Raw genomic sequence first — 57,671 nt, forward strand, 5'->3', positions numbered from 1 at the left:
TTAAGCCACATTGTAGCGGCTTGCTGCAGGCTTAATACTCCATTAAGCCATATTGTAGCCGCTACAGGCTGACCTCTAGTGCCATTCTGCAGCTTTTTTACGAGTCGCTGCCTGCTTACAGGAGTGGCAAAGGTAGGGTGGAATACTGTAGGCCGCTCTGCTAGGTGGCGAGGCTAGCCGCAGGGTGTGTCCCTCCTTTTTTGAGCATCGCTACGGTGGTATGCGCATCTTTTAATTCTGAAATTTATTTTATAAATTTGAGATGTAGGCTATTAGCAGCCGCCTCTTTTTGTGGAAATGCTGCTGTAGGCTTTGCTGGTATATACTCTAAACTTATTCGAATATGCCATCACCACCCAGAATCCCTCGGCTATTTGCCGATTTTCGCGGATACATCAATCTAACGGCTAGCTATCTTTTCGAGGATACGCCCGAGCCGAACTACCTGAGGTTAAATATTTCGGAGGAGGAGGCTACCACCTGGCGCCAATTTGCCGAGCAGTGGAATCCGCTTTACTCGTTGTACATCGATAAGCATCGCAGCCGTACTGCCAACGTCAGAGCCGAGCTGCTGAGTATTATGAATAGCGCTATTAGCTTTGATAGGAGCTGCCACTTTCTCGATCGGATTGGCAGCTCACCCAACACCACCATCCGCGATGTGGAGATATTCAACATTCGTAAGGGGCTGCTACAGAAAAGGGTGTACACCAAACCGACCTCTGCCATAAGCGAGCTGGTTATGGTGGTGATGCAGCCCATTGGCGGTGGCACAATGAGGGTTCGATGCTTTGGTGGTTCCGCACGACGGGCAGCCATACTAAAGCCAGCCAGCTGTGTTCAGTATTGCTACAAGGTAGGTGATACGCCTCCCGAGGAGCCTCTTGAAGAGTGGAATTCAACCGCGTTCTCCACCAAGGCGTCGTTTACACTCCATCTAGGTGCGCAGCACTTTGGGAAGATGCTGTACATCCATCTGCGCTGGTATAGCACCCGGCATCCCCATCTTTCAGGTCCGTGGAGCAGCCAGTATATGACGGTTATCCTATAGGCGGTGTTGCCTTTTATTATCGGAATGCCTGCGGAAGACAAATAGCCTGGTTGGCATGGGGAGATTTCTGTTTTGGTAATTCTTAACATTCGGAATTGTTCCAGAATGCTAGCTTTGCAGGCTACTGATGGGATACCTTAGGAGACATATTATTTTACGATTTACGGCATTGCTGCTAGCGATGCACGTACTTAACTTTAGTGTGGACTCTCCCGATCTTTATCCCGACTGCTTTGCCGAAGATCTTTCGCTAAACGACATGGAAAGTATTGTCGAAATAGTGATGGAAAAGGTGCTTCATATCGACAATGCCATTCCGGAGCACGACGAGCCAGATGATAATGGCTCTATTAGTGTAGATCTCCAATACTACGTGCTCGAAGCGCCTGTTACTGTTGCTTTAGTTTCGTCGTATACCGAGTATGTCTACCCTATTAGCTGGTCGGAGTCGTGCAAGAGCCAGTATAGCCATAATATAATTCCCCCTCCTCCCAAAGCATAGCGCTCTCTTAGCAGGTGCCTTAACCTGTCGGTATATATCGGCATGGTAGGGTACTCTATTGTCCAAACTTTCAGTACAACATCTAAGAAATTTATTGTAACAATGAAGTGCTATGCATTGCTATTGAGCTGCTGTGCCTTTACATTTCTGGCATCTTGCTCGTCAAAGACGTCGGTAAAGAGCGATAGCAGGTTTAAGGTGGTAACCCCTTCGGTTATCGATACGGTTTATGAGAAAGAGTATGTTGCCCAGGTAAGCGCGCTGGCTAATGTGGAGGTTCGTGCGCGCATTAAGGGTATTATTGAGCGGGTTTATGTAGACGAGGGGCAGCATGTGGCCAAGGGGGCGCTGTTGTTTACCATCAGCAGCAGCCAGTATCGGCAGGAGCTGCTAAAGGCAAAAGCGGTGCTGAAGAGCGCGCAGGCCGATCTTCGAGCTGTAGAGATAGAGCTGGATGGTACCCGTAAGCTGGTAGACCGGAAGGTGGTGTCTGACGCAGAAATGGAGATGGCCAAGGCAAGGTGCGAGGCGGCCAAAGCTAAGGTTTCCGAGGCACAGGCCGATTGGGAGCAAGCCGCTCTGAACCTATCCTATACTCAGGTTAGAGCTCCTTTTGATGGAGCCATCAATCGGATACCAAACAAACTAGGAAGCTTGGTAGAGGAGGGGGCTATGTTAACCACCATCTCCAACAGCAGCGCTATGCTGGTGTACTTTAACCTGTCGGAAAAGGAGTATCTGGAGTATGCTGCCGCAAAGGATAGGGGGCAGAACAAGGTGGTTACGCTTATGCTGGCTAACAACACTCTTTATGGGCATAAGGGCGTGGTGGAAACCACCGAAAGCGAGTTTGATAGAGGAACGGGGAATATTGCTTTCCGTGCCCGCTTTCCCAATCCCGAGCACATCTTGAAGCACGGAAGCAGCGGAAAGGTAGTGGTGAAAAATGAGCTTAAGCATGCGCTGGTAGTTCCCAAGAAGTCTACCTTCGAAATACAAGGGAATACCTACGTCTATTTGGTAGATGCAGATAGTAGGGTAAGGCTGCAAAAGATAACGCCGATGGTTAGCCTAGCCCACCTATATGTCATTCGTGATGGGGTTTCGCTTCGTGATCGGTTTATCTACGAAGGTATTCAGCAGGTGAAGGAGGGGGATAGAATAAATCCCGAGGTGGTAACCTTGGCCCATGCCTTATAAAGTAGGAGGAGTGTATGGTAGCAAAATTTATACGCCGTCCGGTGCTTTCGATGGTTATAGCCATCGTTATCATGCTTCTTGGCCTGCTGGCGATATCCCAATCGTCGGTAGAGCAGTTTCCTGAAATTGCACCTCCCGAAGTTAACGTCACGGCTCAATACCCTGGAGCCAATGCCGAAGTGCTAACCAAAACTGTTGTAAGGCCGTTGGAGCGCGCCATCAATGGGGTGGCAGGGCTGAAGTACATGATCTCTACAGCGGGTAACGACGGGACGGCAATCTTACAGATGCGATTTCAGACGGGTACCGATCCCGAGATGGCCGCCGTTAACGTGCAGAACCGGGTGTCTACAGTTGTGGGAGAGCTGCCTGCCGAGGTACGGCAGAACGGATTGGAGGTAAAGAAGGAGGTGAACAGCATGCTGATGTACCTTAACATCAGTAGCAACGATCCTTCGCTCGACGAGAAGTTTCTCTACAACTTTGCCCAGATAAATATCTACGACGAGCTTAAGCGCATCGATGGTGTGGGCTTCATTGACGTGATGGGGCAGCGCGAGTATGCCATAAGGGTATGGCTTAAGCCCGATAGGCTGACGGCCTACAACCTATCGGCCAATGAGGTGCTGGAGGCGCTGCAGGCGCAGAACGTGGAGGCTGCTCCTGGTCAGCTAGGAGAGAGCTCCGACAAGCATCCGCAGGCAATGCAGTTTGCGCTGCGCTATACGGGTAAGTTTACCGACGAGAAGCAGTATGGCAATATCGTCGTAAAGTCTGATTCCGATGGGCGCATTGTGAGGCTAAAGGATATTGCCGATGTGGAACTCAGTACGGCTTTTTTTGACGTGAAGGCCAAGAAGGATGGTCGCCCTGCGGCATCGATACTGCTTAAGCAGCTTCCTGGCTCTAACGCCTCCGACGTGATAAAGAAGGTGAAGGCTCGCATGTCGGTGCTGAAGAAGGATACGTTCCTTCCGGGAATGGATTACAGCATCGGCTACGACGTGTCGCAGTTTTTGGAGGCATCCATACACGAGGTGATTAAGACGCTGGCTATTGCCTTTGTGCTGGTCTCGTTGGTGGTATTCCTCTTTCTGCAGAATTTTCGATCGACCCTGATTCCTACCCTAGCCATACCGGTATCGCTGGTTGGCACCTTCTTCTTTATGCCCTACTTTGGGCTATCCATTAATATGATTACGCTTTTTGCGCTGGTGCTGGCTATCGGAGTGGTGGTTGATGATGCCATCGTGGTGGTCGAGGCTGTTCATACTAAAATGGAGCGGTTGGGTGTTGGTCCTTTGGAGGCAACAACAGCTGCCATGCGCGAAATAACGGGCGCGATTGTCTCCATGACGCTGGTTATGGTGGCGTTTTTTATCCCGGTGTCCTTTATGGGAGGGCCTGTAGGGATGTTTTACCGCCAGTTTGCCATCACTATGGGCATCTCGGTGATTATATCATGTATTACCGCGTTAACCCTTTCGCCTGCGCTTTGTGCCCTTATCCTAAGGCCTGTGAGAAAAGCTAGCCGTACGCCAAAAGGATTTGTTGGTCGCCTGCTCGCGGGTTTCGAGCGCTGGTACCAGCAGATCGAGCTAAGGTATCGTAGGATTGTGGAGCTAATTGTTAACCGTAGGATGGTAACCTTTGGGGTGCTCATCGCTTTCGCATTGGGCACTTGGGGGCTTTCGGCCATCACTCCAACGGGATTTATACCGGGTGAGGATCAGGGAACAATCTACTGCTCCATAACGCTGCCCCGTGCAGCCACCATCGAGCGTACAGAGAAGGTGGTTGATCAGGTGCAGCAGATTGCCAACGGGATAGATGGCGTAGAATCGGTTTCGTCGCTGGCTGGGCAGAATATCATGGTGGATGGTACTGGTCCTATATATGGAACTCTAATTATCAACCTCGATAGCTGGAGCAGGCGTAAGCATTCGGCTGACGATATTATTGCAGAGCTCTACGCGAAAACGCGCCACATTAAGTCGGGCGAAGTAGAGTTCTTTGCACCACCGCCAGTATCGGGCTACACTAGTGCAGGAGGCTTTGAATTTTACTTGCAGGATAAGTCGGGGAAGGACGATCAGAACGAAATGCAGCGCGTTACCGATCATTTCATCGAAATGCTAAGGCAGCGACCCGAGATACAGTCGGCCGTAACCATCTTCGACGCCAACTTTCCGCAATATCTGATAAACGTAGACTACGAGAAGGCCGCGCAGAAGGGGGTAACCGTGGAGGCTGCCATGGGAAATCTGCAAACCCTTATTGGGGGGGAGTACGCATCCAACTTTGTGCGCTTTGGCAAGATGTTTAAGGTTATGGTGCAGGCCGATCAGCTGTATCGTGTTACTCCCGAGGATGTGCTTAAGCTTAACGTCAAAAACGATGCGGGATTAATGGTACCCTACTCGTCGTTTGTTACGCTCGGGCGAACTTATGGACCCGAAAAGATAATGCGCTACAACATGTACACCGCAGCCCAAATTACGGGCGATGCCGCACCGGGTTATAGTACGGGCGATGTTATAAAGGCAATTCAGGAGGTTGCCCAAGCATCGTTACCCAAGGGCTATGGCTTCGAATGGTCGGGTATAACGCTCGATGAGGTAACCTCGGGTGGTAAAGGTATGCTCATATTTCTAGTGTCGATACTGTTCATCTACTTGGTGCTGGCAGCACAGTACGAGAGTTTCCTACTTCCGTTTCCTGTGCTGCTGTTCTTGCCGCTTGGGATGTTTGGCTCGTTTGCCTTTCTGGTTCTTCTAGGGCTAGAGAACAATATTTACGCGCAGATTGCCCTTCTGATGCTTATCGGGATTCTCGGTAAAAATGCAATTTTAATAGTGGAGTATGCCGTGCAACGCCGTTGTGTAGGCCGTACAATCGTTCAGTCTGCCGTCGAGGCGGTGTCTGTCCGCTTACGGCCTATTCTTATGACCTCTTTTTCCTTCGTTGCGGGGTTAGTCCCGCTTATTTTTGCAGCAGGCGTGGGCGCAAATGGTAATAGGACAATTGGTTCTGCAGCTGCAGGGGGGATGATTTTTGGAACTGTATTGGGGGTTCTGCTCATCCCTGGTTTGTACGTTGTCTTTGCCGTATTCTCCGAAAAGATTAGTAAAAAAAAGGCGAGAACGAGCTCGCAGCTTACCGAAAAACAAGAAGAATATGAAGAGGTTTTTTAGACGATTAGGGGTGCTAGCGGCTCTACTAGCGGTTTTGGGTGGCTGCAAGACGTTAAGCACCAACCTGAGCATTCCCCAGCAGCGCATCCCCTTATCTTACCAGCAGGAACACGCAGATAGCGCTAACATTGCGCGCATTGAGTGGCGGCAGTACTTTTCCGATTCGATGCTGCTGCAGCTTATCGATACTGCGCTTGCCAATAGCATGGATCTACAGGTGGCATTTCAGCGCGTTGAGGCTTCACGTTGGCTCGTTAAGGGAGCATCGGGAGCAATGTTGCCCCAGGTGTCGGCTGATATATCAGGTGGTGTTAGCCGATTTGGACTTTATACAAGTGATGGAGCGGGTAATGCAAATTCTGAAATTGCTCCCGGGAAGCAGACCCCAAAGCATCTTCCCGATTACCGTATAGGGCTGACATCGACATGGGAGGTGGCTGCATGGGGAAAGTTGCGCAACCAGCGGAAGGCGGCAGTTGCTAGGTATCTATCTACTGCCGAGGGGGTAAACTTGGTTATTACCTCGCTTATTGCCGATGTGGCCGAAGCCTACTACGAGCTGCTTGCGCTAGATAATGAGCTCGATATTATACGGCAGGCTGCCGCAAAAAATGAGGAGGCTCTCGAAATTGCGGTAATCCAAAAGCAGGTAGGGCGTGCTAACGAGCTGGCCGTACAGCAGCTAAAGGTGCAGCAGATTGGATCTCAGGTGATGGAAAAGGAGAAGCAGCAACAGCGCGTGGAGACAGAGAACCGACTTAATTTTTTACTAGGACGGTTTCCTAAGCCCATAGCGTGCTGTAAGGAGATGCTTTTCAGCGAACTTCCGCACCAAATTGCGGTAGGCTTGCCCATGCAGCTCCTTCTTAACCGACCAGATATTCGTGAGGCGGAGCTCCAAGTAAAAGCTGCGCAGTTTGATTTAAAGGCGGCTCGGGCTGCATTCTTCCCCTCATTGAATATCTCGGCAAGTTACGGGCTTAATGCATACAGCATGGGCTATCTGTTTAAGTCGCCAGCATCACTTGCGTACTCTATTCTTGGTGGACTATCCCTCCCGCTGATGAACAGGAGCGCACTTAAGGCTGAGTTTGGCATAGCAAAGTCAAATCAGCTAGAGGCAATGTACGTCTACCAAAAGACAATCCTTAATGGGTATATCGAGGTAGTTAATCAGCTCTCTAATATTGATATGTTGAGGCAAGTAGGCTCTCTCAAAAAACAGGAGTGCATGGCTATAAATCAGTCAATAGAAACCTCAATCGACCTATTTAAAACCGCTAAAGCTAGCTATTTGGATGTGCTGATGGCGCAACAAAATGCGCTGAATGCAAATCTCGAAATGATCTCGACCTACAAGCAGCAGAGGATTGCCGCTGTTGGCATGTATAAGGCGTTAGGAGGAGGGTGGAAGTAGAGGAGAATTAATTGGATGGTAAATGCTGGAGGTTGCCCGTTATTGGGCAACCTCCTTTTTTTAGAAATACGCAGGCATGCGCGTAAGAGCATCTGTTTTATTACCCTAACCATGCAGATAGCATAGAAAGAGGCGAGTCGGTTACGGTTCGCCTCTCCACTTTTCCGAACATTTTAATACCTTAAGGCCGGCTTACGTAGGCTTTGCTATAGATTGAAGATTTAACTATTCGTTACTGCTATGAAAAGAAAAGTTGTAAAGACGCTATTGTGGCTCTCGTTAGGGGTGCTATGGGTGGTGTTTGTTAGGATAGGGGATAGGAATGGCATAAAAATCGCCGATTTTATTCCGCTGGCAGGGATTGCTGCTGCTTTGATTTTTGATAGCGTTAGGGATATCCAAAAGCGGCGGATGGATATTCGAAAACGGGTTTTGGCGATAAACGACGGTAGAACGTTTGCCTACGACAATATCCTTATTTCAAAGAGCGAGGATAACGACCGTGCGATTAAGGTTAGAAACGATTTATTTTGGATTGACCTAAAGGACGGTAGTGCTATCGACGAGCGTAAGCTGCTAGATTCGCTAGTTGCAGACTTTAGGAGGCTATCGCGCGAGAATTCATCCTTCCGAAAGGTAATGGCAGATCGGCTTATTGAGTTTTCGCTGGTGGATAATGTCAGCTTAGAGGGAAAGATATTAGCACAAAAAAGTATGGCTTTTAGCGATATTTGTCGGTAGGCCGCTGTTGCTACAGCTGCCCTTGTCAGCTGCCGATAAATGGTGTAGCATCTGGCCGTATGGCGCATTGTCCTGCAGCATCTGCCGTAACCTGCTAGTCGCTTAGGGAGATGGGTGCGCCGCAGAATTAACGACAACAACTACTAAAAAATGGATAGAACTATTAGGCTACTTTCATTCGTTCTTTTACTGCTGATGCTCGCACCGCAGATGGGGCATGCGCAGGAGCAAAGGCCAGCCGCGTTGGCGGCGGGTAGGGCGGATGTGCTAACGGGGTTTAACCAAAATTTTTCGATGATGCCCTACCTGAGCCCGACCATGTGCGATAACATTCGGCAGCTTCGGCCTAGGCTGCTGCGCTATCCGGGTGGTACCGTTACCCATAGCTGGGATTGGAGGAGGGGCGTCATAACATCCCGAAAGAGTAGGGTGTCTCACCCAATTGGTGAGGTGAAAAAGCTGGCGGACTATACGGGGGCAAAGTTTGTATTTGTGCTCGATGTTTTAAATAAATCGGTAGAGGATCAGATCCAGATGCTGGCTTCGATAGAGCAGCTAGGTGTAGAAATTGCCTTTATAGAGATGGGGAACGAGCTCTACGCCCAAAACGAGGAGTACGTAGCAGCCTTCCCTAGCGGTAAGGATTACGCCTTACGGGTTAATAGCTGGATTCCAGAGCTGCGAAAGAGATTCCCAAAGGCAAAGATTGCCGCTCTGCTGCTAGGCCGAAAGGTAAGGAAGGGGAACGAAAGAATGTATAGCTGGAATAGGCAGGTGGTGGATGCTACTTTTAAAGGCGTAGATGCCTATACCTACCATATTTACATAAACCCCAATAGTACCTTCGAGCAGGAGAAGTCGGAGTTTGTGGAGGTTACTCAGAATGCTAAAACAGGAAGTAAGGAGCTGTGGATAACCGAGTATGGGAGTAATCAGGATAGGGCTAATCCGACCTACTACGTGGAGCTGGAGGCGCTATCCAACTTTATAGAATCATTTCCCAATGTTACCATTGCCCTAAACCATCAGCTTGTAGGAGGTACAAAAAACAAGCTGACGGAGGATGGTAGTCGGCTAGTAGAGGAGGGGCAGCTCTTTTTGCGACGGGCGCAAAGGTAAGCTTGTAGTAGGTAGTGGTTAGCCCGTTGGCGAGTTAACGCCTGCGCGCCTTTCTGTGGAGCTTACGACTAACCAAAAATAGGAAACCTACGGCAGTAAAGGGTAGGCATACTATTAGCACCGTCAGAAGCGACTGTCCAACCGAAAAATGGTTGGCCGTGTAGTTGTGCAGGTAGATGGGGATGGCAAATATTAGCCCAACAAGAATGAATATCACCCCGCCAAGCAGCTCCTTTTTCCAGGCCAATAGGAGAATGAGCAGCAGCACAATCGACGGGATAAGGTGTAGAAAGAAGTTGCCTAGCTGCTGTATCACGGAGTAGCGAGGATCGAAAGCGTCGAAAGCAAAGATGCTAATAAACAGGATGGATGCGATGGCAAGTAGGCGGGGTGCCCAGTAAGCAATTTTTAGTGATGCCTTCATGTTTGCTTCTATTTTATATTCTTTACCTATCTGCTTTTAACGGATAGCCTTTTAACGGATAGCCGCTTTTTATGCTAGCTGGTCTGCTGATGCCTTCTTTTATCCACTTGATGGGCCGCTAAGAAGAGCACCCCTACAAGGGTAAACGGCATGGAGGCGAGTAGGGTAATGCCAATACTTTGCAGGTAGGTATAGGTGCTAGCGTCCCAAAGCTGCATAAGTAGTATTATGCTAAAGGTGATACCTAAAAGCGTGTACACCACTCCTCCCGCGTAGCTCCATCTGCAGGCAAAAAGAAGTAGGGCTAGCAGCATAAGGCTGGGTATAAGCTCGAATACAAAGGTTCCCAGCTGCTGGCCTGTGGTTAGGGTGGGGGATGTTGGGCTGATGGTGATGGCTCCAGTAAGCAGCATGAGCGCCGCTGCTGCAGCTCGTGGTATCCAATATATAACCTTGTAGTTTCTCATGGTTAGATGGTTTAGATTCCTACTCGTATGGCTTTTCGGTTCTGCCCGTTTTTGCAATGAATTTCGATCCCATGTAATTCATATAACATTCGAGGAGCGATTTTGATTCATCGGAGGCAATGAATTTGGCTCTTTTTTTAGGGAGAACGCTGCGCCTGTTTTGGGGGAAGTGGTAAAAAAAATAGCCTTGAGCGAACTCAAGGCTAAACTATTTAATCAATCAAGCTTACCATAGTAAGGAGGTACTCCAACCAGCATAGTGTAAGGAGCTATACCGTTTGGGAATACCTACGGCTTACTAAGTCTTTTCACATAGTCGAATACATTAAGAAATGCCTTGGTAGGCTCGCGGTCTGGCTCTGCCGACTTATCGAAGTTGTCTACCATACTTTCTGCGCTACCCCAGAAGGTTACCACTATCCCTTTAAAACGCTCCTGCATGGCAGGCGATGACTCCTTTCTAAACTTTATAATATCTTGGGTTTGCAGCATCGAAACCTCGTGCTTATTCCACACGCAGGTAGCCACATTAAACCCTTTCATGGCAAAGTATATGGCCGTTTTATCGGGACGCTCGTAGTGCCAGTCGCAGATAAAAATATCTTTGGCAATAAGGTCTATGGCGCGGTGGGTGCAATTCATGCTGGCCTCCCACATGCCCATTCCTGTTTGCTGTCCATCTATTAGCCGATCTCCCCACATCCAAAGCTTTCTGTTTTTCTGGGCCAGATGGTTTCTAATAAGGTTCACCTCGCCCGCAAAAAGCTCGGCTTTATCTCTACCCGCACAGCGTGGGCACTTCTCCTCCCCCAGGTAGAAAACCTCGTCAAGTCCTGCATGAAAATCGTTTGCCTCGAATACCTCCGTCAGCTCGTCGATAAGCTCAAATACTATTTTGTGTACATCGGGATGTAGGGGGCAGTAACTTTTACAGTACAGCCCATCGCTATTGGGCCAGTCGTACTTTTCGGGCATTTTAACCCAAGGCGTTTCGTCAAACTGTGGGTAAACCTTAAGGAGCCTTTCCTCCTTCGATGCCCACGATTGGTGTCCAAGCAGGTTTATTTGCGGAACAATTTTAATTCCGTTCTTTTTACATACGCCTACGATTTTCTTAACATCCTTTTCTGTGAGGGTAGTGTCGTTTCTTAGCTCGGGATGCGTTTTGTAGGCATAGTTGTAGTCTACCCGAAGTATAAGGGTATTTACGCCTCTAGGGGCTAGCTCCTTTTCGATAAATGCTACAAATCTGTCACAGCTTTTTGCCTGTGGGGCAGCAATGCTAAGGCCTCGAATGGGCATTATGCTGTCTGTTACGCACTGAGCCTTTGCTAAAAATGGCATGGCTAGGATGGCTACGAGAGCGATAATTCTCATGGTTAAAATTAGCGGTTAGTGGAACGTTTTGAGGTATTTTTATTGGTAGTAAAGCAACCCTTTTTTGGGAGTTGTGCCTTTTATTTATACTGCCACTAAGCTAATAAGTATATAAATAACATACCAGTAGGCAAGTTCTTGTACAGGTTGGGAGGAGTGCTTGTGGTAGCTGTCATTTTGTAGCCGCTATCCTTTTATGACAAACATAGCAGGGGGGAGGATAAAGAAAAGGCCCCTAAAACTAGGAGCCTTTGTTGCTATTGTTGGTAGTTCATCTCTACTTGTTGGCCGATTTGTAGGCAAGGTTGCAAAGCTTATAAAGCAGGCGGGCACCTACGTTGGCATCCCACTCGCCCTCTTCGGCAGGAGCAACCTCTACTAGGTCGAATCCTACAATCTTACGTCCGCTTTCGGCTACCAGCTTAAGAAGGTAGATGGCCTCTTGGTACGATAGTCCGCCAGGAACAGGAGTACCTGTTGTTGGGCAGTTATCGGGAGTTAGTCCATCGATATCGAAGCTTATGTAAACGTTGCTTGGTAGCTGCTCTATTATCTGCTCGCACTGCTCATGCCAGGTCATGCCCTGAAATTTCTCCTCAGCGATTTCAAAATCGGTGAAGGGAACAACCTTAGGGTGGTTCATGGCGAAGTCGATCTCCTCTTCGCTAAAATCGCGAACGGCAACCTGTACCAGTCTATCAACCTTTGGTAGCTTGTCTAGCACGTTGTACATTATGGAAGCATGCGAGTAAGTAAACCCTTCGTAGGCAACACGTAAATCGCAGTGCGCGTCAATATGCAGAATACCTAGCCCTTCGTGCTTTTCGGATAGCGCTTTGATTAGACCGAATGGTACGCTGTGCTCTCCGCCAACAACCCCAACTATTTTTCCTTTTTCAATCCACTCCTTAGCTTCCTCGTAAACGTACTCGTTTAGTGCCTCAGAAGCGGTGTTGATTGTTTTTAGATGCTTTACAATTGCTGAAGACGTTTCCTGCTCTCCGTTTTCAAGGCGCTCGATAACATCCTCTGCCAGCTCGCGAAGCTCTGCCGATTTGGCTCGCCAGTCTTCATCTGTCGGAAGGGTTCCAATGCCAACCTTCCAGGCATCCTTTACAAAAGGATCGTACAGGTCTAGCTGAGGAGAGGCGTCTAGTATTGCCTGTGGTCCATCTGCTGTTCCGGGTGCGTACGATGTGGTCACATCCCAAGGTACTGATAGAAGAACTACGTTCGATTCTTCGGGGGTGTAGGGAAGTGCGAAATAGTTGCCGTTGGGCATTCCAACGCCGTTGGGGTTAAACTCCATAATTAAAGTTCGTTTAGCATTCGTTTTACATAGTTAGGTAGTGCGAATGCTGCACGGTGTACCGCTGCGTTGTAGTAGTTTAGCAGGTGGTTCGTACCGAAGCGTTCAGCACATTCATCTTCAACTTTGGTTACGTCAACCTCGCCCTTGGTTGCGAGCTGAAAGCTCCAAGTTCCCGATGGGTAGGTTGGTATGTGAAATAGAAGAGTCTTCACGGTTTCCTTGCTGAATACCTCCTTTAGGCAGACGTTCAGCTCGGCAAAGGCGTGGCTGTTGAATAGCGGAGACTCGGCCTGCGTTACCAGAATTCCGGTAGGGGTAAGCGCGCGGCGGCAGTTTTCGTAGAATCCTTTCGAGAAGAGTCCTTCTGCAGGGCCTACTGGGTCTGATCCGTCTACAATTATAAGGTCGTAGCTCTCTGGCTTAGCCTCGGCCAAATACTTAATGCCATCGCCAATTATAAGGGTCAGCTTGGGGTGGTTGAAGCTGCGCGAAATGGAAGGAAGGAATTGCTTCGATGCTTCGATTACGTTTTCGTCAATTTCTACCATGGTTACCTTGTCGATAGAGGAGTGGCGTAGCACCTCTCTGATGGTACCTCCATCGCCTCCGCCAATAACTAGCACGTTTTTGATTGCACCATGCGATAGTATTGCTGGGTGGCTAATCATTTCGTGGTAGTGGGTCTCGTCCTTTTCGGTACACATTACCATGTTGTCGATGGTAAGCGCTGTTCCGTAGGCGTAGGTATCAATAATACGGGTACGCTGGAAAGGAGATGTCTTATCGTAAAGCACCTCGCCGGTGTAGCGGAGCGATAGCGCTTGGTTGTCGTCCTTATCGGTAAACCACACGTTCCGGTTGAAGGTCTCTGGGTTGACGTGCTTCTTAGCCTCCTCCCGAATGTTGTTCATGTCGAAGTCAACTCGGCTTAGAAGGTTTAACGAGCCTCTTTTCATCTCTAGGGCAGAGTAGTTGCTCGATTCGAATACCTTTTTTAGGTAGTCGAAAGAGATCCATGGGTCTACAGAATCGCCGCATGTAAATAAATCTACAGCTGCGTAGCCATATTCGGGCCAAGTATGAATGGCCAAATGGCTTTCTTGTATTACCACAACACCAGATACTCCGTAAGGAGAAAAGTGGTGAAAGGTTGAGTTGATAACGGTTGCGCCAGCTTTAGATGCTGCTTTTACCATTCCTTGCTCAATTACAAACACGTCGTTGAGGATTTCGGGATTACAGCCCATGAACTCAACTAAGATGTGCCTTCCTAATGCAGACATTACGTGGGTTTAATTAATATAACAATCGATAATTGAGCAAAGATAGCCGATTTAGCTTTTAATTCCAACCCTGTGTAGGCGCATCGTGCTATTTACAAGTTAAATGTGGTTATGTATGCTTCAGAATGGATGGGGTGGGGTGCCGGGGGATTTCTATAAAAAGAAACCGAGAGCGGTTGAGGGCTCTCGGTTATGCTACCTATTTTTTGTATATCCCGTTTTCGTTGCGGTATTGTGAGTTCGAGTACCAATCGGGGTAAAGCGTACCTCCCGACTCGGCCCAACTTTGAAACTTTAGATAGGCATCTAGGATGCTTGTCTTTTCGGTTGGATAGTCAAACTGGCTGGGGAGGTAAAGAGCCCAAGGTAGGTTGCCTGCCGTTACGTAGTATCTTCCCTGATCGGGCTTAGAGGCATCGTTAGCGGTACCAAATAGGCTGGTGTTTGCTAGCGATGTTGGCTTGGCGTTGGGCAGGTGTATCTCCACCTTTCGCTCCATGTTCTTAATTAGGAAATGGTTTAATGGCATGGAGCCAACCTCCTCGACTGCCTTTGGTGCGGCCAAGGTTATTTTGATGTTGAGGGTATCCGATTTTCCTACAGGGTTTCCTGTTATGGCGTTAAAGGTAGAACCTCCTGCTCGGTGAATCATATTTTCGGTATTGTCCCAAAGTATAACCACGGCTTTGTCCGGACCGTTTTCTGTTCCGTTGCTGTTTTCGGTAATGTAGCCTTGGCTGTTGCTATTCGATCGGGTTACCGACTTAATGTCTCCAGGTAGCAGCTTATCCAGTTGTAGGCCGAATCCGCTTTTGTACGATCCGCCTACTGCGGCAACGTAGTATTTACCAACAATATCAACAACTAGGTTACGCGCGTTGGTTACATATTTCACCTGAGCGTTTACCACTAGGTCGTTAAAGTCGTAGTCGCCAGTAGAGGGCCACAAGTCTTCGAAGGCAAAGGTGGCAAAGCCGCTCTTTGATGGGTAGTAGCTATCAAAGGCCCTATCTGGATCGCTGGGGTAGTCGTCTAGGATATCTGCCACTCCGTCGCCATCCTTGTCTATATCTTTAGGTTTTCCTATTCCTATAGGATTGCACTCCGAAATGGGAATTACGTTTGTTGCATTTTCGAGTTTAACGAATGTAGCTCCGTTGGTAAAGTTGGCCAACGATCCATTTTTTAGGGTTTCGTTTGCATCAGCCCATTCTATTGCTCCGCTAATTTTTGAGTTGCCATTAATGGTTGCGCTGCCTGTCGAAATTATGGAGTTCTGGCTGCCGCTACCTGTTATGCCAACATTGAATGTGATATCGTTTGCCTTTATCATCGACTGGTTTTGTAGGGTTAGTATGCAGGAACCATTAACCGCTATAGAGCTAGCGGCTTGCACGTAACCACTATTACAGGTGAAAGTCCCATTGTTGAAGTTTATGTTGTTATGGGATATGATTTTACATTCGTTTTTGTAAATTCTAGCAACATTAATGTTGATATTTCCATCCGCCTCTACGGTTCCGCTATTAAGAAGACCTTGGTTGAAATCTATGGTGCCCAATACGCGAATAATGCCTGTGTTGTTTACGGAGCCGTCGTTGTTGCCTGTTGTCAAGTTCTGGCCTATTGATATTTTCCCATAGTTGGTGATATTTCCATTAGGGGCAAATCCGCCGCTAAAAGACATGTTGCTGGAGTAGTTGGTTATGCTCGAACTTGACGAGTTCATGTTGAGCGACTCGAACTTGACGGTTGTATTAGGCCAAGCAACTATTTGCGAGTTGGCGTCCATACTTAAGTTTTGAACGTTTAGCGTTCCTCCCTCAGCAACCACAATGTTACAATTTGAACCTAGGGTTGCCGAAGTGATGGTAGCATTCCCACATATCCGAAGCGTTCCTCCGCCGCTCCAAAACTCAAAGTTAAGCGCTCCGTTAAAAGTCCCTGTTATGCAGTAGGTTTTCCCTCCAGTAATGGTTGCAGTTGCGCTTCCGCTTATGGAACTTTCGCAACCTGTGTTACAGTCGGGCCCCGAAATAACCACCGTTTTTTGTGATTTGGCTTTTACGGTTGATGGAATTGTGTAGCTTAAGGTATTACCGCTGATATCTTGGCTAACCGTTGTTTCTCCTCCTGTTGGGTAGGATATTTTGAGGTAAAGAGTCTTGGTTGTTACAGGAAGATTTTGTGTCAATTTGTACGGATATCCGTAGCCAACAGCTCCGCTATTTATTGGGGTTGAGCCGCTGGTTGGGTTGCTCGTATAAATACTTACCTTATAAAGTAGCCCATTGGCATTGGCATCACCCGACTGAATGTTGATGCTGACTGCACGTGTTGTTTCCCATGTAAAGGAGGAGGGGATGGTTAGCGTTTCTTCGGGATTGCTGTTTTCTTCGAAGCTGCTTTTCTTACACGATGCTGCTATTAGGGCAATGCTAAACGCGTAAATAAGAATTCTACTCCAGTAATGTCTCATTATCTCGTTATTTAATGTTGGTAATAGATCTAATGCGATGAATTTTAAACGCTAAGATTCCTTTTGAGTTCATTAATATGGGTATTGTATTACTTTTTGGGAGTAGAATTAGATATGCTAACAGATATTTCGAATGGGGAACTCTATCTTATGCGAAATCTCTGTATTTCAAATTTAACAACTCGTTAACCAGCTCTAACAAAGTCTTAACCCATCCGGGCAATAATCTGTTGTATTTTTGTAGTGTAGAAAAAGAGATTAAAGATTGAGTGGTGTTGAAAGGAACTCTTTTTCTACAAAATGAAAGTTGGCACAATTCTTGGTTTATGATTAGTAAACTTCATAATTCCAAATGAGTTCAAGCTGACAATTACTGGTTGATGCAAAGCATAAGCAGTAGCAGAATAAACGGTTTTTTCATAGATTTAGAAATGGTTAGACAAAATAAATCCCGATGTGATATCGGGATTTATTTGTTATAGGGCTTACCCTATTTGTGCGATGGTTTAAATTTGTTTGCCAGCTGCATAAGTAGGTTTGGGGCGTTTTCTTTTGCTGTTGGAATATTATCCCAAGGTATTATCGGTTGGGTTGATTCCTCTTTTTCTGTAGCTTGGCTAGTATATACGGTAAAGCTGTTGGGTAAGCTATCCTTAAAGAATACCTTCCAGTTCGAACTGTTTGTTTTACATTGGGCTATGCATAGCTCGGTATTTTGGAGCAGCGAGCAAAGCATGTCGCTAAACCGAGGAAATCCTAGCTGCTTATAGCTGAATCCTATGATAACCTCCTTTATGGCACAATCTACCGTTGATGGATTCACACCTTCAACAAAGCTATGCTTAAATTCTATATCGGCACTCATCCAGCCGATAATCTCTTTTAACTTTTCGGTGATTTCTGTAGTAGATCCGTTTGCATTAATATGCTTAACATCTCTTACTAGCCTCTTTATTCGCTCATCTTTTAGTACAAAATCGGAGACCTTATTTTTGTCGTCGTTCTTATTTTGCATGGCTACGGAGCCAGTTGGTTTAAACCCTTTGAAGCCAACTTTAAAGTTAGAAGGAGGCGTAAAGTAGACGGACAGGTCTGTTTTTTTTGTTGCATGTACCAAAAAGTCGATGAATCGGTCGTATCCTAGTGCCGATGGATCGAAGTTGGGGATGGTAGCATCAAGCAGCTCCCGAATTACCGATGGGTTTATGCCTTGCTCTAGCGATTTCTTGTACTCCTTCGAGCGGGAAATTTGCTGTATTAGATCGTTGATTTTTATCCAGATTAGATTGTTGTTGTCCGGTTCACCATTATCTTTCATCTTATCTATAAGGTGCATGTTTCTGGTGTCGGCAACGCGGATGTTTATGCGCTCGTTTTCTAGCTCAGGATCTTCTATCCAAATAAAATGATCGCAAACAGCCGAGAACATTTTGTTTGTTGCATTTTTATAGGCGCACCCAATAACCGTTTTTCCGTATTGATGTAGCTGATGAACCAGGTTGGCGTAGGCTCCATCTCCTGAAATTATTACGTAGCAGGTAATTTCGGGGTGGGTGTGGAGCACCTCCATCACATCAATGCACAGCCTTATGTCGGAAACATTTCGGAGATTCCCGCCATGCGTGCCAAAGACGGTTATTGGCTCGATATCTAAGTCTACAAGATCGTTTAATAGGAAGGAGAGTTTTGGGTTAAACCAGTTAGCGTAAGCTTTGTGCACGGCTATTCGTCCTGTCTTCTCCGTATCTAGTATTAGCCGTATGATCTCTTTAATGGAAAGTCCTTTCACGACTTTGGGGCTTATACCGTATCCTTTTGTGAGATTTTCAATGTCAATGAAAATTCCAGTGTTGTAGGGAGCGTTGGAGTTCATTGCTGGTTAAGATTTAGGTTGTTGTAAAAATGGATGATTAAATTTATGTAAAAAACATTAATTTGTCAATATTTTGTAAGAAAAAAAGGCCGCGGGCACCACCCCACGGCCAACACCTAAATCACAACCTAAGATGTGCCTCTCAGGCACAGCTTATATCTTTATCAATTACTTGATTTTACTTCTTTTCATGAGCTCGTCTATTTGACGAAGCGCTATTTTGGGATTGGCTATTACGTTGCAACCAGCCACGCAGCCTCCTTCACAGCTCATCACCTCGACAAAATTGCCGCTGCACGATTGTGGGAATGTCTTTAGCATCTTAATTTGTGCTTTATCTATTCCGTTTATGATAACTGGCTCGACCTGTGCATGAGGTGCGTATGCCTTAACGGCGTTGGTAACACCACCAGAGTAGCCAAATCCACGTGCTACGTTGGTAATATCGTTGCTTATTACCTCTTCGGTAGCATTGGCTATTTCGACACCATGAGCAACCATCATTGCCCCAAACTCTTCGAAGCTAACTACCAAATCAACGTTGGGGTCACTGTAGGCTTCGTGACGTTTTCCAGTACAGGGAGCAATCATAACAAGAACTCCATCTGGATACTTTTGGCGGGCTATTTCAGCCGTGTAGTACATTGGCGTTTTGGTATGCGATACGAATGGTTTTAGCTCCGGAATGTGCTTTTCTACCAAATTTACGTATGATGGACAGCAGGAGGTTGTCATAAATGGTGCGCCTTCTTCCAGTCGCTCAACAAGTTCTGCCGCTTCGTTTTCGGTGGTAACATCGGCTCCAAGAGCAACTTCAACCACGTCGTCAAATCCAAGCTCCTTTAATGCGCCAACAATTTTCTCCATTGGAACCTTAAACTGTCCTGCAATAGCTGGTGCTGCTAAGGCTACCACCTTTTTTTCTGACTTAAAGGCCTTGTAGATCTCCACAAAGTGGGTTTTCTCCATTATGGCCCCAAAAGGACATGCCCCAATACATTTGCCGCAGTTGATACATTTGGCTTTGTTGATATGCTCTATTCCGTGCTCATCTTTGCTAATTGCGCCTACGGGACAAGATTCCTCGCAAGGTACTGGCTGGTAGATGATGGCGTGAAATGGGCAAACTCGTTGGCAGATACCACAGTTCACGCACTTATGCGGCTCTATTGACGCCTGTCCGTTGTGGAAGTCTATTGCCTTTTTATTACAATTCATCACGCACGGACGCGCAACGCAGCCGCGGCACATGTTGGTCACTACATAGTTTGCTTTTACGCACGAGCTACAAGCTTCATCCACCACCGTTAGCATGGTGTCCGTAACCTTTTCCCTATCGAATGCTTTTCTGGCATATTCTGATAGCGAGGTAAGCTCGTCTTCTTCGTCTTCTACATTATAGCCAAGTAGCGCCATGATGCGATACTTGATTACAGCTCTATCTTTGTGGATACAGCAGCGCGATGTTTCGCTGTAGCGAGGGCGCATTTCAATCGGAATTCTATCTATTTCTTTTTCGATTGTTCCCTCGTTAAGCTGCTTCGATATTCTGGTTAGCAGCTCACGGCGAATGAGCATTGCGTTGTTGGTAACAGCCATTATTCTCCTCCTAACTCTTCCTTAATTACTTCTATAATACTAGATACCGATGCTTCTCGGATAACCTTTCCATTTACTTCTGCGTATGGCGCCTTTACGGGCTGCTCGTTGGTGCAGTACCCCAAGCAGGGAGAGCCTTTTATAAAAACTCTATCCTTTAGATTCTCGGGCAGGATATCCTGCAGTGTCCAAAGGTCTGAGCCTCCCATTACATAGCACAGCGTTCCTGTGCAAATTTTTACTGTTATCATAGCCTTAGTTGCTGTTAGTTTTGGGTTTTACTTTATATAAACTGCAGCTTTACTTCTTTCAAAAATTTTTCTTCAAGTAGCTTTACAATTCGCTTTACCACGTTTCGACGAATTTCGAGCTCTACGGGTAGATTGGGGTCTTGGTGCGCTATGTTTATTTTCGTCCCTACCACAAAATCGATAATGTCATTTTGTAGGATAAGGTTGACAATTTCCGCAGCAGGTCCCTCTCCAACTGCGTCGCCAGGGACGTAGTTTTCTAAAATCTCGGCAACCTTTCCAATTGTTAAGATCCCTTCTGTTATCAGGTCTACGCTAGGCATGCTCGATGATGGCGGTAGCCCCGATTTTCCAATATTGATATTAACCTCTATCTCCTCTCCAAATTCGCGGGCAAGTATTTGAGCGGTAGTGCCTCCACAAATTACCTTTTTGCCATTGTGCGACTTAACTATCGATGCCAAAAACCTATCTTTTTGCTCGTGAAATGGCGGTCCCGTACAAATCAACAAATGCCTAGGTTCCCTGAAGTAGACAACCGCACACGTGGTGTCATCCTTGGGAATGTAGATGTCGTTTATTTCGGCTTGACGCACAATCTTTCGGGATAATGCGGTGGCAGAACGGTTGGGCTTCCCTTTTAGCTCTTTAAGTATAAACTTTTGAACCTCTTCGTCTCCCCAGCCAAAAGGCATTTGCATGGTTCCCATTCCCGATTGGGTTACGCCATCGGAGTAAAGCACCATCCGATCTTCCTTTTTGGCATGGAAGTGGGAGCGGTACATCACCTTTTTTCTTCCGCTTTCCTCCCCAAGAACGATCGCATCCTTTTCGGGAGTGATGATTTTACCTCTTCTGATTAGCGCGTAAGATGGATTGTCATATTCAACCACATGCGTTTCTCCATCCGATTCGATATCGACGATGGTAAATGTTGCATAGCTAATCTTACGCTCGCTATCTACAGGTAGCGTTTTCATTATGGTCTGAGCAATCCTATCTATGGGCTCCTTAAGCAAGGTGTAGTTAACGGCCATTGAAGAGGTTAACGATGCTAGTACATTCGCCTTTACACCACTTCCTAGACCGTCTGATAGAACCATTACAATTCTGTTTTCCTCCTTTATTTTTTTAGTAAGGAAAACATCACCGCATACAGGCTTCCGTTTGCAGTTGTTCTGCCACATGTCTACCTCTATGAAAAATGGGCTATCCTTCACGGCTTTCGTCTATTTGGTATGCTTCCAAGATGGTATTCAGCATCGATTCTGTTTTCGATGCGTTTTCTCCAAGTAGGTAAGCTATTTTCTGTACGGTTTCAAGGTTTTCTTGAATAACCTTTTGGGTACGTTTAATAATTTCATCATTCCGAACTTCTGGGTTGATGAGGTCGCGCATAATTCCACAAACAATCTTGTGCTTCAGCACCGTAAATACGGAAACCTTTAATATTTTTCCGTCAAAACGCACGTCTCTTTCGAGGATGTCATTTCCGGTTGCTATTACAGACGAAAAAAGTTTATGGAATGGGACTAACTTTGCTGCTGCTGCACCTTCGAGTCCTGGGTTGGCCTCATAAATCATTTCGATTTCGGATCCCATCATTTTGGCAAAGCTTTTATTGGATTCGATAACCTTCATGTTTTCATCTACCAAAAGAATCCCTGATGGTATTTTTTGAAGGAGTACCGTTGCCTTATCATGGGCAACCTTGCGCATGTATGATGCGCACATGTTGCGTTCTGCTCTACCATCAAGCAGTGCAGCGGCAAAATCACGGCAGCTTTCGTAGCCGCATCCTCCGCAGTTAATTTCATCTTTAGACGAAAGTTTTCCTATTGCGCTAAGCGATTCCGTTAGATCAGCCTCGGCATGCTGCCTTTTTTGAACTGGATAAATACTGATAAAACTACGACTAATATCAATTTGTGGTGTTTCAGCAGCAGCCTTGGCATCTCTAATGAATAGCTCGGTTTGTATTTTATATCGCTTGGTAGCGGTTGAATCTTTTTCTGAGGTTCCGGGTCCATGTATACAACCTCCTGTGCAGGCCAGTAACTCTAAGAACAGTTTTTTGCGAGGATCCCAGCCTTCGATATTGTGGAGGGTTTGGCGTACGGCATCGGGTCCAGAGAAATTCATAAAGATGGCCGTGTTGGAGTCGGAATTTTGAGCAACCCCAGCCACCATTCCTCCGTCAAGCGGATATATAGCACCAAGATGGGCTACATTGGGCTCGAATGTATCTTCAGTGTCGGGAATAAGATCGAAGTCGACACCTTCTTCTTCTAGCCAACTTTTTAAATCTTCAAAAGTTAGGGCTACATCAATTATCGATGAAAAATCATCGCTTTCTCGCTTTTTTGCAATACAAGGTCCAAAAAATATTGTACGAACATCATCTCCGTACCATTCCTTAATCAACTTTCCATGTGCAAGCATTGGAGAATGAACCGGAACTATAGAATCCCTTAAATGAGGGAAATATTTACAGATGAGCTCGACAACAGAAGGGCATGCCGATGAGATGAATACGCCACTATCCTTATCTTTAATGTAGCTTGCTGTTTCCCTTGATACAACTTCTGCTCCTAAAGCGGTTTCTGATACTGCTTTAAAACCAAGCATCTTTAGCGCTTTTACTATTTTGGTAGATGAAATGTTAGGAAACTCGCTGATATAGGAAGGTGCAATGGATGCAACCACATTGTTAGAGTGACGTAAAATGGCTTGAGCCTTGCTGATGTCGTTTCGAACTTTTTTTGCTTTTGCAGGACAAATTGTAACGCAATGCCCGCAGTACATGCAGCGCTCCTCTATAATGGATGCCATTCCAAGGCCAACCTTGATAGCCTTAACAGGACATTGCCGAATGCACTTGTAGCAATCTTGGCAGTTGTTGGCTTCAGTATAGATAGGAGCAGTCTTGTTCATTGCTATGCGTTTAGCGATTTTTCAATTAACTTAATGGCCTCGGCCGCACTTACTTTTTGGTATACGATTCCGTTAATGGTAAGCGTAGGCCCGTTGCTGCAAAGGTTAGAACAAAGCTTTCCTTTGAAGTTGATTTGTTCGCTCAGGCGGTTATCCGCAATATAACTTTTGATAATCTCAAGAGAATCACGATTTCCTCTCGAGAAGCAGGAGCTACCTAGGCATATCAAAACGTCTACCTTTTTCATGCTACCTTTTTTGTTTATCAAGTAGTTCTTTTATTCTTTTTATCCCTTCAGATAGCTGGCTTACGTCCGTGGATTTTATACATAAAACCTCATCGGGAAGCGTTAAATCTATCTCTGTGGTGTTGAGGATTGCTTTGGCGCCAGCTTTTATTGCTGCACTTGCTGCGGTTTGGCTCATCTCCCTGTTGGTGGCAATAACCATTAATGTTATGTGCATACGCTCTGCGAGACTGTTGATTCTATCACAACCAAGAACCTTTACCCCCTCTATTTCGTAAGGTTCGTAGTTGCTTGACGGGTCAAATGCCGCTACTACCCTTATTCCTTGCTCTGTTAACGCTTTACTTGTAATAATTGCTTTCCCATGAGTCCGGGTACAAATGAGAAAGACTTCGCTGTAGCGTTTTACCTCCAAGTAGGTTTCTAGTACATTTATCACGTTACTTATTGGCTGTTCTTCCGTAATATTAAATACGCCAAGCAGGTGTAAGTCTTTTAGTACAACATCCTTCTTGATGCTAAGAGCAATCGCCATTTCACTGGGTGCAAAGTTTAACCTCCCTTTTACCTTCCAGTATTTTAGGAAGGTAAGATAGCGAGTTGCTCTTTTTTGGAATTCAGTATTAAGTATGTGACCTATTGTACTCATTTCTGTTTGTAAAATAACAATAGGTGTGCCATTGGTTTCAACATGTTGATTGATAGGTATGTATTTTTGTTGTTTTATTGCATTTGTTATTGTGTTATCAGTATGTGTATAAAAATAAAACAGATGTTTAATTTTGTTTGTGTTTTAAAATTAAACAGTGGTTTAAAATAGTACATATGGGTATAAAAAAAATAGGCCGAAGCCTATTTTTATGTGCATTGATTGAATTGACTAAGCTGGATGAATTGCTTCTACTGGGCAAACATCTGCACAAGTTCCACAATCGGTGCAAACTTCAGGGTCAATTTTGTACATATCACCTGCAGAGATTGCCTCAACTGGGCACTCATCAATACATGTACCGCAAGCGGTGCAGTCGTCGCTAATTTTGTAAGCCATTACTTTTAATTATTTGGTTAAACTTATAAGGGTTTACGCTTCGACAAATTTAAGTTGAATTATGGTAAAGCAAAAGTAAAACGACCAAAAAATACCAACATGTTGGTATTTTAATTTTTCGGAAGCTTTTTATTGCTAGTTCATCCGGTTTTTTATTTATCTCATCTTTTGCTAATCAGGATGTTCTATGCCAACGCCTATATTCTAACGTTGGTGGGCTACTCCTCAAGAAGCGTTTCGGCGGCGAGTACCATTGCCAAAGCTCCTGTTTTTAGGGCTTCCTCATTCGCTATAAAGCCTCCATTATGGAGTACGCCTGTCGACTCTTTTACACCTCCAACTCCAAGCCTGAAAAATACAGAAGGGTAGTTGTTGCTGATGAATCCAAAGTCTTCCGTGGTCATTCGGATATCCAAATCAATCGTATTTGCCTGTCCGATATTTTCAATAAAACAGTTGCGGAGCTTATTGGTGATGGAGGCGTTGTTAATTAAGCACGGATAGCCTTTGCGGATATCTACGATTGCGGTTGTGTTATGTGCCTTGCAGGTTTGTTCTATAATTTGAGTGATATGCTGATGCGCCTTTTCTCTCCATTCCTCGTTCATAGTTCTGAATGTTCCTTCTAGCTTTACGGAGGAGGGGATAATATTGGTGGCCCCGTTGGCAATAAACTTACCTATGGATAGCACCGATGGAATGCGCGCATCTCCTTTGCGGGCAACTACCTGCTGCAGCGCAACAACTACGCTAGATGCGGCCAAGACCGTATCGTCGAAGGTGTGAGGTAGCGCAGCATGGCCCCCTTTTCCTTTTATCTCTACATGTATTTCGTCGCCAGAGGCCATGTACATTCCAGGACGGAGTCCTACTTTCCCCGCATCTATTTCAGGAGATACGTGGAGAGCCGCAAATGCTTCTATGTTTTTGTCATTTAAAATACCCGACGAAAGAACTAGGCTGGCTCCTCCTGGGAAACTTTCTTCTCCGGGTTGAAACAGCAGGTAGATTGTTCCTTTTATGTCAGATCTAGTAGCCCAAAGTATTTTTGCTGCATATAGTAGTGTGGCAGTATGGATGTCGTGACCGCAAGCATGCATAACACCCTTTTTTAAGGAGGCAAAAGGCAGGTTGGTTTCTTCTTGGATAGGAAGTGCGTCGATATCCGCTCTAAGCCCAATGCTTTTTCCCTTTTCACCACCTTCAATGACCGCAAGAATTCCAGTTTCTGCTACTATGTTATAGGGTATACCGATCTCGTCGAGCACGCTTGCTATATATGCTGAGGTTTGGTACTCTTCGAAAGAAAGTTCGGGGTGTTGATGCAGGTGGCGCCTATGGCCTACAGCCCAATTAAAGTGGGTGTTGATATTGTGCTTTAGCAGTTCTTTGTTTATCATTGTAGAGCATTAAAAATTACAAATGCTGAAAATTGATTGCAAATCTACTTACTTTTACAAGACGATTTGTACGCTAACAGCGTTAGTAGTTAAATACGAGGGTTTCATAGGTTGTAAATGTAGCAAAATGATATAAGAATCAGCTATGAAAACCTTGCTATTACATTAAAAAATAGTTGAATATGATGAAGAAGTTTTTGTCATTAGTTGGAATTTTACCTGTTTTTGTGGGGATGGTATTTGGACAGGCTCCCAAGTCGGTGATAACTTTTACTCAAACATCTTTCGATTTTGGGCAGGTTGAAGAAAAGGGCGGGCCCGTTTCCCATTCTTTTGTGTTTACAAATACCGGAAAGGTCCCTTTGATTTTGACGAATGTAGTTTCATCTTGTGGATGTACTACACCCGAGTGGCCAAAGGCTCCAATTCTTCCAGGAAAGAAGGGGAATATCAAAGTTACTTTTGATCCATTAAATCGCCCAGGTCCAATTGATAAAACGATTACTGTATCCTCGAATGCAGCGAAGCCTTTGGTGGTTTTGTCGCTTAAAGGGGCCGTGAAGGAGAGAGCAAAAGATGTTGCTGATGAATATCCAAGAGCCATTGGAACCTTGAGAATGACAACTGCTCACCTTCCTTTTACCCGAATAAATCCGAATGATATCGTGACGAATAAGTTGGGGATTATTAATACAGGAAGCAAGGCTATTGCGGTGAAAATTTCGGGTATTCCTGCGCATTTAAAAATTGATGTTGTTCCGTCTACGCTCAAGCCAAATGAAAAGGGGAATATTGTTGTAACATACGATGCTGCAAAGAAGAACGATTGGGGTTTTGTGGTTGATAATATGACCGTGATGGTTGATGGCAAAGTGTTGGATGATAGCCGATTTACGGTAAGCGCTACAATTGAGGAGGATTACTCAAAAATGACACCTGCTGATATGGCCAATATGCCAACCGTGAAGTTTGATCAGACCACCTACGATTTTGGAAATGTTGATGAAGGTAAGCTTGTGGTTCATGAGTACCAGTTCTCAAATATAGGAAAGACAAATCTTATTATCAGAAAAATAAACACAAGCTGTGGTTGTACTTCTGTAGCTCCTAGCGGAACTGTTATAAAGGCTGGAGAGTCTGGTTCCATTAAGGTTAGCTTTGCTACCTCTGGTTATAGTAACAGGCAGGGGAAAACGGTAACCGTTTTGACAAACGATCCGAAGAATCCAACAGTAATTCTTCGTTTAACCGGGAATGTTGTATCTAAGTAGTATAGTTTGAAAGATTAGTCTTTCGTTAAAATAGCAAGAGTCTGGTGTTTTACCAGACTCTTGTCTTTTTGTGAAGAACCTAAGGTTACAATGCTAGGTTCTTTTAAGATTTCGACCGATGTTTGCTCTGTAAAAGAGTAAACATCTTACTTGCTGCGAACGTTTTATATCAGCTCTTCTTCTCAAATAGCGCTCTAAAATCGTTTCCTGTTGGATTTTGGAAAGGAGATAGCTTAAACTCTGGAAGAACAGACCACAGATGTTCAAGAATCGCCGATTTTACTTCCTCAAAGTCATTGGCGTCTTTCTTTTTCGAGAAGCAGATATATTCTACTGGTACTCCATTGTCAAGTGTTAGCTGGTAGCGAACTAGCAATGCTAAGTTTTGGTTGATTTCAGGGTTGTTTCGAAGCGATAGCTCTACATATTTTCGGAATACGCTAAGGTTTGAAGGGCGCGTTCCCATGGTGATTTCATGTTCTCCGTTGTTCTCAACCTCCTCGTTAATCGCGATATTCGCTCTTATTTCTGCAAGATATGGGCGGAGAATTGGAAACTTTTCTAAGTTTTTAAGCAGCTCATCGCTACAAAGGCGTACCGTATTAACATCTACGTAGATGGAGTTTCTGAATCGGCGTCCTTCTGCAAGTTCCATTCCTCTCCAGTTTTGAAAACTCTCGGAAACTAGCGCATAGGTGGGAATTGAGTTGATCGAAAAATCCCAGTTTTGAACCTTTACAGAGGTGAGGCTTATGTCCATTACTTTTCCGTCAACCTTTCTGTTGGGCATCTCTATCCAGTCGCCAATCTTTACCAAGTCGTTAGCCGACAGCTGAACTGAGGCTACCAACCCCAAAATGGTGTCTTTGAATACCAACATTAGCACAGCTGCAAATGTTCCTAATCCTAAAAATAGGGATGACGGATTTTTACCAATTAGCACCGCGATAATAACGATGGATCCAACAAAGTAGACGATAATCTTCCCAACCTGAATATAACCTTTGATGGAACGATCTTTGGCCATTTCTGTAGTCATGTAGATGTCGTTGGCTGCTGATAGGAATGCATCTAACGTCCACATTACGACGAATATAGCGTAGCATTTAATCACTACATGGACAATTTCGTAGTAGATCGAGTTGAAGTCGGTAAGGGCAATTTCTATTAGGTGGTAGGCGATTAGGGCGGGTATCAGGTTGCTCAGGCGCCTAAAAACTTTACGTTCTACAAGGTAGTCGTCCCAAAGCGATTTGGTGCGCTTGGTAATTAGGTTGATTACTTTTAGAATAATCGCGTCGGTAAGAACTTTTGCGAGGTAGGCAACGAATATGATGATAATGACACTTGCTGCTACTCGGGTAAACATGATAATACTTTCAGGAACTCCCCACTTTGCTAGGAGATCTTGAAACTGATGTATTAAATTTCCACCTTCTGATGCTGCTATTTCGGCCTGTTTTGATAATGAATTCATATTTTATTTACTTTTAGACACTACACAAAAATATTAAAATGAAAAGAATACTCCCTTTAATTCTAATAATTTGTGCCTTTTTAACAGCAGAATCGAAGGCTCAAATTCGTTACGATGATTACTTCACCAGCAAGTCTTTACGTATAGATTTTTTGTTGGCAGGTGATTGCAGCTACCAGAAAGTTTTTATCGATAAATATTCGGAGGAGCCCATTTGGGCTGGAACTCGAACAAACCTTATACCTTCCTTTGAGTATGGGGAGTATCAGTTTAGGGCTTACGACAAGGCTTCAGGGACGGAAATTTTTCGTTATGGATTTAGTACCTTATTTATGGAATGGCGTAGTACGCTAGAGGCGAAGTCTGTACCAAGGGCTTACCCTCAGGTTGTTACAATGCCTTACCCTAAAAATACTATTGAGGTGGAGTTTTTTGAACGTAACAAGGCTGATGGTAAATGGGTTTCCATGCTAAAAAGTACCATAGATCCTGCTAGCATGTTCATTAGTAAGGAGTCAAAGGCTAGCTATCCAAGGGTGAAAATCGTGGATGGAGGCACTCCCGAAAATAAGGTGGATATGGTTTTTGTTGCAGAGGGATACACTAAGGATCAAATGGCGAAGTTTGAAAAGGATGTTCGTTTTATGGTTGACTATTTTTTTCAGCGCGAGCCATATAAATCGCGCAAGGGAGATTTCAATGTTTGGGCTGTGATGTCGCCATCAGAAAGCGTCGGACCCGACAATCCTGGCAAGAACTACTGGAGTCGTACTCCCATGGCGTCGACCTTTTATACTTTTGGAACAGATCGATACCTAACTACCTCCGACTATAAAGCTGTTCGTGATGTGGTTTGGGATGTGCCTACTGATGCTATTTTCATCCTCACCAATACAGAGGTTTATGGAGGTGGTGGTATTTACAACTACTATGCCATGGCGTCGTCCGACAATCGTTATAGAGGAGAGGTGATGATTCATGAGTTTGGCCACTCGTTTGCGGGATTGGGCGACGAATATTTTGATTCGGAAACAGCCTATGAAGATTTCTACAACCTAAAGGTTGAGCCTTGGGAGCCTAATATTACCACATTGGTAAACTTTGGCGCTAAGTGGAAAAATATGCTTCCAGCCAACACTCCAATCCCAACGCCAGTAGATCTTACTCAGCCTCGAAAGTTGGGAGTTTATGAAGGAGGTGGATATATGTCAAAGGGGATTTACCGTCCAATTGATAAATGCCAAATGAGGGTAAACACCAAAGATGGATTTTGTCCGGTATGCCAGCAGGCCATCTCTAACGCAATAGACTATTTCGTAAAGTAGATAGATGCAGGAGAGATGCTTGCTGTCTCTTTTTTATCATAATTGTAGCGTTCAATCAAAATATTCATATATAATGGTTTGGTTGAACGTTTGTTTTTTGATGTTATCAAAAGGAGCGGATGTAGTAAGTTGCACCAACGTAAGGTTGCTCTATAAAGATAGTACTTAAAAGTATCAGCCTTTAGGTATATAGTTGTAGCAATTCGTTTTAAAACCTGTATTAGGGGGGGCTAGATAGCATGGGAAGTAACTAGGAAACGGATTGCCTTTTTATATCGCCATTTGGCATTCTCTTATGTTTACTAAAATGGATGCGTAAATTCGAAAACATAAGCTATTTTTGGCCGATTATTCGGGATGGATTATGTTCACCGTTTTTTACGCGCCTAGCAGTAGTCTTGCTCTGTCTTCCGTTTGATGCAAGCTATGAAATACGGGATTCATCCAACAACTAAGGGGGGCGCTTGTTGTTACCCTGCATTATAAGGAAAACGAATGGCAAATATTAAAATTACCGTTGACACTCCGCTCGAACAGGTTGAAGAACTTCTGAAGGGAACGCTGGTTGATAATTTGGGTATTAGGATTACGGAATTTGACCAAGGCAGGGTAGTTGCAACGATGCCAGTGGATCATCGCACCATTCAGCCTGCGCAGATTCTTCATGGTGGAGCAACGATTGCGCTTGCCGAAACCGTATCAGGGTTTGGTTCTATGCTGCTGATCGATGGTGATAACGAAACATCAAGAGGAATACAGCTCTCTACAAGCCACATTTCTAGCGCTACTTCTGGGTTTGTTACTGGAATTGCGACTATTGTTCATAAAGGACGTACTACCCATATTTGGGATGTAAACGTGTATCAAGAGAAACGTTTAATTTCGGTTATTCGTGTAACCAACATGATAATAAAGGATAATAATGGGAGTGTTTCAAAGTAAATACGCCCATCTTTTAGATAGGTTGGTGGAGCATGGTATCAGTTTTGCTTGCTACTTTTTGCCAAATGCTACAGAACCAACGTTGGTTGTAGAAGACGCACCAGCTATTTTAGATGGCTATCATCAGCTGAATGGTAAGCACGGTTTTGTGTTTGCGCCTTTCAACGCTAGCGAGGCTAATCCGATTGTTCTTTTCCCTTCGGGAAGGGTAGCGTCTGGTTTTAATGTGGATATAGATGTTTCTGCTGATGGAAAGGGTTTGGTTTCTTTCACATCCGAAAACTCAACCTCCTTTACCTGCTATAGTAAGACCTTTAGTTGCTTTATGGAGCAGCTAAAAGCTGAACGATTTGCAAAGCTTGTGCTTTCTCGTAGGCAGGTGGTAGAACGTAACGAACAAAGTGTTGGATCTTTATTCTTAAAAGCCAACAGCTCCTACCCATCTGCGTTTACCTATTTGGTAAATGCGCCTCAATGTGGGTTGTGGCTTGGCGCCACTCCCGAGTTGCTACTCAGGGGGCGTGATGAGGTCTTTCAAACGGTGGCACTAGCAGGGACAATGCCTGTGGTCAACGGAATTTCCGATTACCAATGGAACGAAAAGAATAGGGAAGAGCAACAGATGGTGACCGATTATATTGCAGATCAACTTGCGAAATGTGGAATTAACAATGTTGATATTGAAGGTCCCATAACTGTAAAGGCTGGAGCCGTGGTGCATCTTAAAACGCAATTTGCGTTTAGCTGCAATGAAGATATAAATCTTGGGAAATTGGTGGAAACGTTACATCCAACTCCTGCTGTTTGTGGTCTTCCTAAAGAGGATTCGTTGCGCTTTATCGTAGAGTCCGAGTCTCACGATCGTAGTTACTATACTGGTTTTGTGGGGGTAATAAGTAATAATCGGGAAACTGATTTATATGTAAATTTGAGGTGCATGAAGGTGACCCAAAATCAGCTGATTCTTTTTGCCGGTGGAGGAATAACCTCCAAGTCAATAGGAGAGAAGGAGTGGGCAGAGACGGAGCATAAGCTGCAGACTCTACTTTCTATAATACCATAGACGATAAAATGTATTCTAACAAGCAGAATATTCAGCAACTTTTATCTTTGATGCTAGAGCATGGCGTTAAGCATGTAGTGCTTTCTCCTGGTTCTCGCAATGCGCCGCTTATACATTCTTTAAATCAGCATCCATCTTTTACCTGCTATACAATTGTGGATGAGCGTAGCGCTTCCTATTTTGCGCTGGGCCTTATTCTTAAGTTGCACCAGCCGGTTGCTATATGCTGTACCTCTGGTACGGCACTACTCAACTACAGCTCGGCAACAGCAGAGGCATTCTATCAGAAGTTGCCGTTGTTGGTAATATCTGCAGATCGTCCTATTCACTGGATTGGCCAAGCTGATGGGCAAACGATCAATCAAAAGAATGTGCTTGTAAACTTTGTTCGCAAGAGTATTACGCTTCCCGAAATTTATAACGATGATGATAAATGGCTTTGTAATCGTCTTGTCAACGAAGGGCTTTTGGCTCTTACCGTTGGCGATATCGGTCCTGTTCATATAAACATTCCTCTTTCAGAACCGCTTTACGAGTTTACAACCGAACACCTTCCTGTTGCTCGCAAAATTGAGAAAGTGGAAGGACGGAAGGAACTTCCTTCTTCGTATTTGGAGGCATGGGGAGGATTTAAAAAGCGAATGCTAGTGGTAGGGCAGCACCTGCCAAATGAAAAATTTTCAGCAGCGATTAAAGCGCTTGCTCTGCGAGGTGATACGGTGATCATCGCCGAACATACGGCAAATTTATCTTCTTCTTCGTCTGTAGCCTATCTCGAACAGATTCTAACATCCCTAACAGGGGATGAAGAAAGCTGTTTTGCGCCAGATTTGCTGCTGACTGTTGGAGGGCATATAGTATCGAAGAAGTTAAAGCTGTTTTTGCGAAAAAATAGACCTGTTGCGCATTGGCATGTAGGAACAGAGGTGGTTGATACCTTTCAATCGTTAACCAATTTGATAGATGTAGATGCCACCTCGTTGGTGGAGGCCATTGCTTCTGAAGAGTTGGGCGATCTTACTTACAATAATGTATGGAATATTCGGAGTAAGGTTATAGGGACAATGGCGGAAGAGTATCTTGCTCGTGCTTCTTATTCTGATTTATCGGTATTTAATGCCATATTTAAATCGATGCCAAGCAATATTAGTCTGCATTTAGGAAATAGTACGCCAGTTCGCTATGCGCAGCAGTTTGTGCTTCCCGATAATGTTAGAGTATTCAGCAATCGGGGAACAAGCGGAATAGACGGTGTCGTGTCTACGTTTGCAGGATATTCTGTTAATACAACCGAACTGTCTGTGCTTCTCATAGGAGAACTTTCTTTTTTATATGACTCGAATGGATTATGGAATCGTTACTTGTCGCCTAATTGCCGGATTGTAGTAATTAATAATGCGGGAGGAGGTATTTTTAGGTTAATCGATGGTCCTTCTCGTTCGGATGCATTGGAGGAGCATATTGAATATTCCCACAACCAGTCAGTAGAGAATATTGCAAAAGCATTTGGCGTGCGATATTTGTCGGCAAGCAGCCAAGATGAGGTAGAGATGCAGGTTGCCAAACTTTTCGATTGTACCTTGCAGCAGCCCACGCTTCTCGAGATTTTTACTCCATCTAAGGTAAATGCTGCTATTTACAAAGGATATTTTGAACATCTTAAAACAAAATAAAAACAGCAACGACTATGGCTGATAAAAGAGAATGGTCTACAATTAAAGAGTATGAGGAAATACTTTTTGATTACTTTGAAGGTATTGCAAAGATTACCATAAACCGTCCACGCTATCGTAACGCGTTTACGCCAACTACCGTTAGCGAGATGAGCGACGCGCTACACATTTGTCGCGAGGATCAACGCATCAATGTAATTGTGCTTACAGGTGCTGGCGATAAGGCATTTTGTGCTGGTGGCGACCAAAATGTGAAAGGTATTGGTGGCTATGTAGGTAAAGATGGTGTTCCTCGCCTTAATGTGCTGGAGGTTCAGCGCCAAATTCGTTCGATGCCAAAACCCGTAGTGGCAATGGTAAATGGGTTTGCAATTGGTGGTGGGCACGTGCTACACATCGTTTGCGACCTTTCTATTGCATCTGAGAATGCCATTTTTGGACAGACAGGTCCTAAGGTTGGTAGCTTTGATGCAGGGTTAGGATCGTCCTATCTTGCCGATATTGTAGGACAAAAGAAAGCTCGAGAAATATGGTTCCTTTGCCGTCAGTACAGCGCGCAGGAAGCGCTACAAATGGGATTAGTTAATAAGGTTGTTCCTTTCGATCAGCTCGAGGATGAGGTGGTGGACTGGTGTCACCAGATGATGCAGCATAGCCCAATGGCTCTTCGCATGCTTAAGTTGGGAATGAATGCGGATCTTGACGGTCAGGTAGGACTACAGGAGTTTGCTGGTAATGCAACGCTTCTTTACTATTTAACAGCAGAGGCTCAAGAAGGTAAGCATGCCTTCCTTGAAAAAAGGAAACCAGATTTTCATAAGTTTCCAAAGTATCCATAGTAAACTAAAAGGAGGACTACTCCTTACTAGTATAGATAAAAGCCGAGATTCCTCGGCTTTTTATGTTTTATTGCATCAATTTGCCCTGTAATAGGGGATTTATAGGGCTGTAAAGGGGATTTTTAATCTCCTCTTTTCTTGTGTTTTTGCTGCAAGTGTTTGGTTTATAGGTTTTAATGTGTTGTTGTGCTAACGTGATAAAAAAAGGAGTCCTATTATGATATGTAATTGATGGTGCTTTTAAACATAAATATTGTAATCAAAAAGATATTTTTAACTTATACCTTTGTATTGTTCTTTTAGCAGATCCATTTCAACTGGACGTGCTTCTAGAAAAAAACAGAAAATTGCCCATTACTGGAATAGTTATTGTGAATAAAATAACAGATTCAGGAAGGACAAGAAGCTGTTCGAGCAGGCATCGATGTTTTCGGGATGTAAGCGGGTTGTGCCATTTTTCTCGCTCGATTTATTTACTGAGTTTTTGTAGGCGATTGCGCCATTTAACCTGTAGATCTTATAGGCAGTTAGGTATTGCCCGAGAGATGATCTACCGGGCTTTTTACATCCTTTTGGGTCGAATTGATTCAAACAACACTGACCAATTTGCCGCTTATGCGGCTGAAAAATAGTTGCTATGACAAAAGAACAATACATCGAAAGTTTAAGGAAACTCAACCTAAAGGTTTATCTTTTTGGAGAACTTATTGAGAATCCTGTTGATCACCCAGTGATTCGTCCTTCGTTGAACTCTGTAGCCATGACATACGAGCTGGCTGAAATGGAGGAGTACAAGGATATCATGACTGCTACATCTAACCTAACAGGTAAGAGAATCAACCGTTTTTGCCACCTTCACCAAAGTCCAGAAGATTTGATTAAGAAGGTTAAGATGCAGCGTTTACTAGGACAAAAAACTGGAGCATGCTTTCAACGTTGTGTTGGAATGGATGCGTTTAACGCAATCTATTCAACCACTTTCGAAATAGACGAAAAATGCGGTACTAACTACCACCAACGTTTTGTTGAGTACATGAAGTTTGTACAAGATAACGACCTTACCGTTGATGGTGCTATGACCGACCCTAAGGGGGATAGAGGCCTTTCTCCTTCTCAGCAGGAAGATCCAGATATGTACCTTCGAATTGTTGAAGAGCGCAAGGATGGTATCGTAGTTAGAGGTGCTAAGGCTCACCAGACTGGTGCTGTTAACTCTCACGAGCACCTTATCATGCCAACTATTGCCATGAAGGAAGAAGACAAAAATTATGCGGTAGCATTTGCTTGTCCTTCTGATGCTGAAGGTATTGTAATGATTTACGGAAGACAATCTTGCGATAGCCGTAAGCTGGAGGCTGGTGCTGACATCGATTTGGGTAACTCTCAATTTGGTGGACACGAGGCGTTGGTAATTTTCAACGACGTATTTGTTCCTTGGGAGCGCGTATTCCTTTGCAAGGAGTATGAGTTTGCAGGAATGATGGTTGAGCGTTTTGCTGGCTACCACCGTCAATCTTACGGAGGATGTAAGGTTGGTGTTGGTGACGTTCTTATTGGTGCTTCTGCTCTAGCTGCTGACTATAACGGTGCTGCTAAGGCTAGCCATATTAAGGATAAGCTTATCGAAATGACTCACCTTAACGAAACGCTATACTCTTGCGGTATTGCTTGCTCTTGCGAAGGAAAGAAGACTAAGGCTGGTAACTACCAAATCGACCTTCTTCTTGCAAACGTTTGTAAGCAAAATGTAACCCGTTTCCCATACGAAATTGCTCGCCTTGCCGAGGATATCGCAGGTGGAATTATGGTAACCATGCCTTCTGAGCAAGATTTTAGAGATAAGAAGATTGGTCACTATGTAGAGAAATACCTAAAGGGTGCAGTTGGCGTTGATACCGAAAACAGAATGCGCGTACTTCGTCTTATTGAAAATATCACCCTTGGTACTGCTGCTGTTGGATACCGTACAGAGTCTATGCACGGAGCTGGTTCTCCTCAGGCTCAACGTATCATGATTGCCCGTCAAGGAAATATTACAGGCAAGAAAGAACTTGCCAAGAAGCTTGCTAAGGTAGACGAAACAAAAAATCGTAAGTAGGCCACCACAAGCATTTTTTAAACCACATAATATCAGGTGCCGTTCCTTCCTTGTGGAGGACGGTACCTTACTAAGTCCAGAAAAAGGAAATCCTTTGAATGCTCCAGAAAGGGAGCAAAAAACGCATAAAAATGGATTGGCAAACGGTATATCAACAGAAGTTGACAGCTGCAAGTGAGGCAGTAAAAGCAATCAAAAGCAACGATCAGCTGGTATTTGGACATGCTGCTGGTGCGCCTGTTGAGATTGAAAAGGCCTTAGTTGCAAATAAGGATAGCTATAGCAATGTTCGCATCTTCCATATGGTTAGTCTAGGTCCTGGCGAATACGCTAAGCCTGAGATGGAAGGGCATTTTATACATAATACCACCTTTGTAGGGGGCAACACCCGCAAGGCTGTCGAAGAAAATAGGGGCGAATTTATCCCTTGCTTCTTTTATCAGGTTCCCGAACTTTTTAAAAGCGGAGAGGTGCCTGTTGATGTTGCAGTGATTCATGTTTCACGTCCAAATGCTGAAGGGTACTGCAGCTTTGGGGTATCGTGCGACTACACTAAGCCAGCAGCCGAAATGGCTAAGATCGTAATTGCTGAGGCAAACGATAAGATGCCTTTTGTTGGTGGCGACAACCTGATTCATGTCTCTAAAATTGACTACATCGTAGAGACTTCAAACCCAATCTTTGAGCTGCCATCTCCAAGAATCGGAGAGGTGGAGCTGGCTATTGGTCGCCATTGTGCGAACTTGGTTGAAGATGGTTCTACGCTACAGCTTGGCATTGGAGGTATTCCTGACGCTGTGCTTATGTCGCTTAAGGATAAAAAGGATTTGGGTATTCATACCGAAATGTTTTCCGATTGCGCGGTAGAGCTTATCGAGATGGGCGTTATTAATGGAAGTAAAAAGTCAATTCACCAAGGTCAGCACGTTTCTACTTTCCTAATGGGGGGGGAAAAGTTATACGACTTTGTGAATAACAACGATAAGGTAAAATTATTCCCCGTAGATTACGTTAACCACCCAACGGTAGTAATGCAGAACCACAAAATGGTTTCCATCAACTCGTGCATCGAGGTAGATTTGATGGGACAGGTGGTTTCTGAAGCTATCGGTCTAAAGCAATTTAGTGGAGTGGGCGGACAGGTAGACTACGTACGTGGTGCAAGCATGGCCGTTGATGGAAAGTCGATCATGGCTATGCCATCTACAACTGCAAAAGGTACAGTTTCGAAGATTGTGCCATTTATTGCAGAAGGGGCTGCCGTAACTACCTCACGTAACGATGTGGACTACGTTGTTACGGAGTTTGGGGCTGCCAAGTTAAAGGGAAAGACCCTAAAGGAAAGGGCGCTAAGCCTAATCGCAATTGCGCATCCAGACTTTAGAGACTCGCTTATGGTTGAGTTTAATAAGAGATTTGGACGCAAGTAATAATATAAGGATAGGAGATATCGCTTTGCAATTTTTCAAGTTAAAAACCAGAATAAGCAAGTTTGACGATTTTGGAGGCTTTGCCCAAGATTTCAACTTGTCGGATAAAGATTTAGTTATTACCAACGAGTTTCTTTATGAGCCTTTCATGAAGCCACTTAATCTTCCCTGCCACTTTGTGATGCAGGAGAAGTACGGTTTTGGAGAGCCTTCGGACGAGATGATGAACAGCATCTTGAACGACGTGAAGAAGCTTGATTTTAATCGTGTAATTGCAGTTGGAGGTGGTACTGTAATTGATATTTCGAAGCTTTTTGTACTTAAAGGGCTTACCAACGTGGTTGATGCTTTCGAGCGTAAGATCGAGCTGGTAAAGGAGAAGGAGTTGGTTATTATTCCTACTACCTGCGGAACAGGTAGTGAGGTTACCAACATCTCTATCGCCGAAATTAAGTCGAAGCAAACCAAAATGGGGCTTGCCGTAGATGAGCTACTGGCAGACGACGCGGTGCTTATTCCAGAGCTTCTTCGTGGTCTTCCATATAAGTTCTACGTATTTAGCTCAATTGATGCGCTAATCCATGCTGTAGAGTCGTTCGTTTCTCCAAAATCGAACCCATACACTCAGATTTACTGCAAGGCAGCCATTGAGAGCATTCTTGACATCTTTGTAAAGATTGGTCAGCAAGGACCAGAATACCGATTCGAGCGCTTGGAAGATATGCTAGTTGCTAGCAACTACGCTGGCATTGCTTTCGGAAATACCGGAGTAGGTGCAGTTCACGCTCTATCGTATCCACTTGGAGGAAACTACCACGTTCCTCATGGCGAAGCGAACTACCAGTTCTTTACCGAAGTGTTTAAGCTGTACAACAAAAAGAATCCTACAGGCTGCATTGCTGAAGTTAATAAGCTAATGGCAGATAAGCTGGGAACTACCACCGAGAATGTTTACAACAAGCTCGAGGAGGTATTAAGCGCTCTTCTTTCGAAAAACAAGCTTAGCAGCTACGGAATGAAGGAAAGCGAAATCGAAGCGTTTACGCAAAGCGTATTTGAAAAGCAAGGACGTTTACTTGCCAACAACTACGTTGAATTGTCTAAGGAAGAAGTAAGTGAAATTTATAGGTCTTTATTCTAAAACCGGTCATAAAAGTAAGGTGCGTTATGGAAATTAATGAAATGCTACTTAAAGCAAGAGCCGCTCAGGCAGACTACCAAGAAAGGTTTAACCAAGATCAGGTAGATGAAATAGTAAAAACCGTTGCAAAGGTAATCTTTGACAATGCTGAGCCACTAGCTCGCATGTCGGTTGATGAAACCGGAATGGGAGTTTATGAAGATAAAGTAGCAAAATGCCAAGGTAAGTCTAAGGGCGTTTGGTTAGACCTTAAGGGCAAAAAATCGATGGGTATTCTTAGCATCGACGAGGAAACTAACCTAATTGAAATTGCTAAGCCAATTGGTGTTGTTGCGGGAATCACCCCAATGACCAACCCAGTGGTTACCCCAATGTCTAAGATCATGTTTGCTCTTAAGACAAAGAATGCGATCATCATTGCGCCACACCCAAAGGCTAAAAAATGCTCGGGCTATGCCGTTAAGCTTATTAACGACGCCATTGCTCCATTTGGTGTTCCAGAAGGATTGGTTCAAATCGTAGAAGAACCATCTATCGAGAAGACTCAACAGCTGATGGAAGCTTGCGACGTTGTTGTTGCAACCGGAGGTATGCCAATGGTTAAGTCGGCTTACTCTTCAGGAAAGCCTTCGTTTGGTGTAGGTGCTGGTAACGTTCAGATTATCTTAGACCGTTTTATCGATTTTGATGATGCAGCCAACAAGGTTATCACTGGTCGTACATTCGACAACGGTATTATCTGCTCTGGCGAGCAAAGCTTCATCTATCACGAAGATGATAAGAAGGAGGTTTTTGAAGCATTCAGAAAGCACGGCGCTTATTTCACCACCGACGAGGAGCACGATAAGATTGTTAATGCCCTATTCGAAGACGGACATATTGCCCGCGACGTTGTAGGTCAATCTGTAGAATATATTGCTAAGAAGGCTGGTATTACCCTTCCTGCTGGCACGCGCGTAATCGCTGTTGAGGCAAGAGGTATTGGCAATGCCGATATGATTTGCAAGGAGAAGATGTGCCCAGTGTTGGCTTGCTTCGCTTATAGCAACTTCGATGAGGCTATCCATATTGCTAAAACTAACCTATTCCTAGAGGGTAGCGGTCACACTGCTGGTATCCACTCTAACAACCAGGGTAACATCATTAAGGCTGGAACTGAGATCTCTGTTTCTCGTTTCATCGTTAATGCTCCATCTGCAACAACTGCTGGTGGTTCTATCCAAAACGGGTTGGCCGTTACCAACACGCTTGGTTGCGGAAGCTGGGGTAACAACTCTATTTCAGAGAACTTTACCTACAAGCACCTTCTAAACATTACTAGAATTGCTCCTCTTTCAAAGAAGATCGCAGTTCCTACTGACGAGGAAGTTTGGCTCTAAAAAGCCCTTTACACCTAAATCACCAATTTTGACATAATACTATGCTGCTGCGTTACGCAGCAGCATAAATTTTAAGATCGGCTACCCCACACCAAGTAGCAATCTGCTGGTTTAATCTAACCTTTGGAAAGATGTAGGCAGCCTTGCGATTAGCGCTGCTTATCACTGTGAAGAAAAAGAGGATATAATAATAATAGGTATGGATTTTAACTTAACAAGTACAGAAACACTTTTCCTGCAAATGATCAGGGAATTTGCCGAAAAGGAGGTGAAGCCTCTGGCTGCCGAGGTCGATGAGACTGAGCAATTTCCTGTTGGAACAGTGGAGAAAATGTCGAAAATTGGGATTATGGGGATTCCAATCCCGGTTCAGTATGGAGGTGCAGGCGGAACAAACCTGCTTTACTCAATGGCTGTAGAAGAACTTTCTGCAGCATGTGCCACCACCGGTGTGGTTGTATCGGCACACACTTCGCTTTGCGCTGCGCCCATCTTAGAGCATGGCACCGAGGAGCAAAAGCAGAAGTATTTACCAAAGCTTGCCTCTGGCGAGTGGATCGGCGCTTTTGGTTTGACCGAGCCAAATGCCGGTACCGATGCCTCTTCTCAGCAAACCATTGCTGTTGAAGATGGAGACGACTACATCGTTAACGGTACCAAGATCTTTATTACAAATGCCGAGTATGCACACGTCTACATCATTTTTGCAATGACCGACAAGTCGCTTGGTGTAAAAGGTATTACTGCCTTCATAGTAGAGAAGGGAACTCCAGGTTTTTCTATAGGAAAAAAGGAGAAGAAGATGGGTATTCGCGGTTCTGCAACCTGCGAGCTGATCTTCGAAAACTGTCGCCTTCCTAAGGCAAACATGCTAGGAAAGCTTAGCGGCGGTTTTGGTATTGCCATGAAGACCCTCGATGGGGGACGTATCGGTATCGCATCTCAGGCGCTTGGTATAGCGCAGGGAGCAATGGACGAAACCGTTAAGTACGTAAAGGAGCGTAAGCAGTTTGGAAAGTCGATTGGTGCATTCCAAAACACCCAATTCCAGCTTGCCGACCTAGAAACAAAAGTTCAGGCTTCGCGCCTATTGGTGCGCAGCGCAGCATTTAAGAAGGATAAGGGAGTACCTTACTCGGTTGATGCTGCTATGGCTAAGCTTTTTGCTGCCGAAACAGCCATGGAGGTAACCAACAAGGCGGTTCAGTTCCATGGTGGATACGGGTATACCCGCGAGTATCCTGTTGAGCGCATGATGCGTGATGCCAAGATTACCGAAATTTACGAAGGTACTTCTGAGGTGCAGCGTATGGTAATTGCTGCAAAGCTGCTTAAGTAGGTTGACGAGATTTTCCCATCGAACTTTATTTATGGTATTATGAAAATTGTTGTTTGTATAAAGCAAGTTCCGGATACAACGGAAATCAAGATAAATCCAACCACCGGGACGCTGATCCGCGAGGGGGTGCCTAGCATCATCAACCCCGATGATAAGGGTGGTTTGGAAATGGCTCTTCAGCTAAAGGATAAGTATAACGCTCACGTTACGGTTATCACCATGGGCCCACCACAGGCCGATGCCGCCCTTCGTGAGGCGTTGGCAATGGGTGCCGATAGGGCAATTCTACTTACCGACCGTAAGTTTGCTGGTGCCGACACCTTGGCTACCTCGCACGCTCTTGCAGGGGCGCTGCGTAACATCGAGTACGATTTAATCATCACAGGACGTCAGGCTATCGATGGCGATACCGCTCAGGTGGGACCACAGATTGCCGAGCATTTGGGATTACCACAGGTTACCTACCTCGAAGAAATCAGCTTCGATGGTAAGAACACCTTCACCATGCGCCGTGCTACCGAAGAGGGATATCAAATCCTAGAGGTAGAAGGCTCGTGCTTGGTAACCGTTCTTTCTTCGGCCAACACGCCTCGCTACATGAGCGTTCGTGGCATCATGCAGGCCTACGAGCACAACGTAGAGGTGTGGGGTAAGGACAATATTGCTGTAGAGGAAACCCGTCTTGGCCTTAAGGGATCGCCAACTAAGGTGCACAAGGCGTTTACCCGCGGCGTTAAAGCTCCTGGCGAACTTTACGAGGTAGAGGCTCAGGAAGCTGTCGGTATCATTATTAGCAAGCTGAAGGAGAAATTCATCATCTAAATCGATTCTGCAATGGATAAATCACAATACAAGGGCGTTTACGTTTTCGTAGAACAGCGTGAAGGCAAAATTCAAAACGTTTCGATGGAGCTGCTGGGCAAGGCTCGCGACTTGGCCGATGCGCTAAACGATAAGGTGTACGCTTTACTTCTTGGCCACAATATGGTAGAGAAGGGGCAGGATCTTATTGCTGGGGGTGCGGATGTGGTGCTTTACATGGATGATGAGCTGCTAGCCGAATATACCACCGAGCCTTACGCGCAGGCTATTTGCCAAATTATCGACGAGCGTAAGCCCGATATTATAATGTTTGGTGCTACCACCATTGGTCGCGACTTGGGTCCCCGTATCTCGGCTCGCGTAGAAACAGGGCTTACTGCCGACTGTACTAAGCTCGAGATTTCGGAAGATGGACACCTGCTGATGACCCGCCCTGCTTTTGGTGGAAACCTTATGGCTACCATTGTTTGTAAGGAGCACCGTCCTCAGATGTCTACCGTTCGTCCGGGTGTAATGCGCGCCCTTCCTGCCGATACCGCTCGTATGGGCGTTGTGGAGTGCGTTAAGCCAGAGATTGACCGCTCGAAGGTTAAGGTTAAGCTGGTAAAAACGGTGAAGGAGAAGAAGAACATGGTGGACATTTCGGAAGCCAAGATTCTGATCTCTGGCGGTAGAGGTGTTGGCTCGTGCGGTAGCTTCGAGTCGCTTTGCGAGCTGGCAAAGACAATGAAGGCTGAGGTTTCGGCTTCGCGTGCCATGGTCGATGCAGGCTTGGTACCTCACGAACGTCAGGTTGGACAAACTGGTAAGACGGTTCGTCCAGATCTATACCTTGCTTTGGGTATTTCGGGTGCCATTCAGCACTTGGCCGGAATGGAGGAGTCAGACTTTATCGTGGCCATCAACAAGGATAAGTACGCTCCTATTTTCCAGGTTGCCGATCTAGGTATCGTTGGCGACGTGAAAAAGATTATTCCGCTTCTTAACGAGCGCTTAAAGGAGGTTGTAAAACCTGAATAGATCGTATTCTAGGGTTTTTTTCTGTTATAAAGCGTTCCCGAAAGGGGATGCGGAGCCGGGCTTAGTCCCGGCTTTTTTATTACGGCGGCTTTCCGGCTTGCCTGCTCTTTTTTTTGGGGGTAGGCTTCTATCAAAAAAGCGCATTTGCTGCCATCAAGCCCCTTTTTTCGCCTCTCCGTAGGTTAATTATTCTATATTTGTAGGCATAACATTTTTCTCCATGATTAACATTGCACTATTTGGTGCTCCAGGAGCGGGTAAAGGAACGCAGTCGGAGTACCTGATAAAAAAGTATAAGCTGCACTACATCTCCACCGGAGATCTGCTCCGTGAGGAGCTTAAGGCGGAAACCCCGATTGGCCTCGAAGCCAAGAGCATTATTGCCGAAGGGGGGCTGGTTTCCGACGAAATTATCGTGCAGATTATCGAAAAGAAGATAAAAGATAACCCCGATGCCAACGGATTCCTTTTCGACGGTTTTCCACGTACCTACGTGCAGGCCTACATCCTAGAGGGGTTGATGATAAACCTGAATACAAGCCTAAACTGCCTTATAAACATCGAGGTGTCGGAGGAGGTATGTACCCAGCGCCTTTTGCAGCGCTCTAAGGTGCAAAGCCGCAGCGACGACAACGAGGTGGTTATCCGCAAGCGCCTACGCGAGTACCAGGAGAAGACGCTCCCCGTACTCGACTTCTTTAAGGAGCGCGGCATCTGCAAGTCGGTAAACGGCGAGCAGCCCATCGAGAACATCACCAAAGATATTGAGGTGATTGTTAACGAGGAGATGAGCAAGCAGATGATGAACATCCTCATTATGGGCTACCCTGGTTCGGGACGTGGCTCGCAGGGCTACGCGCTGGCCCAAAAGTACGATTTGGTGTACCTATCCACCGGCCGTATGCTCGAGGAGGAGATTAAGATGGGCACCGACATCGGGCTTCGCGTAAAGGACCTATTCGAAAATGGGCAGATGGCGCCCGACGATATTGTGGTGCCTCTCATCGAAAAGAAAATTGAGGCTACCAAAAACTCGCGTGGCTACGTCTTTAAGGGATTTCCCCGCACGCTGGTGCAGTCGTATATTCTGGAGGGTATCCTAAAGAAGCACGGCATGAAGATTAACCACTTTATCGACCTGCAGGTGCCTACGCTCGAGCTGGTAAAGCGCCTCGACGACCGCAGCAAAACCAGCGAGTGCATGCCCTACGATACCTCCACCCAAAAGATCATCCAGCGTTTGGCCGACCATGAGAATCGGACCAACCAGGTGGTGCAGCGCTACAAGGAGCGCCAGAATGTTTCCATTATCGACGGTACTGGAACCATCGAGGAGGTGAACGAGCGCATCTGTACCGATCTCGAAAACCGCTTTAAGCATTTAAAGGAGCAGTAATCCTACATATTAACGAAATAGGCCGCAGCGGTTACGCTGCGGCCTATTTCGTTATATCGTATTCGGTGCTTTAGTCCTTGATGTCGGGCTCGAAAAAGAGCCAGTGGATGTTCGGAAATTCCTGTCGGAGCGCCGCCTCGCAGGCGTTTATGTTGGCAATAAGCTCCTCGGCCGAGTGCACCTTGGCCATCTTGGCCTTTACGGCCACCATAACCTGCGGCCCCAGCTGCAGCGTAATAAGGTTGAATACCTGCTCTACCTCGGTACGAGCCTCCAGAAATGCTCGGATATCCTCGCGAGCTTTACCCTCGGCGCTTTGGCCTATCAGCAGGCTCTTAATTTTAACGGCAAGGAATAGCGATACCACCACCAGCAGCGCGCCAATAACAATGCTTCCTACCGCATCGTAAATGGGGTTGCCCGTAATGATGGTGAGGCCAACGGCCGCTAGCGCAAAGGCGAGCCCCAGCAGCGCGGCAACATCTTCGCCCAAAACAATGATGAGCTCGCTTTGGCGGCTGCTCCCTAGCCATTTCCAGAACGAAACCTCGCCCCTTAGCTTTTTTATTTGGGTTAGGCAGCCGTATAGCGACGCCCCTTCGAGCACGATGCTAACCGATAGCACGACAACAGCCACCAGCGGGCTGCTGAGCCCCTCGTGCGAGCTGAGCTTGTGAATGCCCTCGTAGATGGAGAACAATCCGCCCATGCTAAACAGGATAAGGGCAACGATAAACGACCAGAAGTAGATCTCCTTTCCGTAGCCCAGCGGATGCTCCTGGTCGGGTGCCCGCTTGGTGGCCTTTAGCCCCCAAAATAGAAGCCCCTGGTTGCCGCAGTCGGCGTAGGAGTGGATAGACTCCGCCAGCATCGAGCCCGAGCCCGTAACCACCGCGGCGGCCGTTTTGGTGATGGCAATGCCCAGGTTGGCCATTAGGGCAAAGAATATTGACTTTACAGAGGTGTCTTGATGCGACATTGATGTAGTGTTGTTAAAAAAACGCCTAAAGTTAGCTTTTCTGCCGGGTTTAGCGCTATCGGTATGCCCTTAGGGGGGAGTCAATAGAACTTGCAAGGCTACAAAGTTGAGTAGGCTACTACCTTCCGGGTTTATGCTGAATTTTGCGGATATCAACACCAACTGATGAACTTTTTGACTTGTTTTTGGAAACAATAATGGCATATTTCCACCAGTTTGCTACAGCATTGTTTAAGTCCTCGCTTCTGTAGTACCGATCTTCTCCTTTTATCGATCCATCGCTGTATTTCTTTCCAAAGCTATAAGGGTCGTATACCTCGTAGTAGACCTTGTTGTCAACATTTTGATAGCCTTTGATTACTATAAAATGTCCCCATCCGGTATTGTTTGTGCTGTAGAATTTATCTACATGCCATTTATCCTGACTTTGACTTCTGATGTAGTACATGTCGAGGCACAGAATTGCAATATTGCCCAGATTAAGCTCGCTTTGAATTAAATCTATATGGCTTACATCTATTGTGTGGTTGGGTATAGAGTGCAAGTTTAGGTAGTTCACAATATCGTTGGTGTACCACCAGCCTCCTGTAGGGCGGTACGTCTTTCTGGCTTCTTCTGGGGTTTTGCTAAAGCTCGCGTTTGCCCACTTTATGGCCATAGTTACAGAGCTTGGCCCGCAGTTTACATCCGAATAAGGTCCCGTATTGCCTTGGTCGTAATACCAAGCGTAGCTCGCATTATTGCTGAGCTCCTTTTTCAGTACGCATCCTAGCCCGTAAGTTCTTACAGAAGATTTGGGCGGTAATGTAATGCTTTTGATTATAGAGTCAGACGAGGTGCCATTGCTAACTACGAGCTTTATTTTTAGCTGCTCAGAAGTTGACAGATTGGGCAAGTTAAAGTAGGTGCTATTGAGGTGAGGGGTTGCTACTTTTACCGTGTCGCAAAGCGATACCCATTTGTATGTCAATATGTCGCTATTAGGACTTGTAGAGGTGCTGCTAAGGGTAAAGTGGTCAATTTCGTCCGAAAAGATGAAGTCGGCCTTAGGTTTGGAGTTGATGCCGGCCTCTTCGTTTTCTTTAGAGCACGATGCCAGCAGCGGTAATGCGATAGATAGCAACTTAAAATATTTCATAGTGTTGTCGTGTTTGCTAATGAATGTTCCAATATTCGGGAGTCGCTGCTCTGTCACAAGGAAGCAGGCAGCTCAGTTTACGTTAGGCATTGGCTTTAGGCTGCTCTTTTAGGTTGCCTCATTTTTTGCTGATGCGCATTTAATAGTTCCACATCCCGCCAGACCACAGGCAGCGGCTACCTAGTTCCGATTCCCACCTAAAATTTACCCGTATAGTTTAGGCCTCGAATATAGCCATAAAATGGTTTTGCTAAATGGCGCTTGCCAAAGTTTGACGCGGTACGGGCAGCCTTCCATGCGCTGTTTGCCCACCGTTGCGTGGAGGCGACATGCGGCTTGGTACTCCCACTGAAAAATATTTTTGTTAAAACGATAAAAAATTAACAAAAATTGCTTGTAATTAAAATATTTGTTAATTTAGTGGCAGGTTCGTTGAGGGTTAGACCGCTACGCGCTGCCGGAGCAGAGCCGTAAAGGCATCAAAAGGCCATTCCCAAGTGGGAAATCGTACGCTAGCGGAGCTGGGAGCCTTTTCCCGAATGGGAAATCGTGCGCGAGCCGAGCTGGGAGCCTTTTTCCAATTGGGAATGGCGCAGCAGGCTATGTAGGATCATTTTAAAGAATTAAGAGCTGTTGGATTGAGGAAAGGGAAATGTTAAGATTTTTCTTTTAACCAATTTAAATATGAAAATTAATCTTTCTTTAAAAGGTTACATCCTCAAGGATGTAGTGGGGTACGGAACGGAGCTCGATGGCCTAGCTGTCAACGCCGGGATTCCGGCTTTGCTTACCGCAAAGCCTTACCTTACTTTCAAGAGCTCGCTCGCAGGCATGAACGAGGGCTTTAAGCTGTCCTTCAAAAGTGATTTTACCGAGCTGCTGGCCGAGCTGGATTGGAAGCGGGGACGTTCGTACACCTCCCTACACCATGGGGTGCTTAGCTTTGCCTACTCCGACATTCCCGCCGAGGAGGAGGCCGCTCAAACCCTTATTAAGCTTTTCGATACCTACGGTTTTGAGTTTATTAACGGGACGTACGAGGGCGAAACGGGCTTGGAGATGAGCTTTATTGCGGATCTTAAGAAGCCCGAAAACGCGGCGGCCGTTGCTACGCTTAAGCTCGAGGCCAAGGTGGCGCAGCTAGAGAAGGATGTGAATACCTTTAGCACCACCTACAAGGAGAGCTTGGCCGATGCAGCCGAGAAGAAAAATTTTGTGGCAGCATCCAACGTGCGCAACGAGTTCGAAAAGGCCACCAAGAATTTCCAAGTCTACCTACAGGGCAAGCTGCTGGAGGATACCGATCCCAAGTGGGAGGCGCTATGCGCGCAGGTGGTGGCGTTAAACGTAAGGATGTTAAGGAGCGAAGCCCTGCGGCAGGTCGCCCTTAAGAATAAGCGTGAGGATGAAAAGAACCAGGGGGCAAAGTAGCCGCTCTGTAGCTATACTAAGAAGGGAGCCAATGTTTGGCTCCCTTCTTTTGTTGGTGTTATGACTATTGCTTGCCTGTATGTTGGAAAACTCGCGTAGCATGCCTTCAACCTTTTTGAAAAGCTAAAAAAAATGCTGTAGAGAAAGGAGTTTTTAGAGGTATAGCGGGACGTTTACAAACGAAGATGAAAGGATGCTTTTATGGAAGTTTGATAACCTTCTAACCATTAGCCGTCTAAAAAATGTGTTGAAGGGTTTAAAAATACTCGCCTAAGTCCAAAATTTTGGACAGCATGCCTGCTAAATTTGACATTGTAGCAGGCAAGATGGCCATTAGCCATGCTACCCCGGATGCCGAAAAGGGAATAGAGTCGGTATTTAATTAAAAAAATTAAAATAGATGATTGGAAAGTTGATAAGTAGTTTTGGTGCTCATGTATTAAGCAAAAAAGAACAAGTTTCTATTGTTGGAGGAAAATTACTCGTTCCTGCTAGACAATTATGTTGTTGTAATGAATTGTATACAAATAATGCTGGAGTATTGTCAATTAGAGGTGTGGTGAAAAAATGTTGTGAAATGGGATGGAAGTATGTAGATGGAGATGATGAACCTACGCCTCCTACTTACCCTCCTGTATTAGATTTAAGTGAGTAGAAAGTTAATGTTAAAACATTAAGCGTTAGTTTTGAAAAATGCAAACTTAGATTTGTCTTCATATTCTTAGTCAAGAAGAACAAAAGGAACTACGCATTATGCTTGTGGTTGTTTTGGAATGGCTGGCGCTTGGACGGATAATTACCCTGATTAAGAGCCTTAGATAATTCTGTTAAACGGTTCTACCGCCATGGGAGACAATGCGTGGAACGAAGATCTGTAGAAAAATAAATAAAAAAACGGTTAGAGGCTGCTCGCGCAAGTAGAAGTAGCCTCGTCTTTATAATTAATATTTTCAAAAACAATTTTGTAAATTCTAATATGAGTAGATCGCTGATTTTTATACTACTAATGGTACTTTCACTCGAAGGGAAATCCCAGCAAGTTGTAGTAAAGGTTGCAGAAATGGGCATGAGCAAATCTTTACTAACCATTGCATGGCCCTATAAGGGGTATAATAGCTACCTAAATATGCTTTCGAAAAATTACAAGGTCGACTCGCTAAAAGATCATGTGTTCAACCTTAACAGCAAGGAGGGGGGGATTTTTAACTTCAATATGTCGAATTATCGCTTTTCTCTGATTCTTTTCCCCAAGGATACAATTCGGATAGAGGCGCACATAGACACCTGTTTTAGGTATGCTATAAAAGGACGGAATGCAGAGGGGCATCTGCTATGGCTGCAGGCTTCATTTCCCTCATATATTGTATACCCTAAGTTTAATAGCATTTTTGGTGCTAAACCTTCATTGCAGGAGCGGTATAACGAGGCTTGCAAGCTTACTGCAGGCTTTGATTCGAAAATAGACTCGCTATATAGGATAGGAAAGGTTGATGATCGCTTTAGAGATGTTATAAAAAAGAAGTATAGGAGTATGGTTTACGAAGCATTTGTTGATTTTAATGAGAGTTGGAAATCAATTTCTTGGAAAAAAATAGAGCCTTTTGCCTCCTTGCTTCTGCGTCGGACTGGGGTGAAAAATCCGTCAGACTATCCTTTTATTTCTGATATTCTTTTCCGGTATCATGCCTCAACATACTATTCTGATACCAGCCGAGGCTTAGTAAGCAAGAAGTTGCTTCCTGCCGATTTTCAAAAAGCGGCGTTTATTCCAAACCAAAATCATGCGAGGGAGTACGAATTGGCAACGACCATTTATTTTTATGCGAGCCGAGGTTACGATGATTTGGGATGGAAGGCTGCCTACAAATACTACAATAGCCAGTATCCAAAGACGGAACTAAAGCCGATGATGGATAGCCTGCTGAAACCCTATTTAAACATAAAGAAAGACGATGTGAAAAAAGTCTTTATCGAAGATCAGAAAAATACCCTTTCAGAACTTCTTGCCGATTTTAAAGGTGGTTATGTGTTTGTCGACCTTTGGGCAACTTGGTGTGGCCCTTGCCGGAATGAGATGATGCAGGAAAGGCTTAATCCGCTGGAGCACCTGTTAGATTCGTTGGGGGTAAAAAAACTTTATCTTTCCATCGATGACAAAAAGAGCCACGAGGCATGGAAGCGAATGGCGGATGTCCTAAAACTTGGCGGATACCATCATCGGATAAATAATTCTCTTTATAGCGATATACAGCAAAAGATATATGGAACAGAGACCTTCTTGATTCCACGTTATGCATTTATAGGTAAGGATGGAAATATTTTAGATGCGAATCTTCCTCGGCCTAGTAGCTTAGATGCCCTTAAGCAGAAGCTACTTGAGTACATTGGAAAATAATCCCGATTGCTGCTGTTAAGATCGACAGTCGAGGTTTCCTCTTGTTTCGTTTTGTGAAGTTTTTTTCGTACAGTAAGGAGTTGCTAATTTCTCTTTGTGTACCTAACAGCAGCAACTTCTTTACCCCTACATGCCGCTACATGGGTGCGGCGGTTAGCCTAAATACGTTCTTGTTTTCGGTAACTCCCTTGGCGGCAAACTCAAATTTTTGGCCGGGCTTTCGGGTGATGGTGTAGGTGCTGCCTATGATGATCTTCGTGTCGCCGTTGGCTATCACGTAGTACTGCACCTCTTTTGGGGTAGGGGTAACGCTGAACTTGAAGTTCGACTGGCGTAGGGCGCCTATGTTTTCGGTTACGTGCAGCTCGTACTTTACCGCCTTGGTCCCTTCGTACTCGGTTAAGCCCATCATATCCTTTTGGGCGTACAGCAGCTCGGCATTTTTGGTGCCGTCTATATTATACCTAACGCACAGGCCGTCTTTGGCGTCGTTGCGGCAGTAGCCTTCCTCGTAAATTTTTCCGCTGGGGTAGTAAATTTTGTAGGGCCCCTCCATCTTCCCGTTTTTGTAGTAGTAGGTTGCCTTCTCCTTGCCGTTAGGGGCGTAGTTGGCGAACTTCCCGTCGAGCAGGCCGTTTTTTAGCTCGGCATACGACTTCAGCTGCCCTTCGGGGTAGGTGTTGGTGGCCGTTCCCTGCTCGTCGTTGCCCTCGTAGGTAAAGGCTACCTGGTTGATGGTGATGGTTTGCTTGGAGGTGCATCCCCCTAAAACCATTAAAAGTAGTAAGGCCGCTGCGGTATTTCTCATTGCTTAACGTTAACGGGATTTAGATGGTGAATGTATTAAAAAGTTTAAAATTTTAGGCAGAATTAGCCTCAAAAAGCTTGGCTCTTTTGCATGTATTTTCTACTTTTGGCGCACAAGATTTTTTGACATGATAGTGAAAGCTACTCAAAAACTCATTTTCCTGAATCTGAAGAACAGAGACTCATTCTGTTCGTAGCTGCTGCAGGCATAGCCCTCGCGGCTCCACTTCTTACCCTTTTATTTTAGTAACTCAGATGCCCAACCAACAGCCTTGGTGCTGGTTTGTGGTTTCTGCTATTCAGTAATCTACAAAAATATTATAGCTATGGAACTTCCATTTGCAGAGTCGTACAAAATTAAGATGGTAGAGCCTATTCGTCGTTCTACCCGCGAAGAGCGTGAGCGTTGGATTAAGGAAGCTCACTACAACCTGTTTAACCTACGCAGCGAGTACGTGTTTATCGACTTGCTAACCGACTCGGGCACTGGCGCCATGAGCGATCGCCAGTGGAGCGCCATGATGCTGGGCGATGAGAGCTACGCTGGTGCCAGCTCGTACTACAAGCTAAAGGATGCCATCTTCAACATCCTTGGATTTCCTTACTACCTGCCAACCCACCAGGGACGTGCTGCCGAAAACGTGCTTTTCTCGGTGCTTATTAAGGAGGGATCGTACATTCCTGGAAACTCGCACTTCGACACCACCAAGGGGCACATCGAGTTCCGTAAGGCGCACGCGGTAGATCTTACCATCGACGAGGCTTCGAACACCCAGCTCGAGGTGCCTTTTAAGGGGAATATCGACGTAAACAAGCTGGCCGAATTCCTTAAAACGCACAGCAAGGAGCAGGTTCCCTTTATCTGTATGACCGTTACCAACAACACCGCTGGTGGTCAGCCTGTATCTATGGAAAACCTTCGCGAGGTTAGCAAGCTGGCCAAGCAGTACGGTATTCCGGTGCTATTCGACTCGGCTCGTTTTGCCGAAAACGCCTATTTTATTAAGATGCGCGAGCAGGGCTACGCCGATAAGAGCATTAAGGAGATTGTAAAGGAGATGTACCAGTATGCCGACTATATGACCATGAGCTCTAAGAAGGATGCCATTGTGAATATGGGTGGATTTATTGGCTTTAAGGACGAGGAAACCTTCCAAAAGGCTACCGTTTACAATATAATGTTTGAGGGTTACGTTACCTACGGCGGTATGAGCGGTAGGGATATGAATGCTCTAGCTGTTGGTTTGGACGAAGGAACCGAATTCGATACGCTTGATAACCGCATTCGTCAGGTTGCCTACCTTGGTCAGAAGCTCGACGAGTATGGTATTCCTTACCAGCGTCCTGCCGGTGGCCACGCCATCTTTGTTGATGCCAAGAAGGTGCTTCCTAACGTACCTCGCGAGCAATTCCCTGCCCAAACGTTGGGCGTGGAGCTTTACGTAGAGGCCGGTATTCGTGGTGTTGAGATTGGCGCCATCCTTGCCGACCGCGATCCAGAAACCAGAGAAAACCGCTACCCAGAGCTGGAACTGCTTCGTTTGGCCATCCCTCGTCGTACCTACACCAACAACCATATGGACGTGGTTGCTGCTGCGCTAAAGAACGTATTCGATAGGCGCGAGAGCATCACCAAGGGGGTTGAGATTGTGAAGGAAGCTCCAATACTTCGCCACTTTACCGTAGAAATGGAAAAGGTAAAGTAGCACCTGTCGCTTAGATTTTACACTGCCTTAATATATTGAATTGTGTCAGCAGCCGTGGTCAACCCGATCGCGGCTGCTTTCTTTTTGTGGGGCGCTTCGATAAATAATTGAAAATGGTTTGCCTGTATACGATTATTATGTGACTTTTGTATTCTAACAGATATTTTATTGATGAAGGACTTTACCGAGGGCAGCGTTTCTAAGCTTATTTTGAACTTCTCCATTCCTATGCTCATAGGTAATGTATTTCAATCGTTATACAGCATTATCGATAGCGTGATTGTGGGGCAATACCTCGGCACCAAGGCGCTTGCGGCGGTGGGAGCCTCGTATCCCATCATCTTCTTTATTATTGCGCTGGTAATTGGGATTGGCGGCGGTGGCTCTATCGTTATCGCTCAGTACTTCGGGGCTAAGCAGTACGATAAGGTTAAAAAGGCTTCGGATACGATCAACCTATTTCTGTTGGGGTCGGGTTTGGTTATTGCCGTTGCGGGGCTTTTCCTCTCGCGGCCTATCTTGAGGCTCATTCAGTTACCCGACGAGCTGCTCGACGATGCCACCCTGTTTCTGCAAATCTACCTGGCTGGTATGGTGCTCGCCTTTGGCTTTAACGGGGTAATCTCCATCCTCCGTGGGGTGGGCGATTCCAAAACGCCGCTTTACTTTCTGATAATATCTACCATTGGTAATATTGTGCTCGATATTCTTTTTATCGGCTACTTTGGGTGGGGCATTGCCGGTGCCGCCATTGCTACCATTTTGGCGCAGGCTATAGCGTTTGCCATGGCCATCGTTTACCTTAATAAGTACCATAAGATAATTGGCTATCGCTTTAAGGGATGGTCGTTCGATCGGGAGATCTTCCGTCAGTGCATCCGGATAGGGCTGCCTTCGGGTATTCAGCAAACCTTTGTGGCGCTGGGTATGACTGCTCTTATGGGGATTGTAAACTCCTTCGGAACAAATGTTATTGCGGCCTACAGCACCGCCTCGCGTATCGACTCGCTGGCTATGATGCCGGCCATGAATTTTTCGGTGGCCCTATCAACCTTTGTGGGGCAAAATATTGCGGTCAAAAAGATGGAGCGCATACGTAAGGGGCTAATATCCACCCTTTGGCTCTCGATGGGGCTTACGCTGGCCGTTACGGTGGTTATCCTAATCTTTGGCAAGGATATGATGCGCATGTTTACCGACAACCAGGAGGTTATCGGTATCGGAGCACAGTACCTTACCGTTGTCGCAATGTTTTACTGGGTGTTTACGGCCATGTTTACCATTAACGGGCTGCTGCGTGGCGCGGGTGCTACCATGGTTCCGATGCTTACTACGCTGGTTTCGCTTTGGGCGGTACGTGTGCCTGCAGCCTATATTCTGGCAAAATGGATAGGGGTTAGCGGCATTTGGCTTTCAATCCCAATTGGCTGGGCGGTGGGCCTCGTTGGAGCCTACGCATACTACCGAACAGGTAAGTGGAAGAATAAAACGGTGTTCGATAGCAAGGGGCGTGGTAATGCCGCCGAAGCAATGATGGGCGAAATGGAGGTGTAACGTTCGTTATAGCTGAAAAAAAGCTACCTTTGCCAAAATTTACGCTTTATGATAAAATCGATGACCGGCTACGGAAAGGCCGAGCAGGAGATATTAGGAAAAAAGATAACTGTCGAAGTTCGTTCCCTAAATAGTAAGCAGCTCGATTTGAACGTTAAGTTGCCCATGTCGTACCGCGAGCATGAGCTGGAGTTGCGTTCAGAGGTCTCAAAAAAGTTGGTTCGTGGCAAAGTCGACCTTTTTGTGTTTGTAGAATCAACCAAGGAGGAGGCTCCGGCATCAATCAATAAAGACGTATTTGCCAGTTACTACGCGCAGGTTAAGGCTGTTTCGGACGAGTTGGGCATTAGCTTGGTTAACGAGCCCGTTGTTCAAACTATTCTTCGTATGCCCGATGTGCTGCACGTAGAGCGCCAGGAGGTAACCCCCGAAGAGATCGTTGCGCTAAAAACCGCCGTTCAGCAGGCCCTTACCGAGATCGAGAAGTTTCGCGTTCAGGAAGGTAGCGCCCTTATTGCCGATGTGCTAGGACGTGTTGACAAAATTGGTAGCAAGGTGGTCGATGTGGAGGTGTACGAAAAAAGCCGCATCGAGGTAATTAAGAATAGAATTGCCAGCAACATTGCGGAGTTTGTTCCTCAGGCAAATATCGACCAAAACCGTTTTGAGCAGGAGCTTATATTCTACATCGAGAAGCTGGATATTACCGAAGAGAAGGTTCGCCTAAGAAACCACTGCAAATATTTCCACGAAGTTTGCGCACAGGAGGAGACTCCAGGCCGTAAGTTGGGTTTTGTGGCTCAGGAAATGGGGCGCGAAATCAACACCTTAGGTTCTAAGGCTAACGATTCCGATATTCAAAAGATTGTCGTTCAAATGAAGGACGAACTCGAAAAAATTAAAGAACAAATCCTTAACATCCTGTAACTAGTTCGTCTTTATGAGCGGTAAAATGATAATTTTCTCAGCACCTTCTGGCGCTGGGAAAACCACTATTGTGAGGCATCTTCTCTCTAAGTTTAACCGATTCGAGTTTTCTATTTCGGCCACCTCACGTGCTCCGCGCGGTAGCGAAAAGCACGGCCATGATTACTTCTTTTTATCGGCCGAGGAGTTTAAGAAGCGTATTAAAGACGACGAGTTTGTGGAGTGGCAGGAGGTTTATACGGATAACTTTTACGGTACCCTCAAGTCGGAACTCGATAGAATTTGGGCTAAAGATAACGTGGTTGTATTTGATGTAGATGTGGTAGGAGGTGTTAATCTAAAAAAGATGTTTCCCGATTGCTCGCTGTCTATATTCATAATGCCGCCATCGGTTTCTGAGCTTAGAAATCGGTTGGTCGAGCGGGGAACCGATTCGCCAGAAGCAATAGAGCGGAGGGTGGCCAAAGCCGAAGAGGAGCTTTCGTACGCCTCTAAGTTCGATTTTGTGCTGGTGAATGACGATCTGGAGGCTGCCAAAGAGGCTGCCCATCGTAAAATTGCCGAGTTTTTGAACTCTTAAATAGGTTGCGTTGCTATGTTTGTAGGACTCTACTTTGGATCTTTCAACCCGATTCATAACGGGCATATAAGCATAGCAACGCAAATGCTACAAAAGGTGGGCTTCGACGAGATCTGGTTTATTGTAAGCCCCCTAAACCCTCTAAAAACAGGAGCCGAGTTGGCTTCGAATATCGATAGATTGCGGATGGTAGAGCTCGCAGTTGCCGATCAAAATTTCCCATTTAAGGCTTCGGACGTTGAGTTTAATCTCCCTACTCCCTCCTACACGATTGATACACTATCAGAACTAAAGCATAAATACCCAACCTTTCGCTTTGGTATCATTATGGGTAGCGATAACGTTGCCTCTATCGAGCGTTGGAAATCTTATCGCGAGATTCTTCTGCATTATTCTATCTTTTTCTTTCCTCGTTTGGGCGATGATTCCGACTTTCTTGCAGAAAAATATGGCGTTACCAAAATTCAGGCCGACTATCTTGATATTTCATCCACTCAAATTAGGATGCTGGTAGGTAAGGGAATGCTCATCGATGGGTTAGTCTCAGATCTGGTTCGTTCCTATATTCAAATCAACAATCTTTACCTTAGCCTCTAGAAAACTCAGCTGCGTGCAGGTGTTCCGATATTCGCGCTTAACTTCTTCCATTCAATTAAGTTGTAGTCTCGAAGTGCTTTGCTGATATTTTTAAAATGGTGATGTTGTCGTGTGCATGCGCTTATAGCCTCTCAAACAAAACGATTTTCTTGTTGTTTCTTTCCCAAAATTACAATTATGGAAGTAGCTCATGTGGAGTCCAAAAATAAGGGAGCATTTATTGCTAGCGAAAATAGCGTGAAAATGGGGGAGATCACCTATGCGTGGAATGCGTCAAGGAGTGTATTGACGATTAGGCATACGGGTGTTGCTGATGCCTATAAGGGGAAAGGTGTTGCTCATCGGCTTGTTATGGAGGTGGTGGCTTTTGCGAGGGCTGAAGGGGGAACGGTTTTTCCTCGGTGTCCTTTTGCCAAAAAAATA

At 45.4% G+C, this 57,671-nt stretch carries 49 protein-coding genes (1 of these 49 running past the window's edge); 30 read left to right on the forward strand and 19 right to left on the reverse strand.

Going from position 1 to position 57,671, the window contains the following annotated elements; all coding sequences use genetic code 11:
* Positions 1-343: 343 nt before the first annotated feature.
* The 7 genes from L990_RS11480 to L990_RS11510 all read left to right on the forward strand — a co-directional run bounded on the left by L990_RS11480 (position 344) and on the right by L990_RS11510 (position 9,224).
* Positions 344-1,051, forward strand: a complete 708-nt coding sequence (locus L990_RS11480; protein ID WP_047449238.1) for a hypothetical protein — start codon at positions 344-346, stop codon at positions 1,049-1,051.
* Positions 1,052-1,178: 127 nt separating this feature from the next.
* Complete coding sequence (locus tag L990_RS19255) at positions 1,179-1,553, forward strand: hypothetical protein (RefSeq protein ID WP_052180936.1); 375 nt, start codon at positions 1,179-1,181, stop codon at positions 1,551-1,553.
* Between the two features lie 102 nt (positions 1,554-1,655).
* Positions 1,656-2,753: an efflux RND transporter periplasmic adaptor subunit gene (locus L990_RS11490; RefSeq protein WP_047449372.1), complete on the forward strand. Its 1,098-nt coding sequence runs from the start codon at positions 1,656-1,658 to the stop codon at positions 2,751-2,753.
* A gap of 14 nt (positions 2,754-2,767) precedes the next feature.
* The gene (locus L990_RS11495) at positions 2,768-5,947 is read left to right on the forward strand and encodes an efflux RND transporter permease subunit (protein WP_047449241.1); all 3,180 of its coding nucleotides are present in this window, start codon (positions 2,768-2,770) and stop codon (positions 5,945-5,947) included.
* A complete protein-coding gene (locus L990_RS11500; protein ID WP_047449244.1) occupies positions 5,931-7,364 on the forward strand; it encodes an efflux transporter outer membrane subunit in 1,434 nt (477 codons plus the stop codon). The genes L990_RS11495 and L990_RS11500 overlap by 17 nt, the downstream gene beginning before the upstream one ends.
* A 240-nt stretch (positions 7,365-7,604) precedes the next feature.
* Entirely contained in the window at positions 7,605-8,105 is a 501-nt protein-coding gene (locus L990_RS11505; protein WP_047449249.1) for a hypothetical protein, read from the forward strand.
* 150 nt (positions 8,106-8,255) lie between these two features.
* Complete coding sequence (locus L990_RS11510; protein WP_156121522.1) at positions 8,256-9,224, forward strand: glycosyl hydrolase; 969 nt, start codon at positions 8,256-8,258, stop codon at positions 9,222-9,224.
* Positions 9,225-9,258: 34 nt separating this feature from the next.
* Here L990_RS11510 and L990_RS11515 read toward each other — a convergent pair whose 3' ends face one another.
* From L990_RS11515 to L990_RS11580, 15 genes are all read right to left on the reverse strand, one after another.
* On the reverse strand, positions 9,259-9,648 hold the full coding sequence (locus tag L990_RS11515) for a hypothetical protein (protein WP_052180937.1): 390 nt from the start codon (positions 9,646-9,648) through the stop codon (positions 9,259-9,261).
* Positions 9,649-9,722: 74 nt separating this feature from the next.
* The gene (locus L990_RS11520) at positions 9,723-10,115 is read right to left on the reverse strand and encodes a hypothetical protein (protein WP_047449255.1); all 393 of its coding nucleotides are present in this window, start codon (positions 10,113-10,115) and stop codon (positions 9,723-9,725) included.
* 288 nt (positions 10,116-10,403) lie between these two features.
* Positions 10,404-11,459, reverse strand: coding sequence for a family 20 glycosylhydrolase (locus L990_RS11525; protein ID WP_052180953.1), 1,056 nt, complete (start codon positions 11,457-11,459; stop codon positions 10,404-10,406).
* A 310-nt stretch (positions 11,460-11,769) separates the two neighbouring features.
* A complete protein-coding gene (speB, locus tag L990_RS11530; RefSeq protein WP_047449262.1) occupies positions 11,770-12,801 on the reverse strand; it encodes an agmatinase in 1,032 nt (343 codons plus the stop codon).
* A 2-nt stretch (positions 12,802-12,803) separates the two neighbouring features.
* Complete coding sequence (gene speE / locus L990_RS11535) at positions 12,804-14,087, reverse strand: polyamine aminopropyltransferase (protein WP_047449264.1); 1,284 nt, start codon at positions 14,085-14,087, stop codon at positions 12,804-12,806.
* Between the two features lie 199 nt (positions 14,088-14,286).
* Complete coding sequence (locus tag L990_RS19260) at positions 14,287-16,566, reverse strand: LruC domain-containing protein (RefSeq protein WP_052180938.1); 2,280 nt, start codon at positions 16,564-16,566, stop codon at positions 14,287-14,289.
* A gap of 490 nt (positions 16,567-17,056) precedes the next feature.
* Positions 17,057-18,439 carry an NYN domain-containing protein gene (locus L990_RS11545; RefSeq protein WP_047449267.1) on the reverse strand — a complete coding sequence of 461 codons (1,383 nt, stop codon included), beginning with the start codon at positions 18,437-18,439 and terminating at the stop codon, positions 17,057-17,059.
* 168 nt (positions 18,440-18,607) lie between these two features.
* On the reverse strand, positions 18,608-20,038 hold the full coding sequence (locus L990_RS11550; RefSeq protein WP_047449271.1) for a monomeric [FeFe] hydrogenase: 1,431 nt from the start codon (positions 20,036-20,038) through the stop codon (positions 18,608-18,610).
* Positions 20,038-20,289 (reverse strand): hypothetical protein, encoded by a 252-nt coding sequence (locus tag L990_RS11555; RefSeq protein WP_047449273.1) that lies wholly within the window; start codon positions 20,287-20,289, stop codon positions 20,038-20,040. Before L990_RS11555 ends, L990_RS11550 begins: the two co-directional genes overlap by 1 nt.
* A gap of 32 nt (positions 20,290-20,321) precedes the next feature.
* Positions 20,322-21,509: a SpoIIE family protein phosphatase gene (locus tag L990_RS11560; RefSeq protein ID WP_047449276.1), complete on the reverse strand. Its 1,188-nt coding sequence runs from the start codon at positions 21,507-21,509 to the stop codon at positions 20,322-20,324.
* On the reverse strand, positions 21,499-23,223 hold the full coding sequence (locus L990_RS11565) for a [Fe-Fe] hydrogenase large subunit C-terminal domain-containing protein (RefSeq protein WP_047449279.1): 1,725 nt from the start codon (positions 23,221-23,223) through the stop codon (positions 21,499-21,501). The genes L990_RS11560 and L990_RS11565 overlap by 11 nt, the downstream gene beginning before the upstream one ends.
* 2 nt (positions 23,224-23,225) lie before the next feature.
* Complete coding sequence (locus L990_RS11570) at positions 23,226-23,471, reverse strand: (2Fe-2S) ferredoxin domain-containing protein (RefSeq protein ID WP_047449282.1); 246 nt, start codon at positions 23,469-23,471, stop codon at positions 23,226-23,228.
* 1 nt (position 23,472) lies between these two features.
* Positions 23,473-24,120, reverse strand: a complete 648-nt coding sequence (locus L990_RS11575; RefSeq protein ID WP_047449285.1) for a hypothetical protein — start codon at positions 24,118-24,120, stop codon at positions 23,473-23,475.
* A 231-nt stretch (positions 24,121-24,351) separates the two neighbouring features.
* Positions 24,352-24,519, reverse strand: a complete 168-nt coding sequence (locus L990_RS19705; protein ID WP_081981691.1) for a DUF362 domain-containing protein — start codon at positions 24,517-24,519, stop codon at positions 24,352-24,354.
* Between the two features lie 218 nt (positions 24,520-24,737).
* Entirely contained in the window at positions 24,738-25,919 is a 1,182-nt protein-coding gene (locus L990_RS11580) for a M20 family metallopeptidase (RefSeq protein WP_047449288.1), read from the reverse strand.
* A 182-nt stretch (positions 25,920-26,101) separates the two neighbouring features.
* Here L990_RS11580 and L990_RS11585 point away from each other — a divergent pair, with 182 nt between their 5' ends.
* Complete coding sequence (locus L990_RS11585; RefSeq protein WP_047449290.1) at positions 26,102-27,190, forward strand: DUF1573 domain-containing protein; 1,089 nt, start codon at positions 26,102-26,104, stop codon at positions 27,188-27,190.
* 169 nt (positions 27,191-27,359) lie between these two features.
* Here L990_RS11585 and L990_RS11590 read toward each other — a convergent pair whose 3' ends face one another.
* Entirely contained in the window at positions 27,360-28,667 is a 1,308-nt protein-coding gene (locus tag L990_RS11590; protein WP_081981692.1) for a mechanosensitive ion channel family protein, read from the reverse strand.
* 38 nt (positions 28,668-28,705) lie between these two features.
* On the opposite strand from L990_RS11590, the gene L990_RS11595 reads away from it, so the two are divergent.
* The 13 genes from L990_RS11595 to L990_RS11655 all read left to right on the forward strand — a co-directional run bounded on the left by L990_RS11595 (position 28,706) and on the right by L990_RS11655 (position 45,134).
* A complete protein-coding gene (locus L990_RS11595) occupies positions 28,706-29,992 on the forward strand; it encodes a M64 family metallopeptidase (RefSeq protein ID WP_047449293.1) in 1,287 nt (428 codons plus the stop codon).
* Positions 29,993-30,487: 495 nt separating this feature from the next.
* The gene (locus L990_RS11600; protein WP_052180942.1) at positions 30,488-30,934 is read left to right on the forward strand and encodes a PaaI family thioesterase; all 447 of its coding nucleotides are present in this window, start codon (positions 30,488-30,490) and stop codon (positions 30,932-30,934) included.
* Positions 30,915-31,997 (forward strand): isochorismate synthase, encoded by a 1,083-nt coding sequence (locus L990_RS11605; RefSeq protein ID WP_047449295.1) that lies wholly within the window; start codon positions 30,915-30,917, stop codon positions 31,995-31,997. The genes L990_RS11600 and L990_RS11605 overlap by 20 nt, the downstream gene beginning before the upstream one ends.
* A gap of 8 nt (positions 31,998-32,005) precedes the next feature.
* Entirely contained in the window at positions 32,006-33,670 is a 1,665-nt protein-coding gene (menD, locus tag L990_RS11610) for a 2-succinyl-5-enolpyruvyl-6-hydroxy-3-cyclohexene-1-carboxylic-acid synthase (RefSeq protein ID WP_047449297.1), read from the forward strand.
* Positions 33,671-33,684: 14 nt separating this feature from the next.
* Complete coding sequence (menB, locus tag L990_RS11615) at positions 33,685-34,509, forward strand: 1,4-dihydroxy-2-naphthoyl-CoA synthase (protein ID WP_047449299.1); 825 nt, start codon at positions 33,685-33,687, stop codon at positions 34,507-34,509.
* Between the two features lie 637 nt (positions 34,510-35,146).
* A complete protein-coding gene (locus L990_RS11620) occupies positions 35,147-36,607 on the forward strand; it encodes a 4-hydroxyphenylacetate 3-hydroxylase family protein (protein ID WP_047449302.1) in 1,461 nt (486 codons plus the stop codon).
* Between the two features lie 131 nt (positions 36,608-36,738).
* Entirely contained in the window at positions 36,739-38,037 is a 1,299-nt protein-coding gene (locus L990_RS11625; RefSeq protein ID WP_047449387.1) for an acetyl-CoA hydrolase/transferase family protein, read from the forward strand.
* Positions 38,038-38,062: 25 nt separating this feature from the next.
* Positions 38,063-39,178 carry a 4-hydroxybutyrate dehydrogenase gene (locus L990_RS11630; RefSeq protein ID WP_047449390.1) on the forward strand — a complete coding sequence of 372 codons (1,116 nt, stop codon included), beginning with the start codon at positions 38,063-38,065 and terminating at the stop codon, positions 39,176-39,178.
* Positions 39,179-39,204: 26 nt separating this feature from the next.
* Positions 39,205-40,557 carry an aldehyde dehydrogenase family protein gene (locus L990_RS11635; protein ID WP_047449305.1) on the forward strand — a complete coding sequence of 451 codons (1,353 nt, stop codon included), beginning with the start codon at positions 39,205-39,207 and terminating at the stop codon, positions 40,555-40,557.
* Between the two features lie 199 nt (positions 40,558-40,756).
* On the forward strand, positions 40,757-41,896 hold the full coding sequence (locus L990_RS11640; RefSeq protein WP_047449308.1) for an acyl-CoA dehydrogenase: 1,140 nt from the start codon (positions 40,757-40,759) through the stop codon (positions 41,894-41,896).
* 39 nt (positions 41,897-41,935) lie between these two features.
* A complete protein-coding gene (locus L990_RS11645) occupies positions 41,936-42,718 on the forward strand; it encodes an electron transfer flavoprotein subunit beta/FixA family protein (RefSeq protein WP_047449310.1) in 783 nt (260 codons plus the stop codon).
* Positions 42,719-42,730: 12 nt separating this feature from the next.
* On the forward strand, positions 42,731-43,738 hold the full coding sequence (locus L990_RS11650) for an electron transfer flavoprotein subunit alpha/FixB family protein (protein ID WP_047449313.1): 1,008 nt from the start codon (positions 42,731-42,733) through the stop codon (positions 43,736-43,738).
* Positions 43,739-43,958: 220 nt separating this feature from the next.
* Entirely contained in the window at positions 43,959-45,134 is a 1,176-nt protein-coding gene (locus L990_RS11655) for an adenylate kinase (protein ID WP_047449317.1), read from the forward strand.
* A 70-nt stretch (positions 45,135-45,204) separates the two neighbouring features.
* On the opposite strand, the gene L990_RS11660 is transcribed toward L990_RS11655, so the two are convergent.
* The gene (locus tag L990_RS11660; protein ID WP_047449320.1) at positions 45,205-46,113 is read right to left on the reverse strand and encodes a cation diffusion facilitator family transporter; all 909 of its coding nucleotides are present in this window, start codon (positions 46,111-46,113) and stop codon (positions 45,205-45,207) included.
* Positions 46,114-46,231: 118 nt separating this feature from the next.
* Entirely contained in the window at positions 46,232-47,251 is a 1,020-nt protein-coding gene (locus tag L990_RS19265; protein ID WP_052180944.1) for a hypothetical protein, read from the reverse strand.
* A gap of 684 nt (positions 47,252-47,935) precedes the next feature.
* On the opposite strand from L990_RS19265, the gene L990_RS11670 reads away from it, so the two are divergent.
* From L990_RS11670 to L990_RS19270, 3 genes are all read left to right on the forward strand, one after another.
* Positions 47,936-48,682, forward strand: a complete 747-nt coding sequence (locus L990_RS11670) for a DUF6261 family protein (protein ID WP_047449323.1) — start codon at positions 47,936-47,938, stop codon at positions 48,680-48,682.
* A 400-nt stretch (positions 48,683-49,082) separates the two neighbouring features.
* Complete coding sequence (locus L990_RS11675) at positions 49,083-49,337, forward strand: hypothetical protein (RefSeq protein ID WP_047449326.1); 255 nt, start codon at positions 49,083-49,085, stop codon at positions 49,335-49,337.
* 321 nt (positions 49,338-49,658) lie between these two features.
* Positions 49,659-51,077: a TlpA family protein disulfide reductase gene (locus L990_RS19270; protein WP_052180945.1), complete on the forward strand. Its 1,419-nt coding sequence runs from the start codon at positions 49,659-49,661 to the stop codon at positions 51,075-51,077.
* 136 nt (positions 51,078-51,213) lie between these two features.
* Here L990_RS19270 and L990_RS19275 read toward each other — a convergent pair whose 3' ends face one another.
* Positions 51,214-51,885, reverse strand: a complete 672-nt coding sequence (locus tag L990_RS19275; RefSeq protein WP_052180946.1) for a toxin-antitoxin system YwqK family antitoxin — start codon at positions 51,883-51,885, stop codon at positions 51,214-51,216.
* Between the two features lie 325 nt (positions 51,886-52,210).
* On the opposite strand from L990_RS19275, the gene L990_RS11690 reads away from it, so the two are divergent.
* From L990_RS11690 to L990_RS11715, 6 genes are all read left to right on the forward strand, one after another.
* Complete coding sequence (locus L990_RS11690) at positions 52,211-53,590, forward strand: tryptophanase (protein WP_047449330.1); 1,380 nt, start codon at positions 52,211-52,213, stop codon at positions 53,588-53,590.
* Positions 53,591-53,761: 171 nt separating this feature from the next.
* Positions 53,762-55,144 (forward strand): MATE family efflux transporter, encoded by a 1,383-nt coding sequence (locus L990_RS11695; protein WP_047449332.1) that lies wholly within the window; start codon positions 53,762-53,764, stop codon positions 55,142-55,144.
* A gap of 48 nt (positions 55,145-55,192) precedes the next feature.
* Positions 55,193-56,071 carry a YicC/YloC family endoribonuclease gene (locus L990_RS11700; RefSeq protein WP_231562275.1) on the forward strand — a complete coding sequence of 293 codons (879 nt, stop codon included), beginning with the start codon at positions 55,193-55,195 and terminating at the stop codon, positions 56,069-56,071.
* 13 nt (positions 56,072-56,084) lie between these two features.
* Positions 56,085-56,651 carry a guanylate kinase gene (gene gmk, locus L990_RS11705; RefSeq protein ID WP_047449338.1) on the forward strand — a complete coding sequence of 189 codons (567 nt, stop codon included), beginning with the start codon at positions 56,085-56,087 and terminating at the stop codon, positions 56,649-56,651.
* A 15-nt stretch (positions 56,652-56,666) separates the two neighbouring features.
* Positions 56,667-57,248, forward strand: coding sequence for a nicotinate (nicotinamide) nucleotide adenylyltransferase (nadD, locus tag L990_RS11710; protein ID WP_047449341.1), 582 nt, complete (start codon positions 56,667-56,669; stop codon positions 57,246-57,248).
* Between the two features lie 177 nt (positions 57,249-57,425).
* Positions 57,426-57,671: the 5' portion of a GNAT family N-acetyltransferase gene (locus L990_RS11715; RefSeq protein WP_047449344.1), read on the forward strand. Its footprint extends 51 nt past the window's final position; only the first 246 of its 297 coding nucleotides appear in the window; it begins with the start codon at positions 57,426-57,428; the stop codon falls past the right edge of the window.

This window comes from Alistipes sp. ZOR0009, assembly GCF_000798815.1.
Lineage (GTDB): Bacteria > Bacteroidota > Bacteroidia > Bacteroidales > ZOR0009 > Acetobacteroides.

What these genes read in the sequence shown, in the direction of transcription:
- L990_RS11480 (WP_047449238.1), top strand. Translation starts at nt 344, where the DNA reads ATGCCATCACCACCCAGAATCCCTCGGCTATTTGCCGATTTTCGCGGA.
- L990_RS19255 (WP_052180936.1), top strand. Translation starts at nt 1,179, where the DNA reads ATGGGATACCTTAGGAGACATATTATTTTACGATTTACGGCATTGCTG.
- L990_RS11490 (WP_047449372.1), top strand. Translation starts at nt 1,656, where the DNA reads ATGAAGTGCTATGCATTGCTATTGAGCTGCTGTGCCTTTACATTTCTG.
- L990_RS11495 (WP_047449241.1), top strand. Translation starts at nt 2,768, where the DNA reads ATGGTAGCAAAATTTATACGCCGTCCGGTGCTTTCGATGGTTATAGCC.
- L990_RS11500 (WP_047449244.1), top strand. Translation starts at nt 5,931, where the DNA reads ATGAAGAGGTTTTTTAGACGATTAGGGGTGCTAGCGGCTCTACTAGCG.
- L990_RS11505 (WP_047449249.1), top strand. Translation starts at nt 7,605, where the DNA reads ATGAAAAGAAAAGTTGTAAAGACGCTATTGTGGCTCTCGTTAGGGGTG.
- L990_RS11510 (WP_156121522.1), top strand. Translation starts at nt 8,256, where the DNA reads ATGGATAGAACTATTAGGCTACTTTCATTCGTTCTTTTACTGCTGATG.
- L990_RS11515 (WP_052180937.1), bottom strand. Translation starts at nt 9,648, where the DNA reads ATGAAGGCATCACTAAAAATTGCTTACTGGGCACCCCGCCTACTTGCC.
- L990_RS11520 (WP_047449255.1), bottom strand. Translation starts at nt 10,115, where the DNA reads ATGAGAAACTACAAGGTTATATATTGGATACCACGAGCTGCAGCAGCG.
- L990_RS11525 (WP_052180953.1), bottom strand. Translation starts at nt 11,459, where the DNA reads ATGCCATTTTTAGCAAAGGCTCAGTGCGTAACAGACAGCATAATGCCC.
- speB (WP_047449262.1), bottom strand. Translation starts at nt 12,801, where the DNA reads ATGGAGTTTAACCCCAACGGCGTTGGAATGCCCAACGGCAACTATTTC.
- speE (WP_047449264.1), bottom strand. Translation starts at nt 14,087, where the DNA reads ATGTCTGCATTAGGAAGGCACATCTTAGTTGAGTTCATGGGCTGTAAT.
- L990_RS19260 (WP_052180938.1), bottom strand. Translation starts at nt 16,566, where the DNA reads ATGAGACATTACTGGAGTAGAATTCTTATTTACGCGTTTAGCATTGCC.
- L990_RS11545 (WP_047449267.1), bottom strand. Translation starts at nt 18,439, where the DNA reads ATGAACTCCAACGCTCCCTACAACACTGGAATTTTCATTGACATTGAA.
- L990_RS11550 (WP_047449271.1), bottom strand. Translation starts at nt 20,038, where the DNA reads ATGGCTGTTACCAACAACGCAATGCTCATTCGCCGTGAGCTGCTAACC.
- L990_RS11555 (WP_047449273.1), bottom strand. Translation starts at nt 20,289, where the DNA reads ATGATAACAGTAAAAATTTGCACAGGAACGCTGTGCTATGTAATGGGA.
- L990_RS11565 (WP_047449279.1), bottom strand. Translation starts at nt 23,223, where the DNA reads ATGAACAAGACTGCTCCTATCTATACTGAAGCCAACAACTGCCAAGAT.
- L990_RS11570 (WP_047449282.1), bottom strand. Translation starts at nt 23,471, where the DNA reads ATGAAAAAGGTAGACGTTTTGATATGCCTAGGTAGCTCCTGCTTCTCG.
- L990_RS11575 (WP_047449285.1), bottom strand. Translation starts at nt 24,120, where the DNA reads ATGAGTACAATAGGTCACATACTTAATACTGAATTCCAAAAAAGAGCA.
- L990_RS19705 (WP_081981691.1), bottom strand. Translation starts at nt 24,519, where the DNA reads ATGGCTTACAAAATTAGCGACGACTGCACCGCTTGCGGTACATGTATT.
- L990_RS11580 (WP_047449288.1), bottom strand. Translation starts at nt 25,919, where the DNA reads ATGATAAACAAAGAACTGCTAAAGCACAATATCAACACCCACTTTAAT.
- L990_RS11585 (WP_047449290.1), top strand. Translation starts at nt 26,102, where the DNA reads ATGATGAAGAAGTTTTTGTCATTAGTTGGAATTTTACCTGTTTTTGTG.
- L990_RS11590 (WP_081981692.1), bottom strand. Translation starts at nt 28,667, where the DNA reads ATGAATTCATTATCAAAACAGGCCGAAATAGCAGCATCAGAAGGTGGA.
- L990_RS11595 (WP_047449293.1), top strand. Translation starts at nt 28,706, where the DNA reads ATGAAAAGAATACTCCCTTTAATTCTAATAATTTGTGCCTTTTTAACA.
- L990_RS11600 (WP_052180942.1), top strand. Translation starts at nt 30,488, where the DNA reads ATGGCAAATATTAAAATTACCGTTGACACTCCGCTCGAACAGGTTGAA.
- L990_RS11605 (WP_047449295.1), top strand. Translation starts at nt 30,915, where the DNA reads ATGGGAGTGTTTCAAAGTAAATACGCCCATCTTTTAGATAGGTTGGTG.
- menD (WP_047449297.1), top strand. Translation starts at nt 32,006, where the DNA reads ATGTATTCTAACAAGCAGAATATTCAGCAACTTTTATCTTTGATGCTA.
- menB (WP_047449299.1), top strand. Translation starts at nt 33,685, where the DNA reads ATGGCTGATAAAAGAGAATGGTCTACAATTAAAGAGTATGAGGAAATA.
- L990_RS11620 (WP_047449302.1), top strand. Translation starts at nt 35,147, where the DNA reads ATGACAAAAGAACAATACATCGAAAGTTTAAGGAAACTCAACCTAAAG.
- L990_RS11625 (WP_047449387.1), top strand. Translation starts at nt 36,739, where the DNA reads ATGGATTGGCAAACGGTATATCAACAGAAGTTGACAGCTGCAAGTGAG.
- L990_RS11635 (WP_047449305.1), top strand. Translation starts at nt 39,205, where the DNA reads ATGGAAATTAATGAAATGCTACTTAAAGCAAGAGCCGCTCAGGCAGAC.
- L990_RS11640 (WP_047449308.1), top strand. Translation starts at nt 40,757, where the DNA reads ATGGATTTTAACTTAACAAGTACAGAAACACTTTTCCTGCAAATGATC.
- L990_RS11645 (WP_047449310.1), top strand. Translation starts at nt 41,936, where the DNA reads ATGAAAATTGTTGTTTGTATAAAGCAAGTTCCGGATACAACGGAAATC.
- L990_RS11650 (WP_047449313.1), top strand. Translation starts at nt 42,731, where the DNA reads ATGGATAAATCACAATACAAGGGCGTTTACGTTTTCGTAGAACAGCGT.
- L990_RS11655 (WP_047449317.1), top strand. Translation starts at nt 43,959, where the DNA reads ATGATTAACATTGCACTATTTGGTGCTCCAGGAGCGGGTAAAGGAACG.
- L990_RS11660 (WP_047449320.1), bottom strand. Translation starts at nt 46,113, where the DNA reads ATGTCGCATCAAGACACCTCTGTAAAGTCAATATTCTTTGCCCTAATG.
- L990_RS19265 (WP_052180944.1), bottom strand. Translation starts at nt 47,251, where the DNA reads ATGAAATATTTTAAGTTGCTATCTATCGCATTACCGCTGCTGGCATCG.
- L990_RS11670 (WP_047449323.1), top strand. Translation starts at nt 47,936, where the DNA reads ATGAAAATTAATCTTTCTTTAAAAGGTTACATCCTCAAGGATGTAGTG.
- L990_RS11675 (WP_047449326.1), top strand. Translation starts at nt 49,083, where the DNA reads ATGATTGGAAAGTTGATAAGTAGTTTTGGTGCTCATGTATTAAGCAAA.
- L990_RS19270 (WP_052180945.1), top strand. Translation starts at nt 49,659, where the DNA reads ATGAGTAGATCGCTGATTTTTATACTACTAATGGTACTTTCACTCGAA.
- L990_RS19275 (WP_052180946.1), bottom strand. Translation starts at nt 51,885, where the DNA reads ATGAGAAATACCGCAGCGGCCTTACTACTTTTAATGGTTTTAGGGGGA.
- L990_RS11690 (WP_047449330.1), top strand. Translation starts at nt 52,211, where the DNA reads ATGGAACTTCCATTTGCAGAGTCGTACAAAATTAAGATGGTAGAGCCT.
- L990_RS11695 (WP_047449332.1), top strand. Translation starts at nt 53,762, where the DNA reads ATGAAGGACTTTACCGAGGGCAGCGTTTCTAAGCTTATTTTGAACTTC.
- L990_RS11700 (WP_231562275.1), top strand. Translation starts at nt 55,193, where the DNA reads ATGATAAAATCGATGACCGGCTACGGAAAGGCCGAGCAGGAGATATTA.
- gmk (WP_047449338.1), top strand. Translation starts at nt 56,085, where the DNA reads ATGAGCGGTAAAATGATAATTTTCTCAGCACCTTCTGGCGCTGGGAAA.
- nadD (WP_047449341.1), top strand. Translation starts at nt 56,667, where the DNA reads ATGTTTGTAGGACTCTACTTTGGATCTTTCAACCCGATTCATAACGGG.